The sequence below is a fragment of the Microseira sp. BLCC-F43 genome (assembly GCF_041929235.1).
Lineage (GTDB): Bacteria > Cyanobacteriota > Cyanobacteriia > Cyanobacteriales > Aerosakkonemataceae > Microseira.
This window is the reverse complement of the sequence record NZ_JBHFNP010000343.1, coordinates 1-57,671: the sequence shown is the minus strand read 5'-3', so window position 1 is coordinate 57,671 and position 57,671 is coordinate 1. Positions and strand designations below refer to the sequence as shown.

Sequence of the window (57,671 nt, the reverse complement as noted above, 5' to 3'; positions counted from 1 at the left end):
GATTGTGCCAAACCTTTACCGCCTCCACCCCTCGGTTCTACCACTCCGCCGCCGTTGATGGAAGAGAAGCTTCCTTGTAAATGTTTAGAACCGCTTCCCAATAGTTGCTGTGCCGATCCGCTTTCTCCTGATTGTCCGGTGCAAATTACCATTCCCGAACGGTGCAAAAAGGTTTAAAAAGTCTACAGAAACCCGGTTTATTAAAGAAACCGGGTTTCTCTTGAAAAATCGTCGCAACAGAACTAGAGATCGACGCAGAAACCCGGTTTCTAAAGTCAAGAAACCGGGTTTCTCTCAAAGTGGTCTTATATCGAATCCGTTTGCATCAGAATTACTTTGTGTAGCGGCAATTAGCAATTAGCAATTAGCAATTACCAACAAAGCCAATCATTCCGATGCAACCGAATTTGATATTACCTCTTATGGCTGGATGATAAAAGGAGTGTCGCTATTGTCGGAACCTCGGTTCCCGGCAGCGTCGAAGGCTACCACCTGAATGACGGCTTTGCTGGTTGCCGGTCCAGTTACCTGCCAGTCGTAGGACATATCATCGCCATCTAGACCTTTGACAATGGGTGCAAACGTACCGTTTTGCCCTTGCCGCGAGATCCTCACCCTGTGTTCTACAATACCGACATTGTCGAGACTTTTCCACATGATGGTCACCCAATCCCCTACTTTGAAGATCTCGCCGCCATTGGGGGAAATGACTTTAACAAGAGGCGCTTGGGTGTCAGGAAGTGCCTCGATAGTCAAGTTGGCGCTTTTGTCGTTCTCCATATTAATGTCTCCGTAAATGAACAACTTTGTAGATGTATACGCTGACTGATTAAGCTTGGATTTATAACAGAAAAAAAGTTTCGTCCTCAACCATTCTGTTAATCATATGACTTACGCACGACGCTCTTAGAAACCGGGTTTCTTGCTGCGATCTATGGTTGCCAAACCGAAGATTTTTCATCGAAACCCGGTTTCTTTGCGTAAGTCCTGAATCAGTAACGTCCACAACTTATAGATGTATACGTTGACTAATTCAGCTTGGATCTATAGCGGATTACAGCCGTATGAGGTACACCGAAAGTTTGTGTAGCGCGCACGCGCTACACAAACTTTCGCGATAACGCTTTCCCTCATCCACTTGCAATTCGCTGTATGAGAGCTTCATTCTTGTTCCTTCTTCCCAATTCTCTTTGTAAAAAATGCCCCATAAGGGTACTACTATAGCCATGTTATATTTCGCAATATACAGCAGATTGCAAGTGAGTGAGGGAAAGCCTTATGGCGCCTTTTGTGTAGCGCGCACGCGCTACACAAAAGGCGGTGTATCTCATGCGCCTGCAAACCGCTATAAATAATAGCCCCTACTAGATTTGTGGGGACTTACGGCGTTTTAGTTAAAAAGTCTACACAATCCCGGTTTCTTAAAGAAACCGGGATGCTCAAGCGGATATTACGAACCGTACAAAGCTCGATTGAATGCTTTGATTGCTTCCATATCGTAAGGCCCGCCTGATTCAGATGGCGTTTCTTGGGGTTGGGAAGCTTTCTGCGTTAACTCGCTTGCTTTACTCTGGGTAGATTGTTGAGTGCTTTCGGTCACTTCAACTTTAGCCTTTGACGGTTCTGAAGGAGTGATATTGGCTGTTTCTTTTGATGGCATTTCTGCTGATGGCTGACTGGTTAACGTTGTTTCGGCAATAAACAGAGAACCGCGCCAAAGCGGGTTGCTTGAAGCCATATCGGAAATTACCATGATTGAGGTAATAAATAGGACAACGGTTAGGAAAAAGGCTTTCAAAATCGATGTTTTCATAACACCTCTGGAAAAAGTTTGTAGTTAATCTGTTGTGTAAACGTAACGGCTTGATTTAGGAAGGAAGAACGCTACCAAAATTGTTATTGCCTGGGGCGTTCAAGTTGGTATTACAAAAATAGCACTTTTGACGATGAAAATTTAGCCGCTTGTCTGGGTTAGTCTGTTGTTTGAGAAACCCGGTTTCTTAAAGAAACCGGGTTTGTGGATCTAGCGATCGCAACCCCAAAAAAACATCGATCCGCTTACCTCGGTTAGACACTATCGGGATCTACCTCCAACTCTCGTAATCGCGCCGCCAAACGTTCAGCGCGTTGACGTTCGGATTCAGCTTGTTGTTGGGCAGCTTCGGCTTGTTGTTGGGCAGCTTGTGCCTGTTGTTGGGCAGCTTCCTCCGGCAGCCACAAGACCTAGAATACATCTTTTTCCCTCTTCTCGAAAAGTCAGCTAAAAATCATCAGGCTCAGATATAAATAAATAATTGGCACAACCGGTTAAGACCAGGTAATTACTATCACTAAGTTCCCCTTCTAGAAATTTTTTCTTGATAATAAGCAGAATAAAAATGCAATAATTCTCGATTTATTGTCGCTCATTCTACAGGCAGGTGGAAGAGGCGAGTGTTGCTCACTCCACTGTTTATGATTTCAAAGCTTGAGCCTCTGAATTCATACTCTGAAAGTAGCAAAATCATCTAGACCACCGGGCTAGATTTCTCATTGACCATTCAGTTATTTTTACTTTATTTACCTGCACCTACTTAATCGGTGAACATATTCATCGAAAGTTGAAGATTTTTAAAATTTTAGCAGACCGTTATAGAAATCGCCGAAAAAGGTTTGCTTTAAGGTTTAATTTAATTGCTGGACTGTACAATTATGAACTGCGGCTCAATTCAGGTGAATCAATAAGCAAATTTTATATCTAACAGTTAGCGATCGTATTTGGAGAGACCCCATACTACCCCAGCGACGACTTTTGCAAGAGGTCTATTGAGTCTGTTGAATATCCCAGAGGTAACGGTAATGGTCATTATGGGCTAGCAACTGTTTATGGGTTCCGTGCTCAACCAATCGGCCTCGGTCTAAAACAAAGATGCAATCTGCCTGGATTGCTGCTTTCAGTTGATGAGTAATCACAATTACCGTATGCTGACCCGCTAAGGATGCGATCGTTTGATTAATAGCATCTGCCATTTCTGCCGAGAGACTACTGGTCGGTTCATCTAGTAATAAGATGGGCGGGCGGCGAAGCAATGCCTGGGCGATCGCAATCCGCTGACGCTGTCCCCCAGATAATCGTCCACCTCCTTCGCCCACCTCAGTCTGATAACCGTCTGGAAGACTCAGGATAAAGTCATGGATTTCAGCAGCTTGAGCGGCAGCAAAAACTTCTTCGTCTGTAGCCTCGGGTTTGGTGATGCGGATGTTGTTCATAATGGTGGTGTTGAAAAGAAACGTTTCTTGCAGCACGACCCCCATTTGCGATCGCAGAGATTTCTGTGTTAGATGACGTAAGTCATGACCATCAATCGTGATTCGTCCATCGCTGACATCATAAAAACGCATGAGCAAGTTAAATATCGTACTCTTACCAGCACCACTCGAACCAACAAATGCAACAAACTGACCAGCTTCTATAGACAAATCAATCTCATGCAATTGGTGCTGTGTATTGTCGTAGCTAAACGATAAGTTCTCAAAGCAAATTTTCTTCTCAAACGATGTCAAAGCATGGGCATCAACAGCATCGACAATTTTAGTTGGATATGTAAGAACCTTATCGATTCGTTGCATCCCAATACTAGCTCCCAGCCAGCGACCAATTCTTGTATTCACCAATTGGCCTAATAGATCATACATACTATGAGAAATGGTGAAGAAAGTTATCCAGGCTCCAAGTGAAATGTTATTGGACAAAACGTAAACTCCCCCAATCCCCATAACCCAAACATCAAGCAAGTACGCAGATAATTTTACTGAATAAGTAAAGAGAAGAAAGCTAAATACGGCTTCAGTTTTCTTGTCCTCAAGTTTTCTTAACTCGTTACTGAAATAACTGGCAAATAAAGCTTGTAAACCGTATCCTGTAATCATCGGTTGGGCACGAATGCCCTCCTGCACTGCATCCGTCATCAATGCGTTTTGGTTGATCGCCTTCAGTCCTCGCTCAGTCAGGTAATTCATCATGTAAAGCGTTAGTGGCAGCATTACAACCATAGGTATAGTGCTGATTAATGTTAGAGAACCGCTAATGCGAATCATCATTCCTAAGTTGACTAGAGTAATAATTACCTCACCAACACTTCGGATCATTTCTTGACCTAAAACAGCCTCTATCTGGTAGATATCTACAGAAAAGTGGGTTAATAAATCTCCAGGTCGAGCCTGTTTATAGAAGCTTTGTGAAAGAGTTTGCAGTTTCACAAACAAGTCATATCGGATATCGCTGGCAACACGGCTAGAAAGTCGAGCAGACAAACGACTACCTAATAGGTATGACCCAAAAGCTAAGGGTAGCAGGGTAGCCAATTGAATCGCTGAACTTACAAGAACAGGCCCTCCTCGATCGATGGCGATACCTAGCTTTTGAGCAGCAATTATTTGGTAAGCAGGCATCCCCATCATGCAGATAGCACTAACAGTGGCAATAGCTACATAAGGAGACCAGTAAATCCAGACATATTTAAAGAACAAGCGAAAACGACTAGCAAGTTCTTTGATCCATGAGATCGCATTACCAGAGTTATTTTTTTCATCTTCCTGTGACAGTCCTAACCCTTGCCAAGGTGAGCGCTCTTTTAGTTGAAGTGAGGTTTCTTGAAGCTTTTGAGATACAGGTACCCAATGATCGATCCAGAAAAGTTGGATAAAATGTTTTATCCATTGAAGAGGTTGGAAAACTAACTGTGGGCGATTTGAGTTGCTAGCAGATGAGGAATTTGTATCCTCAAAATCCATTAGCTCGCTTGAATGTTGTCTCCAAAAGTAGCGTAAAACGCCCCAGCAACAAACGGCTGCAAAACTTACAACCACTAATGTAGTCGTAGAAGGATGGATTAAACTGCTATAGTCAAGGAGCATCTTCTTGTGAAAAACAGTTAGCAGGAGATGTTTCAGATTACTCATTATGAACTAATATCATGTCCGGCAGAGCAGCCATAATATCCTTATTGCCAAACCCTGTAGAGACGTTATATATAAGGTCTCTATATTATGGGTAGTCTTACCGGACATGATATAACATCTACTTTAGCCATATTCAAAGCTGACAAAATATTTTTATCAAAGAAGTCAATAAGTCAAGGTTCCGTTTTCTAGGGGTTTTCCGGTGGCTCTTTTAGAAGATTGAGGTGATAAGAATCTTCACCACGAACTACGATGCAAGGAATAGGGTTGCCGCTAAAACCTCTTATCTCAACATCAGGTTTTGCAAAACGAGCAACAAGACCGAAACGGGTTCGAGAATCATTATTTCGACTGACACCATGCCAAATTCCACCTCTTGTGAAGCAGTACTGACCTGCTTTCATTTCTATGGGTTCAATTCTATGAGGTGCGTTTTCTGGGTGCATACGATCGGCTAATCTGATCATACTGTCAGCGTCGGTTAGATCGCACTCTCCTGCTTGTGCCAGGGCAACAAGGTCTGCATCATACTTGTGGGTTCCAGGGATAACCAGCAGACAACCAGTTTTCATGGTCATGTCAGTTACGGCGATCGATACATGAACACCTTTGATCCAGCCATTAATTACATCGATATGCCAAATTTGACCAGTCTTTTCGACAATATGACCATCATGACCAGGCTCTCTAGAAATAGTCTCTGCCATCCAAAATAGGAGATTTGGTCCGAGAAAATCTGCCACATCATCTAAAATTCGCGGCTCTGTAGATAGGTCATACACTAACTTAGATGTGGTATGAGCAATCCTGGGATCCATCACATGACTTTCGATTGGAGAAGATGAAGCTTTTTGATCTTGATTTTGAGCTTCTCCAATAGCTTGACTCATGGCATCATGTAGAGCCACTAAACTAGCAGTATGACCAAGGGTAAATGGACCAGCAAAACCTTCTTTCTCGAAAAAAGCGACTTTCTGATCGCTTTTATTAAAGTTAGTTTGGCTAGTGCTATATTTTCCAGAATATCCAGTAGTTTGCATGATTAAACTCCTCTTATTAGCGTGACCGCACAATAACTTAGACGACTTACATTTTATGCCTCTTTACAACTGAACCTTACCTAATTTACTAAACTTAACGGGCTAACACTGGTTTTCTCGTTGATATAGCCTCTTCAATAATATCAACAGCTTTTTCCACACCTCCTGACCTCTTAATAGCTACTTGTAAATCTAAAGCTCTCTTCCTGTAAAAATCATTCACTAAAACTTTCTTCAGAGTCTTATGAAGATTTTTTACCGTAAGTTTATTCAAAGGTATAAGTTCCCCACAACCAGCCCAAGCAACTCTAGCAGCCATACCATGTTGATCGCTGAATAATGGAATTGCTACCATAGGTAATCCATTGTATAAACTTTCTAAAACTGTATTAATTCCTCCATGAGTAATTATCATATTTGCTTTTTGGAGTAATTCTAATTGAGGGGCATTATTGACAAGCAAGGTATTTTTAGGAAGTTCCCCAGTCAAATCACAATTATTTATTCCTCCCCGTGATATAACTAACTGAACATCCAGATCTTTGCAGGCAGAAGCCATCACTTCTATGACCCACTGAAGACCCCCTAACATACTTCCTAAAGAAGCATAAATTAACGGCTGATTTGTTAACTTATCATAGGGAAAAAAGATGGGACTTCGGCTTCCTGAATAATGGTATGGTCCAGTAAAATGAAAATATCTTGGCAAGCGTTGCCTGGGAAATTCCAGTTCGGCAATTTGTTGGCTGATCTGAGCTAATGAAGAATAATCATCATCAAAACTTGAAAGGAAAGGCAAATTCCACTTTTGACGATAATAATTAATCACCTTTAAGACAGAAGCCTCTCTTTTTTTCAGGTATACATAACCAATTTGATTCCGCAGAATTCCCCACCATGAAGAATTGTAAGACCAAGTTGTATCAAAAGGAGGAACGGTAGCTTCAGAATGGGATATTACTGAGCTAAATATGCTGACAAAAGGAATGTCAAGATACTGAGCAACTGTTGCCCCTGCTGAAGCTTTTGAATCAATTAACAGCGCTTCTATACCTGCTGACTTAATAGCTGCTGGAGCATGGGTTAAATACTTTTCTTGATAAACTACGCTCTGTCCCGGTATCCAACCAATCTTGATTCGCAGCGAATCAATGTCCCTTCGTTTAGAAAGTAGGTCAAATTTTGGGGTTACACTTTGGGAATTATACTCTAGAGATGGTTCAGGAGTGTCTGGTTGCCAAACTGCTTGAAATTCCAACCCTTCAGCCAAAGTTTTTGCTTGTGTTTGAAACCCGATTTTAGTGATGGGAACTCCTACTAATATAACCCGATGACCACGCCGTTTTAACTCCTGACCTAAAGGAATTATTGTGTTGAGATGCCCAGCTGCTGATGGACAGATAAGACCAAAATTAGTCATGGGATTTGTTTCGCTCCTTGATAACAACTACAGGCTTTATTCTTCCCTAATCAATTACCCTGCTTACTACGATCTACCGGACTACATAAAATTTATTGTTCACCACAAAACCATCTAGATTTTGTTGTTGGACATAGTAAACAAGATCGCTCATCTCGTTAATAAAACCCGTTCCCAAAAAATTCAAGGAAGTGTTGCACATAACTCCAAATCCACTTAAGCGTTTGAATGCTATTAATAATTCATGCAGCCGCAGATTTTGTGAACTATTTACTGTTTGAACCCTTGCCGTATTATCCACATGAGTTACTGCTTTTAGCTGGTCTGTTTTAAGCTTCTGGAAATAAAGCATATAGGGACTAGGATCTGACCAATCAAAATATTCTGATACGTCTTCCTCTAAACAAACTGGAGCAATGGGGCGATACCCTTCTCGTTTTTTAATCTGATTTAACCGAGCGTGCATTTCCTTTTTGAAGGGAGAAGCTAGGAGCGATCGATTCCCCAAAGCTCTTGGCCCAATTTCATACTTCCCTTGCACCCAGGCTATAACATTATCTTCATAAATGAATTTGGCAACCTGGTCATAATTTAAGTCGTAAACCTCAAACATACGCTCACAATTGATGTCTTCTATAAACTCTGTTCCAGCATAGACATTCCAGCTAATCTTGGCGTTACCAGAATAATAAAACTGGGCATCTACCGCTGTTCCAATAGCAGAACCACTGTCATTTGTACAGGGAGGAACAAAAACTTCTGGAAATAAACCACAATTTTTCCATTGTGTATTCCAATCGCAATTTAATCCACACCCACCACTAATAAGTAGCGGTAGCTTTTCTATCAAATTCTCTTTGGCAAACTTATAGAAAACATCAAAAATCTGATCGGATATTTTTCCAGCTAGATTTTTAAATCGAGGGTGTTCTACGCCAATATTCAAGAAGGAAGACCAGGCGAGATCTTTGTCGGTGAGTTTCCAAATTTCACTAGGATGATTTATGATGAAGTTGATAAACTTCATTTCTTCATCATTTGGTGTTGAACGATCGGAAAAAGCTGCTAAAGCCATCATTTTTCCGGCAGCAGATAGATAACTACCTCCTTGCCCAGTTCCTCCAGTAGAAGAGCTATCTCCTACGCTGTACGGAAAACTATATCTAGAACCTGGCCCTTCCAATACTTGACCAAGGAAAGTGATATTAACATTTTCATCAATTTTGTAAAAGTTGCCCAGTACTCCCTCCCAAACTAATGCATAACAAGGTCTTCCTTGCTCAAACGGAGACATCCCATAAGAACACATCAAATGGGAACGTTCATGAGAAGAGGAGAATCGCTTAATATCCTTGCCTAGAAAAGTTGAGTTTTCACACAGAATGTTGTCTAAACCATCATAACCGCTATCACTTACGGTGGATATATTGTCTAACGGCCCTACTCCCTTGTACCAACCACTTACTGCTACTACTTCAGGCAGTTCATTGAGGTAAGACATCGCCTCCACAAAAAGATTGACGGTAACAGCAGAATATCTTCTGAAAGATTTTTTCTCTCCTTCCAATGAAAACATCAGTTGTCCTTCATTGAGATAAACAATGGTTCCATCGTGACCAGGTTTAAAGGATAGAATCTTCATGATCTTTGAATTAATTTGTAATCTGTTCAGCGTGTGTCTCGTAAAACTAGCAATGACTTGGAATGAACGATATTGTACTCTTCTTGTCGCACTATGAACTGCTATGAATGTAAATTACCCCTCTTTTTGCTCCTTCAGCTTGATTGTTGTAGTAGTAGGCATAATCATTACCGTAAATTGCTTCGATACTTGGCTTAATCCATTCAAATGTATAGTCTTGACCGTTATAGGAGTCGTAACCCAGGTCAGGACGATCGGGGATTTTCCAGTCATGGATAACAACAACTGGTTTTATTTCTGCCTCAGCGATCGCTTTCAGTTCATCGAGCAAGGGTGTATCAATATGGGAATGGGCATCCAGGTAAAACAAAGTATTACCATGATCTCGCTTCAACAAATCTCTTAAAATTTCTGAACTACTGCCCTCCTTTACAGTAACGTTGGTTGAGTCTTTGAGAAATTCTGTAGCTTCTGGAATATTTTCCGAATCTACTTCTATCGTGTAGACCTGATTAGCAATCTGGGCTAATTTTTTGGTTGTCCCTCCTAGAAAAGTTCCTGTTTCAATTATGGTTTTTATCTCAAATTTCTGAACAAGCTTTTTGATTTCTTCTTCAATATAGGAATCACCTTCAAAACCTGTCAGGTTACGACTTAGTTGTTCTTGAGTTCTTCGAGACTTTTTCATGGTTTATATCTCCACTTCGCAACACAATTGATTTCCATTTAAATTAATTTGCCTACCCAAATTAATTTATTTTAACATTATACACCTTTCCTGAAGCAAATCAACCAAATTTATTTAGTGAATATCTTTAATTTTTGCTACTTCTGTCATGCAAGACCAAAGATAAGACTTTCTCTAGCTTTAAAGGATCGACCCATGTTTCCCAATCACTGCTGATATTTTCTCCAAAAATATGCCAGTGTTTGTGTTCCATGAAGTTAGAGATAATTCGTGATGAATGATACCAGTATTCTTTGTTATAAATTTCAACAATGCTGGTTCCTGAATTGCAAAAAATTTGATTGTACATACCTGCTCCATGAGAACCAAGAACAATCTCGGCTTCTGAAAAAAGAATAATCTGTTCAGCTAAAGTCATCTTTTCACAGTGTATAACCTCAAAGTCGTATTTTGTTAAAATCTGTAAGATTTCCGCTTCGTTAACTATCTTTCTCGAAGATTGAGAACGAGAAACATAAATTCGTCTAAAGGATAAACGGACACTTTCTGCATCTATAACTGAGGTGAGCAATTTATTTCGGATCGCTAGAAAGTGCATTTTGTTGGGTCTACCTGGGTTTTCTGCTGCACGACACAGGATCAGATTTTCAACGGTGATGCTCTCCTCCTGAATTTGTATTGTTTGATTTTCTTGAATGCCCAATAGCTTGAGAGAGTCAACAATATAAGGCGGTGAGCCATCAGGAATAATAAACTTTAAATTCTTTTTAGCATTGCTATCTAAAGATTCTATCAGAGCAAGTTTTGGCAAACAATCCATCAACCAGTGAGCAAAGTTTAGGCTGTGGCTCCAGTAAGATAGGAGCGATACATAAGTTCCTGAAAGTATCTTACTATCGTTAAACTTGTCTTTTATTTGTCTTGCTTTTAAATTGATATTTATTTTCTGCCCATCAAGAGACTGGCGAATGATTTCAAGGTCAGATGTAATCACTAATCCAGTCGGATTTACGACCAAAGCACGAGGAATAAAACATCTAAAAGTTTGACCAATTTTATAATTTGTGACGCAGTGAAGATGATAATATTCTTCTTCTCTACCAAATTTAGACCTTTCTTGAGGAGTGTATTGAAGAAGCTCCCCCCAGTGCTGAATAACATAGAGCAAGTCTTCTTCTATTGTGTTTGAAGGGTAATGAATCTGAATGTCTAGGGTAGAAATAACCTCGAAAGACCATCCATGCCTTTTTGCTAATTCTTCGAGATTGTTGTTAATACTAAGTTCTGATGTTTGTTCAGAGTGAGATAGGGGATCTGTCATAATTTTTTTACCTCTATATACTGGAAATGTAAAGTTATTAGTTAATTTTACTCATATTATGTCCGGTTGAATACCCTTAGTTAAAACTGACATGGAAACACGGGAAAGTTTTTTTCACGCTCAATTGAACAGACATACTAGCATTTTTTCAGCTATTTAATTATACATTTAATTAATTTCAAAATTGGACATAAGCACGCAATCTCAAATTTGATTAGGACGATCGCTCTATTTTTAACTCATACACATTCCATAGCCTCCAACTCAGACCAGAGAAACGTATATTTTTAACATCGTTGCGGATAGCAGAAAAGGAAAGTGGATTGACCAAGTGAATAAAAGGGAGATATTCCTGCGCCAGGATTTGCGCCTGCGCGTAGATTTCCCGACGTTTATCTTCATTCAACTCTTGACTACCTTGGATATAAAGGTTACTAATTTTATGCTCCCAATCCTGAATGATTCGCCCCTCTAAGGGAGTGCCATAAAAGGTGTTCTGATTGAAGGTATGAAGAGTACCATCAACTGACCAGACGTTGCGAGTACTATCAGGCTCGACGCTGCCCCCAACAAAGTATAGAATGTGTGCATCCCAATCAAGAGTGTGTAAGAGCTTGGTCATTAAAGTGTTGAAGGTGAGTAGCTGGAAATCGACGGTGATACCAATGTTTGCCAGATCTCTTTTGATCTGAACACCTATCTGTGTTCTAATGCTGTTATCGCTGCTAGTAATCAAGCTAAAGCGAACGAGGTTACCGTCAGCATCTTCTAGTTTACCCTGGCTATTGTATTTGAAGCCTCCTTGCCGCAGCAGTTGTCTTGCTCGAGCGGGGTCATAGTTGTAAACAGGCAACCCTTCTTTTGCAGAGATGTAATAGGGACTTTGCTTGTAGATTGGAGAGTCGTGGGGTGTACCCAACCCTTGAAAGATGTTGTTGATCGTGGTATTTCGATCGATAGCATAGGCGATCGCTTGGCGAAATTCCAGGGTATTAAACCAGCGAGACTTGATCGGATCTACTACTGGTTTCCCATTGCGGGTAGCCTGATTCAGATTAAATGTGATGAAATGCGTTACGGGTGCTGGTCCTCCGTTGTAAACGGTGAAATTTCCTCGTTTTTCTTCCCGCTTCATCAAAGCAAAAAAGTCAGGAGTAATGTTTACCATGTCTAATCCACCTGTCCGAAATTGGATCAAAGCGTTATCGGTCGATCCCACGATTGGGATCGCGATGCGTTCGATATAGGGTTGAGCCTTACCCTTAGCATCTTTGCGCCAATAGTAGGGATTGCGCTCCAGAATGATGCGCTCCCCAGGTTGAAAATTTAAAAGGCGATACGGACCGTTGGTGATAATTTCTCCTGGCGGGGTATCCGTTCCCCAAACTGATAAAAATTTCGGTTTGCCTTCTCGATTGGTAGTATTTACGGCATCTTCCAAGGCGTGTCTTGGTAAGAGATTAATGTCCCCGACATAGCGCAGTAGGGGAGCAAAGGGTTCTGGAGTAATGAATTCTACCTGATTGTCGCTGACTTTTCGCACTTGGGGGAATCGACCTTCCTGACCAATCCGCAAAATATCGCCTACACTGTTGGGAATATTTTCGTTGAAGTATATTTTATTGAAGCTGAAAACGACATCATCTGCCGTGAGTGGTTCTCCATCTGACCACCTTACATTTGGTCGCAGATTAAAGAGGATGTGTTGCCGATCTTCGGAAATCTCCCAGGACTCCGCAATCCCTGGTTCTAGTTCTCCAGTTTCGCCATTTTGGGTAATCATCCCTTCATAGAGCAACCCTAGTACCGCGTGTGGGTCAGGGCTGATGACTGGATTGAAGGTTTCTGGATCATTCCGTTCACTGGTGACAAGGCGCGGAATCTTGGTCACTTCGGTAGTGAACCAAGTAGAGTTGCAGCCCTGGATAGCAACCACCATTGCCATTATCCCAACAAGCAATCTTCGCCATCCGATCCATTGCCATTGTCGCCAGATTTTCTCCACTTGACTTAGATACATTGGAGTTGGGTAAGTCCTGTTCTAGTTGCGTAAATCTTACATTATTGCCAATAATTCAGCAATTGCCTGATGAGTTGGATTTAGCTCCAGGGCTTGTTTGAGAGCAATCCTGGAAGACTCTAGCTGATTTTGTTGAATTTTAGTTCCCAACTGAACTGCTGTTTGGTAATAAGCGATCGCTCGATCGAGCTTACCTATACGTAACAGCCCTTCACCGATTAAGCAGTGAGTTTCAGGCACAAACGGAGCCATCTGTAAGGCTATTTCAAGATATTTTAGCGCTCGCTCAACATTATTTTCCTGTAACAATACCCTTCCCAGACTTAAGTAAGAATCAAAAAGCTGTGCAGTTAATCCAACAACTCCCTGAAAAGGTTGTAATGATTTGTCTAAAAACATACTCGCTGAAGAAAAAAACTCTTGCAGCGCAGGTGGCAAAATTACCTGAGTTTTGGGGTTTTGCTTTTCCAGCACATCCTTCAGCTTGGTATAGGAATAACCTAGCTCTGCAAGCAAATCTTTTCCCAGGAATTCTAAGTAATTGTTAGCAAATTGCCAGATGATTGGGTTCTGTAAATGCTCTTGCCAGCGAGCGCTATTCTGATTCATTGGCTTGTTCTCCTGATAAATTAGAGATCGATCGCCAAATTGCCATTTTTCTGAGTATGACTGCCCATAGCTAATGATTTCTGCATCAAAAGGAACATTGAGAAAGTTGCAGACTCTTTGGATTTCCTGCTCAGGATTAACGAGCAAATTTTCATATCTCAAAACTACACTGTTGCTCTGTAAGTCAAGCATCCCTTGTGCAATAAGACTCGGTGATCTCAGCAAATCGCCCTGATAATACTGAATTCTCCACCAATAATCTTGAATAAAAGTACTAAAGATAGAACAAAGTATCGCTAAGGGATTCCTCAGCAACAGGATATATTTAGCTTGGGGAAAGGTTCTGTATAGCTCAGGAAGAATATAATAGTATCTTGGAGTCTTATCTAAGAAATGTGCCTTACCTGAAGTCCGAAGAAGCCCCTCATATAAATTCAAAGCCATTTGTTGTACTGCTTGAAAATAAGCATCTTCACGTTCTGGATGTAAACTCAAGAAGTTATCAAGTGCTCTCTTGCTATTCTGAACACTATATTCAGCTTGGTATCCATGCCCACGTAGTGCATACAGGGGATGTAACATAATCCAGGGTTCAGATACAGTATAAATTTCTCGATGAGTTCCTAAAATGCGCTGAGTCAGGGTGGAACCAGCACGGGGCTGGGAAATCAGGAATATTAAGTTACTTTGGGAAAAGGCAGTCATTGAACAAACCTTAAAGTTTTTCTAGTGAAGCAGGATAGGAAATAGAAGGAATAAGGAAAGAATCCAACTTTTGCATCAAACGGCCAGAGCAAATTTCCCATACCTGCACCGTCGGTAATTACTAACTCAATCTATAATCTGGTTCAACCTATTATAGGTAGATGAATCTCCCTTAATTGCCTTACTTGTTGTACCGTCTACACCAATCGGTAAATCACCTACAAGAGTTACTCGCTGAACACGACGTGGTTGGCGACCAAAATCATTGATTCCATAGTGCTGCGTTACTCGATTATCCCAAAAAGCAACATCACCCTCTTGCCAACGCCAACGCACAGTGTTTTCAAGACGAGTAATATAGGATTGAAGTAATTGCAAAATTTCCCTAGACTCATTCACAGACAAATCTTGAAACTGACGCACAAAAGCACCAAGGAGCAAACCTCGTTCGCCAGACTCTGGATGAATGCAAACAACTGGATGTAGGGTTTGATATTCAGTTGAAGTGAACACTTTTTCAAATTCTTGTCGTTTTTCAGATTTATTCACACTTGCAGCTGCATAGTCAGTGTAGGTATTGCTATGAACAGCCCAAAGTCGATCGGCTAAGATACGTAGTGGTGCAGGCAGATCTTGATAAGCTGTCACAGTATTAGCCCAAACTGTATCTCCCCCAACAGGAGGAATTTCAACCGCCCGTAAAATTGAAGCAAATGGAGGGCGATCAATAAATGTTAAATCGGTATGCCACTGATTAGTACGGTTTTCCATGCGTCCGTAGTCAAAATCGAAGATTTCTGGGTAGCCAGGGAGGGACGGTATAATCGGGTGTGCATTAGTGAGAACTCCAAATCGTCGAGCGAAAGCAATTTGATCGTTCGCATCAAGCTGCTGTTGCCGAAAGAAAATTACCTTGTGCTTGATTAATGCTTGGCGAATTTCACGAACTGTTTCATCGCTGAGAGTCTGCTTCAGAGACAGTCCGACAATTTCCGCCCCAATACGTCCAGCAAGGGGATAAATATCAAAGTTTTCATACCCTTCTGTTTCTAGCTGTGTAGTTGTTTTAGCTTGAGTTGTTTTGTTCATCAATAATGACTCCTATTTGAAGCTAATCCTTACGCCAATAAAGCTCTTCACAATATTGGATGTATTCGTTTCTTTGAATGTTGCCAAATGAAAAGTAGGCAATGTAACTGCGTAGTTCTTCGCAGGGCAAACTTGTAATATCTTTAATGTATAAAACTTCTTGGGACTCCCAATTCAAAATATTGGTTGAAAGCAAACCGTAAAATGCTTCTTCCCATGAATTAGCAGTTACATCAGACTGATGGTGGGTGATCTTTGTATTCATTGATGAACTACCGGGACTGGCGCTTGCCATAGCATGAATAATATCCATCGTATGAGTTCGATATAAATCATCTGCTTTCACCAAATTTGGATTAGTTTTATTGCGTAAACACCACTCCTTAATAATTAAGATAGAAAGTCGATCTGACAACATACCAATCGAATTGAGTCCCACCCCTAAATTAGTTTGCACTTTATACCAATCACACTGGGGACGATTTAGATTTTTGTAGTTAGCGATCATGCTTGCCTTCAAATTAGCCAGCTTAGCCGACAAATCTGGCAGCAACTTCTGTAAGGGGATGATATCAGATGGTAATCTGACAGCATCTAAAAACTGATAGCTTTCATCCGTTAGTTTTTGGAAATAGTCTACTAGTTGCTGTTTCATGTATAAGCTTTTATGGTAGGGTTCTTGATGACGTAAGCTGTTGGACAAGGATAATGTAGAGCTTGAATTTGAATGTTCTTCTCTTCAAAAAATCGATCGGCCCCCTGTGCTTCTGACCATTGATGGTAGGCATACTCGTCAAATACTACAATCCCACCAACAGATACTCGATCCCAAAATGCACTCAAGGCATTATAAGTCGGGTGTTGTAAGTCTAAATCCAGATATAAGCAAGATATCTTGAAGCCCGGTCTTTTCGCTACAAACTCTTGAGCAACTTGTGAAATATCACCTTTAATGAGATCATAGCTACTCTGGTCAAACCCAGCATTAGCAATTAGATCGTTAACAAATCTTTCTGCTCCTTCTTCATGCTTATAACCTCTCACCTCAAATAGACCTTTCATAGAAGCTTTGTCTTGTCCAGATAAAGAATTAAGTAAAGCTTCAGTGTCAAAATAGTCAAATCCTATCACTTTCTTCAAAGCGTTAGGGCATAGAATCTTTTTCAGCTTTAGCCAAGTTAACATACCACTTCCTCTATAAACTCCAGCCTCTACAATGTCACCTGGCACATTAATAATTTTTTCAAAAATCAAGGTTCTCGCAACTAGCTTTGCCAGTATCTTAATATCTTCACTAAAAATAAATTTTTCAAAAGCATCATAAATTTCACTTTGCTTTCTCGTCCTTGTCTCCAAAGTAATTGAGCCACCTAAGTCGGATTGCTGTTCAATCTGATTTTGAGCATTCTGATTTTGAGCATCATTCATGAAAGTTTTGCCTGATTTTTTAGCACAATAAATTGTAACATATTTGCCTGTATAGCTAGACTGAATGTTTTCTAATTTCATAGATTTTCAGAGATTTGGATTCTCTATCACTTTCAGGCAACCTAATCCCACATCTCTCAACAGATTTACAGCATAGCTTGTAACAAGACCTGAAGGTTTTTTGTCGTTGATACAAATTCGTTCTCCTATAGGTACACCAAAAATTGCAACGTTATGGCGAAGCCCATGACTATCTAACAAGGATAGCGTAGCTTCACACATTTCCTCTGTACGAGCGCTGAGTAAGATAATAAAATCTTCTTGAGAAATTTGTTTCCAAAATTCTTTTACTCCAGGCAGTAATAGCTCGCCATTCTGTTTATAACCGTTATGCTTAAGGATAACCCCATCAATGTCAATTAACCAAGTTTTTGGTAAGCAACTTAACACTAACTCCGTCATTTCACTGCCTTCTCCAACCAAAACAGTCCGTTGTAAAAACTAGCTATAATTGAATCATAGTCATCTTTTACATATCCTGATAGCGATAGCCAAATAAGAGCGTGCAATATCCGAATAACAGAGATCTTAGTAGAAAATCTTTCTATAAACATCGACTCTAAGTCTTCCCAACCGTTGCTTCCTATACTAATATCAATATACTGATCGGTAATCTTGAGTTGAAATTGACGACGATTAAACGAATCATAATTACCCATCACTGAATAGTATAGTTTTGCCCAGTCATACATGGGATCGCCATAGAGCAAACTTGATCCAAAGTAACCCCTTGGATCAATTAGCCAAACTTTGCTTTGCTCATCTACAAGCATATTAGAAAATGTCGTATCACCATGGATGATCATAAATTCATCAACTTGAATTTCAGCAACCAATTGAGAAATCAAGCCTTCATATCGACGATGAAAAGGATTACGACACAGACAACCATTAATCTGAACTGTCGGTTGGTCAAAACAAGGAATTAGTTGGGCAACGCTATTGACGCGACTATAAGTTTTCTCAAGATATATCTCTGTTAAAATTTTCCTATCACTGGGCTTCTGATCGCAACTATGAAGCGAATTTAAGGTTTGGAAAATATCATTTAAAATCTTTACTTTTTGCTGAAAATTAACCTCTAAATTAAAAGGATGCACTCCCTTAATTCGAGAGATGGTCATCGGGTTGTCAGAAATCAAAGTAGGCACGCGATTAAAACCAAATGAGTGAACAGCACGATACCAAGTAAGTTCTCTTTCAATTAATGTCTCAAACTCCTTCAATCGGGCTTTTTTAATCACTCGATCTTCTACAATTTCGACAGAATTAAAAAAACGACTTACGAGACTGTTTTGTTGGTAATTAGCAATATTATCTAGAGTTCCTAACTCATAGGTGTTATCAAGAAAAGTTTCGCTAAACTGTATAGATTGTTGAGCGAGCCAATGGACACACTCCCCTGATGCTGGAATATTTTTGAGAACTACTTTATTGCAAAAGACAAAGAAGCCTGCAACTCCCCTTTCTGTTGAAGCTTCTTCTAAAAAATTTCTATAATAATCATAAGACCAGCGACATTTAAAGGAGCGGCTGAGTCCGATCCAGTTCTTACCATCGATTTGACAATTGGGAACCTCTTCAAATAGTAAGTCACACCAGACTAATAAGAATGGAGTATCATCGGGAATGTAAGTTAAGGCTTGATCAATTCCTGATAGTGTTCCTTTAGTTTTTGCTCGAACTAACTGCACGGGAACCTTAGGTGGAAAAACTCGTATATATTCTTCTAGAACTTCATAGAGATAATCTCCTATAATAAGAAATTGTGCTGCGGGAAAACGATCAAATAAATGATATATAAGTGGTTGACCTGCAACCGAAAGTAAACACTTGGGTTTATTCCAAGTGTAGTGTTTCAATCGAGATCCTTTTCCACCTGCCTGAGCAATGACCCAAGAAATTTTCCGTAGTTCCACAAGTTATGCTCCATGACTCAACATAATATATTAAAATAAGGTGTACTATATTGTCTAGACAGTTTTAATCAAACTTTAAAATAGAATCTTCTCTTAGTTCACTTGTAACTGCTCACTGCAACGCAGTTGCGGTGAGCAGTTACGCTAAACCATCGGTTGACAGTGCTGATAGAACGATCGCAAATCTCTGCCATCTGCGAGTAATTGACATCCCATAGCGTAGAATCTGCCAATGACAATCCCCAAATCTGTGGGTCTTCCGTACTACATTGGGTCATCTTACCGCATTGCCAATCTCATTTCCCCAAAAAAAATCGCTCTCAATGTGGGCTATTGCACTTCCATACTTGAAATTGAAGCTAGTTGATTTACGTGAATAATCCCAATCGGCATCTTTTCTTTTACAACAAAAACATTAGGAACTCTTTTTTCCTTGAAAAAAATGATTAGTTCTGATACGGTCATTTCAGGCGAAATAGATAGGGGTGAGGGTGTCATATGTTCGCTCACAGGTTCTTCCAAGGAGACTTGAGCTTCTAAACTTCGACGAAGATCTCCATCTGTGAAAATCCCAACATACTGATTTCGGTGATTGACGATACCAACACATCCTAAGCTTTTGGTGTTCATTTCAATAATAGCTTCTTTGATAGATGCGCCTAAGCCAATCAGAGGTATTCGATTTTTAGTATACATAAAATTCTTTACCGGAATAAGTAGTGCGCCTAAGTTACCGCCTGGATGAAATTGCTTAAAATTATCCGCAGAAAAACCACGTAAGGCCATAACAGTTACAACTAACGCATCACCTAAGACTAGTTGGCAAGTCGTTGACGTGGTAGGGGCTAAACCGTTAGGACAAGCTTCAGGAAGATCAGGGATTTGCAAAATAATATCGGCAAAATGGGCTAGGGAACTGATGGGATTCTTGGTGACTAAAATAATTGATATTCTTTGCCGTGAAGCATATTGCATGATGTCTAGTAATTCAGTTGTTTGACCCGAAGCAGACAGAGCAAGAAGTATATCTCTGCTATCTAATAAACCCAAATCTCCATGACTGGCTTCAGTTGGATGAACGAAAATTGCTGGCATTCCTGTAGATGTAAATGAAGCCGCAATCTTCTGACCAATATTCCCACTTTTTCCAATTCCAGAAACAACTAATTTCCCTTTACAGTCTCGAATCATCAGCACAGCTCTTAACCAAGACTCGTCAATTGTTTCACAGAGTTTTGACACTGCGCTAATCTCTTTTTCAATCACGCTTTTAAGTTGTTCTATGATAGATTCATGAGTTAACATTTTTAAATTAAATATAATATAACCTAAAAATTGACTTGAATGAGTTCGAGCGAAAACTTTTAAAGACTAAACACTAAACTTTATTTACTTTCTATAAAGCCTCCTTAATTGCTCCTTCTGTCTCCTTCAAAAATCATCTTATTCCAACTTTTATGGATTGCGAATTGCGCCATATTTTCGAGAGAGCTTAACAACTCTTCCTGATATTTATAAGCGTATTCTACTCGATCGACATATTTGGTTTTTACAGGAGCCCAGTTCGTTAAAGTTTGTTTATCTCCAGTTAAGTAAGCTACATTCTTAAAGGTGGCAACTTCTACTCCACAGTAGTCTAAATGGCTCTTCAGATGTCTTTCATGGTTTAAGTTATTCTCATCAAGATTATTATAAATATATTCTAATGCTTTGAAATTGAGCATAAATTCAAGCAAACTCAAATAATCATAAACATTTTGGGTGCTACAAACTGCATGGCGATCGTTGTAGCCATTATAATTTTCTCCAGTAGGTATCCAAATCAAGTTTGAATCCAACAAATTTAATGGAGGATGCTCTACCATCCAGAAAAGATCTGTTCTTGTAATTACAAATCTCTGATATTCAGATCCAATATTTTTGAAACGTAGTCTGTCAAGTAGTTTCCAATAATTAAAATTCAAATGGAATCCAGAGCCTCTACGCCCTTTTATTCCACCTAACCAATTCCCTTCAATATCGAAATATTTATGCCATTCAGTTCGTTTTTCTGGAGTTAGTTGATTGAAAAAACCATGCAAAAAATCCTGGTAGCCATCTCCGGCTTCCTCATAAATACAGATATCAACTATATTGCAACTTCTAAACTTGTTTATCGTAGTTTCATCTTCTGAAGTCATCCGAGACACACAGAACATTAAATCAGCATTCAAAGGCTGAATTACCTTTTCGATCAAATTTTGGTAGGTTAAATCAACTGCTCGCAAAGTACCAATCATACAAACAACTGAACGTTGTTCTGCGACTGTTATATTATTTGCCAATGTAACATCATCCATCATCATTCCTCAATCAGCCATTGTGTTAATTGCCTTACTATTGTTTGAGCTTTATCTGTTCATGCAGCACTCTTTTGAATTCAGACATATCTACTTCAAAATCAGCATTCTCATCAAACTGATCGTGGACAATAAAGTAATGCTCTTGTCCAAGACCTTTGAATTGGGTGAAGAAAAACGGCGTTGGAAAACTTTCTGGATACAGAACAAGTATCTTGATTTTTCCCGAAAAGAGAGTTGTTGCCAAACCTGCGCCGTGCGGCGCGACAATGATTTCAGCTTTAGTAAAGAGTTCTACCTGTTCCCGAAATGACATTTTCTCCAGAACAACTGGCTTAAATCCATAGTTGGCGAGGTATTGGATAATCTGATCCTCGTTGATAATTCTGCGATGTTTTGCATGGGCACGGGAAATATAGATTCGCTCAGTGAGGTTTTTGATAGGAGTTAGATCATATTTCTTGAATACACAACTCCTAATGTATTCATAATACTGAGATGGTAAAAACCCATTCTCACAACGACTGACATAAGAGGGCATGACGAGACGATCGACTTTGACCCAAGAACCTTTTGGAACATAAATCGTTTTGAAATTATCTGGTAAGACACAATCTAGCAGTTCTCTGAAGGAATCAGGTAAAGATCCAGGTACAATAACCGTTAATTTTTGATCTGGTCTCGCGAGCATAGCCGAATATATTCTGGGTACGCAGTCATATAAAAAGTGCCAAAAGTTCTCTGCTGAAAGTGAAAAAATATAGACTGCTGTAATAGGTAGATGTTTTGCCCATAAAAGCTTTAGACGATCAAAGTATCCTAACCTCCATCTTGCTATCGTGACGCGATATTGCATCCCGGAATCAACTATCGCCCTAAAATCTTTGGTACAAATAGTTCCCAGACCAATATGTACATAAGCTGGAACAATATCACATACAAATATTTCGGTTCTCTCAAAGTAATCAGTTTTGTAATAGAGACAGATATTTAGAAAATCTCGGTCAATCTGATTAACTCCAAACTCGACTCTTTCAGGGGGAAACAAGACCTGATAGTTTTCAACATTATCGCCTAACGTTTCTTTTGGGTGAACGGTTTGCCTGAGTCGCAATAGCCGCAGTATAGGAATAGAATCTAAAAGGGTAAAGATGAAATGATTCTTAGACTCCTCATGACGTGATGAAGGGTCAGTTTTATGAGAAATTAAACTGGTTTTCATCGCTTTTAATTGTCTTTGCCTCACTTGAGTCAGCAAAGCAAGGTTGCGTCGATAGTTGCGTTTTTGACCTTCAGCTTGAGTTTTCATCCTTATTCAATCATTTATGAACAAATTAATTTTTGGGCAAGTAGAACATTGTTCAGCATAGTAGTTTTTGATTTCAGCGAATTCATCGCTTTGAAACTTAATCTCTGGAAGTAGATGGGCTTAATCCTAATTTTTAAATCATTACTTAGGCTGGATCGATCTCTGATGAGTCTTACCTCTCTTTCTTTACCATCCTTAACTGAATTGGGGTTAAGATAGTGTTACGGCGTTGAGGGTTGATCGGTCGGGGATTCGCCAATTCTAATTGATAGCGAGACACAACTGTTGCTAAAGCAAGCTTCAGTTGATAAAGGGCTATTTCTCCTCCGATACAACTCCGCATTCCACCACCAAAGGGCAGAAATTCATAGGGGGAAAAGCGATTTTCCAGAAAACGTTCGGGTTTAAACACTTTTGGTTCTGGGTAGATATCTTCGCGCTGATGAATGATATAAGTTCCCACAGTGATTAACATTCCAGGATCAACCTGATGACCGTTGATTTCAGTTGTTGACTTCACCAGCCTGGGAATCATAAACATGGTAACAGGATACATCCGCAGTGTCTCATGGCAAACTGCACTCAGATAGGGAAGCCGAAAAACATTGAGCGGATCGGGAGAATCTCCTAAACTACCTAGTTCCTCCAATAGTTTGGCTTGAATCTCAGAGTCGCGGTAAACTCTATACCAAGACCAAGCTATGGAAGCGGCTGTTGATTCATTTCCTGTAAACAGCAGCGATAAAACTTGACCCAATAATTCTTCATCCGTCAGGAAGTTTCCCTGTTCATCAGTGGCTGACATTAACAAAGTTAGAAGATCTTTTCTTTCTCGGTTGGGATGAGCGCGACGTTCCGCAATTTCACTATAAATCAACTCTTTCATTTGCTGACGTTGGTTGAGAAAATTCCCCCAAGGGCTAGCTGGACCTAAATCTTTTTGAAGAAACCGGAAAAATAAAGGAATTCCAGCAATATTGGAGGCAAATAGACTCACCATCGCAATCATTAGTTGTTTAATCTGCTGATAGCGTTCTTGTTGATAGGAACCAAACAAGAGCTTAATCATCACTTGCATGGATATATCTTGCGTCACCTCCAATACCGAAAAGGATTTATGGGTTGGCAATGTCTGCATTACATTGTTAACCAAGTCGCAAATTAATTGACCATAGGATTGAATCTGTTTACCATGTAGCATGGGAATTAACAGTTTCCGCATCTGTTGGTGACGCATCCCTTCAAGTGTAAAAAAAGAACTGTCTCCAAAGATGGCTCTTAATTCACTATTAAATGAAGTAGTGGTAAAATGCCCATGGCGATTTTCAATAATTTGTTGAGCAGCTTCCGGTGTATAAAACACCATCAAAGGACTGCCAAAATCTATCCCTTTTGCCCAAAAAGCATCGGGATAGGTTTGGTACGCACTCTCCCAATAACTGACTGGATTGGTAATATATTGAATTCTCTGTAACCAGATGGGAATTTTTAATCCTTCAACCTGTTTCATAAGTCAATTTTAACGATTCAATGAAGGTTTTACGGGGGAATAAACTGAGCGGCGATCGTTAATATTTTTAAAAGCAGGAATGTTTTGAGGTTTAGATGTATCGCCTTTCATCAATCAGAAAACATTCCCAAAATTAGTTAAACTTTCAAACAACCAAAGACTATTTGGTGGCGACAATAATACCACTTGGTGCCCAAAAATTGCAATAAATTCGCTTCATTTGGGTGAATCCTGCATCCCTCAAGCATTGTTCATGGTCACTCCAGGAATAAATCATGCCACCTTCGTGAGGAATTGAGACAAAGTAGGATGAATCAAGGGCAGCCATCAGCGGTCCATCTTCTTCATCGGATGTCATCATGTTAAAAATCACGAGGGAACCTCCGGGTTTGAGGGCTTCATAAGCTCGACGGAGCAATGTAGTATTCTTGTCTAAAGACCAGATGACTAATACATGAATAAACAGAAAACAATCTTGATTCTGCGGGAACTCATCAACAAATATGTCCGCTCCCATCACCTGAATTCGGTCTGTTAATTGATGTCGATCGATATTACTTTGAGCAATTTTACAACTGTCAGGAATATCCATCAGAGTAATCTTTACATTGGGAAAAGCTTTAGCTAAAGCAATGGAGTTTGTTGCATCTCCGCCTCCCACATCCACAACACGATCAAACTTAGAAAAATCAACTTTCTCAAACAATAAAGGGTTAACTAATTTTGACCAAGACCCCATAAAGTTATAGAATACTTTGTCAAGTCCGGGATTTTCGTGCAAGCGATTATACAAATCAGATCCTTGACCTGGAAATTGTCGCAAGCCCACATTTTTATTCTGGCGTAAAGATTCTACATAATCGATAGATCCCCGATAAACAATCTTGGCTTCAAAGAGAACAACATCGTAGAATTCTTTCCAAGTGTTTTCCAGAAACAGCATTTGAATCACCAAACTATTGCGATATTTATCGTCAACTTTTTGAATGAGTTTCAACGCCGTTAGTCCCAGCAATAAAGCTTTAGTCGGATAGTCTGCGAGTTGTAAATGTTGACTAATTTCAGCTTGGGAAATATCCGGGTGTTTCCAGAGAAGTTCAAATACGCCAAGTTCACATCCAGCATAAAGATTTTGAAACGCGGAGTGACCATACAAAAGCAGCACCAGGTCATCCATCTTTAAGGTATCTTTATTGCTATTGATCAACCTTAACATGGTTAAGTCCCTGTCAGCCTTACCGTTTGTTTGTGAACTCGCAATACCGTCTGGGGAGGCAGACAATTCTTCAAAGTTTGCGACCATTAATTTCTCCTTAATTTCTAACTATATATGAAATTTGATCGATTAGGGTATCGGCTCAGTTTTAACCGCATACTTGCTCGATATAGACAAATATATACCCATTAAAACTATACAACAAAATATCCCGTTTAAAACATTTAATTTTTCGCTCAAAATTGTCCAAGCCAAAAGAGAGCTAATCACTGGATCGAGGATCATGGTAACAGCGACAACTCCCGATGATAAATAGTTAAGGGAATAGGTAATTAGTCCATGGCCAATAACTTGACAAACCAGTGCTAAAGAAATAACAGCTAACCATCCTTGCCATGACAATGGAAAAAAATGAGCGCCTGTAATGCTCAGGACAATTATTGTTACCAAAGACCCAATTGCACAACACCAAAACATTATAATCTGAGTTGAAAACTGGGTAAGTAGCTGCTCCATAATCAGCAACTCTAAAGCCGAGAAAATTGCAGATATTACAGATAATATATCGCCTTGTAGTTTATTAATGGAGTCCGAGAAGTCGTTAAATCCGATGAGGATAGCGCCCATAATCGCAATTGTCATGCCAATTAAAAATTTGCTGTCATAGCGATTCTTGAATAAAATCCACCCTCCCAGAGCGGTCAAGAGTGGGCGCAAACCATGCAAAATAGTTACAGAACTAGCAACACTGGTTTGAGACAGTGACCAAGCCCATAGAAGTTGAATGGCTGCAAAAAAACTGCCCATTAATACCAGCATCCCTAGTATTTTAGGGGTGTAAAGATTTTGTGGCTGAGAGGGTGGGTCGTTAGATAAATTTTGGCGAATAGCCCCTATTCCATTCCAAATCCCAAAGACAATACTGGCAATCCAAAAGCGATTAAATATTGTTGCAGTGGGACTAATTTCGCCCATGCTAAATTTAATAAAAATGGGAGCAAAACCAATAGCAAAGATCGCCATTAAGAGGAATGCGACCGGAAGAAAAATAGTCCTTTTATCCGATAACGGATTGAAACTTTCGAGTTGGTTTTCCATACAGATAGCAGTGAGTTGGTCAAGACTAAACCGGTTTTGCAAGCTCTAGGATAGGTCATCCCAAATCTTGAAACGGGGAACTTATTCGGAATCAAATATGCCCGTAGTATTCCCGGTGAACAACAACAGAATAGGCATAATCTAATAAGGTTCCCCAACTAAAAACTGGAAGATTAATCGCTTGTTGAATAGCGCGGGCAAAGGGTTGGGTTCCCGAACATTCCAAAAGTAAAGCTCCCATCTGAGGATAACGTTGATAAAAATCAACCGCAACTTCAGTCAATTCCTTTTCAATTTTCTCATAGTTAGCACATCGTAATAGCGGGTCGGGTGACATATAGAGGTTTATGATTTCAGGACAGCGACGCGACTCTAGCATTCCCTCAATAACATAATTGCTATTAATCTGAATTCCAACGGCTTCTAAATGGGCAGGGGTTAAAGCATCTTTTGAGAAGACAAGAATTCCAACAACTTGATTGTTACGAATCAACTGTTGAGCTAAAGGAACTTGAAGTAAGCTAGACATAAAGACAGGAACATTAACATAGTCGGCGATTTCTTTTTGGAAGTAAGCAAAATAACCACATTCTCCCGCAATCGCACGACATCCAATTTTCTCAAGTTTCTTGGCCGCTTTTTGAATCGGTTCCAGATCCGAAGATTTATCTGCTTTGAACAGTAATTCTTTTCCATCTAAGCCTTCAGCAATTTCATATTGGATGGGAAAAGGATAAGCGCTGGCATTGCGTGTATCGCCGGGAAATCCTGGATACAGTTCGTCTAGAATAATAATCCCTACACCCATTCCATAACAATGGCGATGCTGGGAGGTTTGGATGTCGTTAATCCTGAAATTTCTCTGTTGATATATCATTTGATTTGATCGACTCCTCTCCATCTCCCTTTCATGTACTGAGCCAGCCAATAAGATTCGGTTTCTGACAAAGGTTCGCGAATCGCTTGGTTGGGGGGGGTGGGATGATTGGGCATAAATCCTCCTCTGGGTTTACCTGCTTCTACAGATCCCCACATCGTTCTGAAAGCATGCGTGTCCGGCAATTCTCGACTATTAAACGGAGAGTACCAAAGCCGTAGAAGTAACCGATCGTATTCCCCTGACTCAATTTTCCACGAAGAGCGAGCATGGTAAATAACGTGGTTGTTGGTAAGCAACCAGTCGCCTGGTTCTAACCTCAGCATCATCCCCACTTTCAGTCCGATTTCCTCTAAAAGATCCAAACCTTGCTTCTGCTTCTCCGTGAGTCGTGGCGCTCCAGCCACCAATTGACTCAAACGAACATAAGCGCTGGAATATTGGGTCGTGAATTTTCCTTTGTGAATACACCACAAGGGGTAGCTTGTCCAACTATTTTCTCCCTCAAAAAAGAAGGGAATATCCTTGAATAGCTCTTGGGCGATTTCGGGATGGGATTGAAGCATTTCGTTGTAGATTGTAATCGCACTAGCCAAGCGATTTTCCCCACCCACTCTTGCTTGCCTAACGCATAATAAGCTATTGACATCACAACGATCGCAATGAAACTTAAAAGCATCATTGGACTGTTTCCCCTCCTGAGACGAATCTGCTGCTTCGGCTCTAATGTAGGTAATAAATTGTCTTTTCTCTCGGATGGGAGCATCAAAGTCTGAATTTGATTCTCTTACTGGACTACCCATCTGCTTGCACAGTGTCAGGTAAACCTCTGCTAGTTCTTCTTCTGAATATTTATGGACAGGAATCCCTTTTAACAGAACAGCTCCTCTACCATTTTCCAGTTCTTCTGAAACCGCTTCCAGGGTCTTTCTGAGTTGATTAAACTTGATAGCTTGAGGGCCAGAGCTTTTCAGAGTGTGAATACCTGCTTCAATTTCTGCGACTTCTTCTGGGGTGAACCTATAATTCCAGTATGGGGAACTTATTAGATCATTACCTTTCCAGGCTGCTGGGAGATTGAGTAACTTCATGCAATTTTCCTTGATTGTATTGATATTAATTTTGGCGTTTGTGAATTAAAGTATGGAATGATGCGGAATCATATCCAGAATCAGGAATGCCCTATTTTTAATAGTATTTTCATGTGACTCCTTCATTTTGTTTGCTCCAGTCCTACCCATCTTACTTTCAAGTACCGATCCAACCAATAAGATTCGGTTTCCGACAAAGGTTCGTTAATCGCTTGGTCTGGGGGAAGCTTATGATTGGGCAAAAACCCTCCTCTGGGTTTGCCTGCTTCTACAGATCCCCACATCTTTCTGAAAGTGGGCGTTTCCGGTAATTCTCGACTATTAAGCGGAGAGAAACAAACTCTTAGAAGTAACCGATCGTATTCCCCTGACTCAATTTTCCATGAAGAGCGGGCATGATAAACAACGTGATTATTAACCATTAGCCAGTCTCCTGGATCTAACCTCAGCGTTACTCCCACTTGGCTCCCAATTGCTTGTAGTAAATCCAGACCTTGTTTGTGCTTCTCAGTAAGTCGTGGCGCTCCTGGGACCAATTGACTCAAACGCGGATAGGTACTCGAGAGTTGGGTGGTAAACTTTCCGTTGTGAATATACCATATTGGATAACTGATCCAACCCTTTTCTCCCTCAAAAAGCCACGGCATACCTTGAAATAACTCTTCGGCAATTTCAGGATGGGATTGAAGCATTTCGTTATAGATCGTAATCGCACTAGCCAAACGATTTTCTCCACCCACTCTTGCTTGTCTAACACAAAGTAAACTCAGCACGTCATAACGATCGGTGTGAAGTTTGTAAGCATCATTAGACTGCTTACCGTCCTGAGACGAATCCGCCTCTGCTCTGATGTAGGTGACAAATTGGGTTTTTTCCCTGGAGGTAGAATCAAAGTCTGAGCTTGATTGTCTAATTGGAATACCCATTTTTTTACACAGTGTCAAATAAACCTCTGCCAGCTTTTCTTCTGAGTATTTATTGACAGGAATACCTTTTAATAGAACGGCTCCTCTACCATTTTCGAGTTCTTCTGAAACGGATAACAAAGTTTTTTCTAATTGATGAAAATTGTTTTTTTTATTGCTAGAGGTTTTGAGATTGTGAATCGCTGCTTCAATTTCTGCTAGCTCTTTGGGAGTGAGTTGGTAATTCCAGTATTGGGAATTGAGTAGCTCATTACTTTTCCATGCTGCTGGGAGATTGAGTAACTCCATTGTGTTCTCCTTGACCTTTAGGGAGTTGGGTTGGGATAGCGGGCGTGAACTTTATCTATTTCTGCCAAAATTTCCGGGTCTAATTTTATGTCTACACAGCTTAGGTTTTCTTTAAGCTGTTCTATTTTTGATGCCGCAATAATGGTACTTGTAACAAACCAGCGCGATCGCACAAACGCCAATGCTAATTGTACTGGAGTCAAACCATATTTATGAGCTATTTCTACATAAGCTTTAACAGCTTCATGAAAATAAGGTTTCTGATAACGCTTGTCAAATCCTGGAAACAAATCAACTCTAGAACCGGCTGGAGTTTGGCAGAGATATTTACCTGACAGATACCCAAAAGCGAGAGTGCTATAGGCGATTAACCCAACTTTGTGAAAATGACAGGTTTCTGCCAAATGAATTTGAAACACTCGATTGGTTAAATTAAAAGCATTCTGAATTGAGCCAATTTTCGGCAATCCTAACTGTTGTGCGAGATGGCAAAATTCACACACTCCCCAAGGGGTTTCATTGCTGACACCCAAATAGCGAATTTTCCCCGCTTTAACTAAATCTACAAAAGCTTCTAATTGCTCTAAAATGGGTACCGTTTCTCTCTCATAACTAGGATCGTAATCGGCAGCCCCAAACAAAGGAACATACCGATCTGGCCAGTGGATTTGGTAGAGGTCAATATAGTCCGTTTGTAGACGCTGGAGACTACCCTCCACAGCCTCCTGGACGTTCTTCCGGTCAATTCGACTTTTGCCGTCGCGAATCCAAGTCAATGGTAAGGTTCTATCCCCCGATGGTCCCGATACCTTGGTGGCAATAATCAACTGATCTCGTCGCTGTTTGCTCAACCATTTACCGATGTATTCCTCGGTTTTGCCTTTAGTTTCTGCACGGGTAGGGGCTGGATACATTTCTGCGGTATCAATGAAATTGATTCCTTGGGAAACCGCATAATCGAGTTGTTCTTCCGCCTCTTCCAAAGTATTTTGCTGACCATAATTCATGGTTCCCAGACAAATTTCAGAAACCAACAATTCGCTATCACCGAGTTTTTTGTATTGCATTATATTTACTACCCCAGCTAGCTTTACTCAATCAATACAGCTCCTAAATACCGACAACCTTCTGCCATGTTATCGGTTGATCGACCACACCAAATGTTTGCTCATTTGGGTCAAGGGATGCTGGGTTGACGTGAGTTCCAAAGAGGCGATCAAAAATCGTGAAATAGCTGCCCAGGTTCTTCGCTCCAATTTGGGTATGATGTAGGCTGTGAGAGCGAGGTGTGACAAAAATCCACTCTAACATTCCCATCCAAGAACGCCATTTTATATTAGAATGTGTCCAATTCTCATGAAGAGCGCCAAACAGCCCAACATAAAACATTACTTCTGGCGGAATTGAGAGGAGTGGATAGGCAATAAATCCGATTTGAAACAGAAATCGACTGGTAAAACTGGTTCTTTGAGCGGCAAGCCACCATAATTGTTGAATGGAATGATGCCATAGATGAGTTTGCCATAGATATTTGTTATGGTGCATCCACCAATGGGCAACATAATACCAAAAATCTTTGAGCAAATAAGCGAGAATTAACCGCAGCCATAGGGGCCAAGAAAGCACTCCCAACCCGCCCAAGAATTCCCTGACTGATGGAGGAATTAAAAGCTTAATAAGATCGGCATAGGCATAGGCAATAATGATGGTAAAGAAAATTGAGATGAGGGCTGCCCCAAAGTCTTTCAGAAATACCTCTGCATATTTTATATCCCGTAGAGGAGCGGGTTTTTCCAAAAGTATCCAGACCAGACCCCCCGTAATAAACGTGGCTAACCATCCGATCATAATTTGTGTAATCATCTTTTCTCTCTAGCTCAGTAAATTTATTAACTCCTGCTCAATACAGCTATACCCCAACAATCTTTCGCCACGTCACAACGGCGTTATCTCCCGATGCAAATTGTACTTGCTCAGGGGGCACTTTTTCCGCAGCAACATAAGTGCCAAAAATGCGATCGAAGATTGTAAATAAAGCCCCTAAATTTTTGGTGTATGAGCCAGTTTGGGTATGGTGGACAGCATGAAACCGAGGAGTGACATAAAACCACTCAATGATTCCCATCCAAGAACGCCATTTAACATTGAGATGAATCCAGTTATCGTGAATAATGTAATGAATTCCCACAAAAATCATCATTTCAGGTGGAATCCCCAACAAAGGAAAGCTGAGGAATCCAACTTTAAAAAGCAGTACATCTGTCAAGCTTTCCCGTTGCGCGGCTAACCACCAAAGTTGATCGATTGAATGATGCCAATTATGAGTTAACCACAACGTATTATTAACGTGTTTGAGCCAATGAGTTACATAAAAACTGAAGTCTTTCAAAAAATAGGCAATCAATAATCGCACCCACAAAGGCAGAGATAATAGGCCGGTCCAACCCATAAAGTCCATCAGGGATGGAGAAATCGTCAGTTTGACCAGTGCCACAAAAAAATAGGCGAGAATAATGCTATAAACGGCCGAGATCATTGCCGCAACAAATTCCCTGGGAAATCGAGAGCGATATTCAACTGACTGTAGCGGATCTTGAAGTTCCCAGAGCCAAAAGAGCATTCCCGATAGAAACAGCACCAACAATCCGATAAAAGTTTGAGCAATCATACTGCACATTACTTGAGTGATAAATAAGATGATTTGAATGGTTCAGATTCTGCCAAAAACGGGTAATCGATGTAGCCACGTTCATCTCCACCTGTAAACGTTGGGCGATGATAGGGATTGAGTGGGGCATTTAAGGCAAAACGCCTTGGTAAGTCAGGATTGGCAATAAATAGCCGCCCGTATGATACTAGATCGGCGTCACCGTTAACAATGACAGCTTCTCCCGTTTCGCGGGTATAACCTCCGGCTGTGATTAAAGTTCCTCCGTATAAAGGGCGAAAATGGTGAACTCCAAGCTGCACCTTTTTTTCCGTGAAGTCATCGTGACTTCCTTTAATCCGGGGTTCTACAATATGGAGATAAGCCAATTTAAAGCGATCGAGCTGAGTCACCACATAGTTAAATAAAGCTTCTGGGTTAGAGTCATACATATCCTGAAAAGTGCTACTGGGAGACAGGCGCACTCCCACACGCTCAGAACCCCAGACCTCGATCGCAGCGGCGGTGACTTCTATCAGCAAACGAGCGCGATTTTCAATGGAACCTCCGTAGGCATCAGTCCGTTTATTGCAATTATCTTGAAGAAACTGATCGAGCAAATAACCGCTCGCACCGTGAATCTCCACTCCATCTGCCCCTGCCCTTAACGCATTCTCCGCCGCTTGACGATATTGGGCAATAATTCCGGGAATCTCTGTTGTTAAGAGCGATCGAGGCACGACAAAGGGAACTTCTTCCCCGGTAGCTGTTAAGGCTTTTTCTTCTCTGGGGGCGATCGCACTGGGAGCAACAGGCAATTCCCCATGAGGTTGCAACGACGGGTGAGAACATCGTCCACCGTGCCACAGTTGCAAAAAGATTCGTCCGCCCCGATCGTGTACCGCTTGGGTAACAAGCTGCCAACCTGCGATTTGCTCTGGGCTGTAAATTCCTGGAGTTTGCGGTAGACTTGTGCCTTGGGGAGAAATTTGAGTGGCTTCACTAATAATCAATCCGGCAGAAGCCCGTTGAGCATAATATCGGGCATTGAGAGAGGTGGGAGCCTGATTGGGATCGGCTCGCCTTCTAGTTAACGGAGCCATCACGATCCGATTTGGTAGTTCCAGATTTCCCAGTTTTAAGGGCTGGAGTAACTTTAAAGGACTCATCTCACACCTCAACTCACCCTGAAAGAATCAAAAACCTTGTTGGACTGGAGCTGTTTAACGAAGATATGCTCCGCTCCCAAAACCTCTGTAGCAATTGCCAAGCTTGTTTGAGCCTCTCGATCTGGGAAATAGAGGTTAGCTCCTGCATCGATCAGAATTTCAGCACATTCAGTATCGCCACGCCGAAGCGCATCCTGTAGGGGAGTCGTGTGTCTGGGGGTAGCGGTAACAGCATCAACAAATGCGCCAGCTTCAACCAGGAGTCGCACCACTTCCCCACTACCACCTTGACAAGCTTGATGTAACACTGAAGTCCCCCGGCGACTATCCAGCATAAATAAGTCTGCACCAGCATTTAACAATATTTTCACTATCGCTGCATTGGCTTGACTCGCCGCTATCATCAATACCGTTAAGCCGCTACTCGCTTCTCTCGTATTAACATTTGCACCAATGTCTAGAAGAGATTGCACGACATTGATTTGATTCTCTTTTACAGCTTGAATTAACTGTGCATCTAAGTCAGCTTTAAAAGCCGCAACCTCTGTATTCGGATCGAAATAAAAGCTCCATGAAGCAATTTTGCCATCCTCATCTAATACGATGAATTGGGCATCCTCAATTTCAAAAATTTGTTGGGTACGTTTGCAAATTTCCTGAGTATGAGAAATGATGCAGGCTTTGTTCCCCTCAACAATGAACTCAAGCAAATCGTAGTTTAACAGTTCAGTGGTTTGCGATCTGATTTCAAATGCTTCAACTACAGCCTGACGCCCGACTTTTTTACCGAGATAAGGAATCGCTTTGTTGTATTCATTTTGCGCAGCATAGAAAACCACTGTTTCTGAAAGACCATTGATAACTTCCTCTACATCATTTTTTGCCCAACTCTCAAACCACAGCCTTAAAATTTCTGTTGCTTTTTCACTGTCCATGTTAGCTACTTGATTAAATTCATCGATTTCAGTATTGCTTCATGGTTTTTGTCAACTTCGGCAGCAAAGCGATCGAAAAACTCAAACTCCTGAAATTGCTCATAACCCGTTTTATACCCCGCATCCCGCAAGTTTTGCCGGTTATCTAGGTTCTCAAGGTATTCGAGTTGCTCTGGTGCCAAAGAAAGATTTAATTGGCGATAAACTAACTCCACAGAATCTTTAATGTTTTGAGTGAGGCGATTAAACGAGAAACACAATTTCTGTTCCTGGGGTAAGCCCTCAAAAAATTTAATCGTTTGGCTGGCGGCTTCTGCTCGCACAGTTCGCTGCATCGGCACCCAGTCTGGAATATTGGTCACATCTACCCCGGACTTGCAGTAAGCTGACTGGCAGATCAGAGTAATATACGAGTTCATAAACTTTTGTGATTCTCGTGTAATCGTCACAAATAGAGCATCAGGATAAAGAGGTTTCATCATTTCCAATCGCTGAAGACACTCATTATCTTTGGAGACATAAATTAGATTACCACCTCGTAGATAAAGAACCTTCTGAATCACTTTATAGTGCGCCCGTAGCATCCTCTCCTGAGTTTTGCGGTTCAGCTGACCAAAGTTATTCAGATTATTCAATAATTTGGGATAAGGAAAGCGGTTAATCACGTAGAACTGATGAAGAAAGCATTCTTCAAACAAAAACCCATCATCTTCGTAATCATTGAGATAGCTATAATGCATTTTCTCAGCCAGTTCAGCTTGGTTGCTGCTTCCCCAATAGTTGACTTGGCTCATCCGCTCCAAAAAACCTGTAGCTCGAAAGAGTTTTTGCAGCAGAATAGATGGGTAGCGCCACTCTAGTAACCGAATGGAGAAAAATGTTTTCTCATCAGAAGCCAGAGTCCGGTGCAAAAATGTTGTGGCACTGCGGGGCTGGGCAACAATGAAAACAGGTGTGCGTAGAATCTGGTTTCGGTACTGTGGAAATAACAGTTCGTCAAGACACCAACACAGTGCAATGAACGGAAGTTGTAGCGTGTAGTTGAGCAAATAGAAAAATTGTTTTCGTCGAGCTTTAAATCCGACAGAGGGTTCTGGATCGAAAAGAATATGTTGCCAGATACTGAAATAGGCAGGCCAATGAGGGAAAGGGGTTAGAAATACGGCTGCTATGAGGAGCCCAAACACTATCATCAGAGCCAGGGAGATGAAAACCAACATATCTGAATCTCAATAGTTTAAGTAATTGCTTAAGGCGATCTTATCGACTAACTTCAACTGAATCAGTTTAACTGAAATAGTCTTCTAGGGAGCCTTCGCGCACGGTATCCAGTGTGAAACAATGGAACCCACCCCCAAAAATTCTTCGGTGTCGATGTTGCACGGTAATTGGGGTAAATCCATGCTTTTCTAGGGTTTTAATTAGTTCTGGAAACAAGGAGTTGACGATGATTTTATCTTCATCAATCGACAAAACATTTAAGTCAATGTACTTGCTGGTTAAGATTAAATCATCATCTTCGTATTCAGGGAAAATATTTTCAGTTGGCTCGGGCGGATAAATAATATCCCATTTTTGTAGCGGTTCGGGTAATCGAGCGAGAAACTGAGGATTGCGTAATAAAAGAGTACCGGGTTTTAAGGGTAATATAATACTATCTATATGATTATCAGCGAACTGATAAAGCATATGAAAGTTAAATTTTCCTTCAAAATGACGCTGCAACCACTCGTATGCTAAGTAATGGTTTTTGGTTGCCACGTTAATGAGAATGTCTTTACCAAAGCGGATGCACTGGGCTGCATCAAACATCATTTCGTAGCCGATATCAAATTCTGATTCCTTTTGAGGATAAACCTCCTGCATTGCAGGTACATTTTGACCTGAAATATAAGATGTATCAAACGATTTATCCGTCATAATGGGCTTGGGCATAGTTGTCCATTTTGCCCCCTGTTGAAAATATTCGTAAAAAATCGGTTTTAATAAATCATTTTCAAAATACCTAGCTCTGACTTGAGGTGGCGTTTCCAAAATTTCATTGCCAAGAATGATAGCTTGATCGCGAATATTTAATGCGGGAATACAGTCGGCTTTCCAATAAGGTGTTTCAAATTTTATGGCTTTACTCAAGGTAATGGGTCTATGCACCTTAACGCCTAATTGCTTTAAAGTGTTCACCAGTTCCTCAACATCTTCATTCAACTCTTCCAAGTATTTTCTTTTTAGAGTATGGGTTCCAGAGCTTTGAGAATCCAGAGTATTGTTCCGGCTATTACTCCCATAGTAAGGATAACCAAACGTTGAATAGGCAACATCGTGGAAAAATACTTTAAAAGACAACTCTAAATCTTGAGTATTATAGTTGATTGGCGAACCAACAACTACTTCTTTGAGAGTAGACCATTCATTAAAGCTGTTGAGCATATTTCTAATCCATTCTAAACATGATTAGCGTGAATCTCCGAACATAAAAACATGGGTCTATACGCAAACTAGCCCCTTTCATTTTCAGTTGCTGTCGGATTCAGCTCTATAAAATCGCCGTTTTTGTGGTAGACGATGAAAGGTTTTGTCCCCAGCGGGCATTAGTCTTATACGGATTATTACATCAAAGGAATCATATCAATGTAGCTCGACAAAAATCAACAAGAGTGTGTTAATTTTTGTGTACGGATTCAGGTCAAAAGGGAACACTCTTGCGCCCGTGACTTTCACCTAGTGACGGGAGTACACTAGCGATCTGCACGGGCGCAAGAGTGTCCAGACGCTCTGATTTTTAGACGCTCTATTTCTTGCTGTAGCGCTGTTATGACTTTTTGTTGTTGAAATATTAATGCTACCAGTTGCTTTACTGGCAACCTCGATAATACATACCGCGATCGCACAGGTTAAGTACAATTCGCCAGGGTAAAGCAAGTAAATTGCCGTACTGAAGCCAACCTACTTCTTTTTGGATAAAAGCACGTCGTGTCCCTCGATCTTTTGTGTAAGCAGAGTTGCTAGGTGCTAAACCATTACCATTTGCTCCTAATGTTGAATACTTGAGATCGTCCAGTCTCCAATTAATCGGAGTGTTATAAGCATCACCAAGATTTAGCCAAAGAAGTCCCGTAGGTTTAAGAACCCGCATAACTTCCAGCAGTATCTCAGTTAGATTTTTAACATAATCCCGTGGATCTTTTTCCAAGCCAATTCCTTCATCACCTCTTTGTCCCCAATATGGAGGACTGGTGATAGCAATATCAACAAAATTTTCTGGCATCTGCCTTAAACCCTCTAGGCAGTCCATGTGATGTATCCGATTTAACTCAAACTGTCTAGCCATGCTTTCCCAATCAAGATCGGCGATTCTCTTCGAGACGCGAACGTACTACCGCTTACCAGCAACAACTTCACCAACTCCCAACCGTTTAAACATTGCTTCCCTTGCCTGCATTGCTAGCGTATCATCCAGGGGTTCTAAAGAGATTGGCGTTTGATATTTTTCTGCTAATGCTGTTTGAATTAACCAATCAGCCACAAAGGGATTTTTAGGCAAAAGTGGGCCGTGGGAATAAGTTGCTATAGCATTACGATAAAATGCCCCTTCTGTTCCATCTTCGCCGTTATTTCCATAACCGCTGATCGTTTTTCCTAGCGGTTCTACTTTACCTAAATAAGTTCTACCGCCATGATTTTCAAAGCCAATGATTACCGCCGGTTTGCCTAACATTGCTTGTAAATCTTTGGCTAAACGCGAAGCCGTCACTTCAAAAACTACATTGCCAATGCAGCGACGCGCATCTGGTCCCGGATGTTTGCTGACAAAATCTAATAATCCCAAACCTTCTATTTTTTGACCTAATGCCGGTTCGTAATAATGTCCCAACAATTGCGGTGCGCCGCAGGTAAAAACCCCTGGAGTTCCTGCTTCTATTTTCTGGCGCAGTGCTTCTGCTTTCGCTCCTTTTAAATCTCGCATGACTATTTCTTGCTGTCTGTCTTGCGCGCCGCCACCGACTAAGATATCCACTTTATGAATATCCTCGATAGTTGATTGTAAGTCCAGGGGTAATACTTGTACTTGAATTCCCCGCCATTTGGCGCGTTGCTGCAAGCAGATGGCATTGCCGCGATCGCCGTAGGTACTCATCAGGGTAGGATATAACCAGCCAATTGTTAGTTCAGTCATAGGAATTGCAGATTTTAGATTGAAGAATTGCAGATTGATTTGAATGTTGTGTAGGGGCGGGTTTTACCAACCATCTATGCCAATAATCGACAATTATTATAAACCCGCCCCTCGCGAGTTGTTCGCCAATTACCAATTACCAATTCATAAAATCTTTCTACCTGTTAGCAATCCTCGCACTTCTAACATGGCTGAATAGGTGGGGAGAATGTGCAGGGTTTCGCCTGCGGGAGTGCATTCTAAGGCGGTTGTAATGGCTTCCTGCAAGTCTTCTTTGATAATTAGGTTAAATTTTTCATTTTCGTCGGTTTGGCTGTAGCGCAGGCGTAGAGCCATGTCGTAGACGCGATCGCCACTCACGATAATCGTTCCTCCCGACGCTACTAATTTTTCCGTATCTACGTCCCAAATCCACGATACATCTGTGCCATCGGGGGTGCGATCGTTGAGTACTACTAAACTTGTCGATGCTTTTCCGGCAAGTTTTATTTGATTCACGGCGCGGATGGTTTCGTTCATGCCTACGGGATTTTTTGATAATAAAATTCTGACGTGTTTTCCGGCGACTTCTAATTCTTCTGCGCGTCCAAATGCGGCTTGGAAGTTTTTAATTGTATCGAGGATTGTACTTTCATCAATCCCGATTTCTTGGGCGGCTAATACGGCTGCGAGGGTGTTGTATTTATTGTAAAGTCCGATGAGAATTTGAGGCCATTGGGTGCTATTAATCGATACTTTACTCTTGCTAAACCCGCAACTGGGACAGTGAAAATCGCCCAAATGGGAGAGATAAACGCCTTGATAATCTAACGAATGACCGCATCGGGGACAGTAAATTGAGTCAACGGCGTGGGGAATTTCGTCTAGATATTGGTCGGGTTCGCTTAAACCAAAGTATAAGATTCGTTGGGGTAAATGCTGACCCAGGTGGGAAAGCGTGGGGTCATCGGCGTTGATGATGATAGCGGTGTCTGGGGAAAGGGGTGCGATCGCGTCCATCCACCGTTGACTAATTGTATCGACTTCCCCGTAACGATCCAACTGGTCGCGAAACAAATTCAAACACAAAATATACTTTGGCTGGATTTGCGGCAGCACTTTCGGCAGGATATTTTCATCGATTTCCAGAATCGCGTAATCGGCGTTCAGTTTACCCGCCAAATTGGTATTTTCCAGCAACGCCGCAATTAACCCATTGACTAAATTCGCACCCGTGGCGTTGTGTACGACCCGCCAACCTTTGCGTTCCAGCATCGTGCGTAATAGCAGCGATGTAGTGGTTTTCCCATTCGTCCCGGCAATTAAAATTGTGCCGTACTTTACCTGACGCGCCAGCAGGGACAAAATTTTTGGTTGAATGCGACGCGCAATTGCTCCCGGTAAAACGCTCGCAGCACCCAGGCGCAGCAAGCGTACTAGGGATGTAATGGTACGTGCAGCTGTTACTGCAAGGCTTAATCGTAGTTTGTCTACCAGTTGAATCGCCACGCTGAAGTCCTTTGAGAATGGGCAAGAGGGCAAGGTTGCTTCACTTTGATACTATACAACTAAAAATTGGACTTCTGGCAAGAATAGCAGCAGATGGGCAGAATGCTCATCCCACAACTGATATTTTTCTAGTCAGGTCAGCAGATGGGCAGAATGCTCATCCCACAACTGATATTTTTCTAGTCAGGTCAGCAGATGGGCAGAATGCTCATCCCACAACTGATATTTTTCTAGTCAGGTAGGTGTCCCGCCTGCCCAAGAATATAAAATAATGCCGCCTACAGAAGTGGCGGCATTATCTCTGTTGCAGATATCTGTGAAAACAATAATCTTACCAGAGCGCTCTGATGGGACGGCGCGGTAGAGGTTCCACTTCTGTTGTCTGTTCCACCGGCTCAATTCTAACGGGTGCGGGTTGCACAGGTGCCCGTCTGACAGGTGCTGGTCTTTCTTGCGGGGGTGGTAACACGATGCGCCTGGGTGTGCGTTCGATCTGAGTTGTCGTTTCCTCAATCCGCGTCACTCTGGCGACTGTAACTGCTTCTACTGGGGGAGCGAGGGAAACTATTCTACGCCCGTCTACCATTCTGACGAGAATTTTCATACCGGGGACTAAACCGAGTCGTCCCTGTTCCAATCGAGTTAAGCCGATTTCTTTGGTGTCGCCGTTGGGTAGTTCCAGGGTTACGATGTTGCCAACGATACTTCTGATTGTTCCGGTGTAAGAGTTGGAGTTGGATGCTACAGCTACTCGATTGTCTTGGAGGCGATCGCTCATTTCAGTGGCGATCGCTGGACTTGATGCTATCGCTCCTAACGCCACCACGAGAGCCGTCCCCGTCAATATTTTCACATTTTGAAGACGCATTTTAACCTCACTTTGAGATCGTTTGCCGACTATACCTAGCTCTTGCTTCGCAAAGCTTTTTCTCTTGCCTTTGTTTCTCCCAAATTCTAACTCTCACCTTTTTGGCGCTAACTCCACCTATAGGCATGAGTTGTTTGGATTATCACAGGTTTGCAAGCTCTGCTGTATAGTCGCTGACAAAACAAGTCTGTTTTTCAGACTCAGCTACAATATAGCTGTTTCTACTGAGGAAAGTTTAGGTAAAAATACTACAATAGGAACGAGTTTCAATACGGAACCGATAAAAATTATCAATATGTCAATCTATCCGTAATGGTGCGAGGAAAATCGATAGCTGGAAACATGAAACTTCTTGGTTTGAGTGTAATAATTTTAACAATGTCAGTAGCGGGGCTGCCTGCTGTTGCTGCTGCTGTGACTGAAGCTATTGAACTAAAACCGCACATGGAAGCGCCTCCTGTTGGACAACCCCCAGTAGCGCCTAATACAGAGCAATCCGCTCCGGTCAATCCCGCTGTTGAGATTGGTTTAGTCATAAAATTGAGAGAGCGGCGGGTTTATGTATATCGAGGCGATCGCGTGGAAACCAGTTACCCGATTGCCATTGGCAAAGCAGGTTGGGAAACTCCCACCGGCACGTTTAAAATTTTGCACATGGAACGCGATCCCTATTGGGAGCATCCTTTGAATGGACAGGTTATCCCTCCAGGGCCGAATAATCCATTAGGCAGGAGATGGATTGCGTTTTGGACTGACGGCAAAAATTTTATTGGATTTCACGGTACCCCCAATGAGCGCCTGATCGGACAAGCAGTTTCCCACGGTTGCATCCGAATGCGAAATCGAGATGTCGAGGCGTTATACGAGCAAGTAACCGTAGGGACACCTGTGATCGTACAGCGATGAGTTATATCGCTTCCGTTTACATATTACTTCTGATAGTAGCCTACTCCTTTATTCACAAATTGCAAGGAGAAGGCATTTTTGTAGTTCACGTTAGGTTTGAAAACTCCTACACTAACCATGCTGTCAAAGAATGATTTCCATCGTTCCTCACTCATAGCTCCTATACCTTTTTTTTCCGCTTCAGGATAAAAGATGATTCCACTTTCTTTTAGCTGTTGAATACTGTAATCAAGTTCCTCATCCGTCATTTCCAGATTATATTTTTTAATCAGCTGATTCCCTGGTTGCGGATTTTCCAAGTAGCTATACCAACCTTTGATTGAAGCATCAACAAATCGCTGCACCAAATCAGGATTTTTTTCTACGAGTTCTTGTCGTGTCTCAATCGTACCTGCGTAGGTTTGATAGCCATAATCTGCTAATAAAAATACCAGGGGTTTAAACCCTCCCCGTTTTTCAATCACGAAAGGTTCAGATGTGATGTAACCTTGCTGTGCTGAATTTTTGTCAATTAAAAAGGGGCCAGGATTAGAGCTATAAGGACGTTTTTGCTCGTCAGTAAAACCGTATTTAGCTTTGAGCAGCGGCCAATAGGTAATATTAGCACTAGCAGAGACATAAATTGGTTTGCCTTTGAGGTCGGCAAGGGTTTTAGTCGCTGGGTTGGGATGGGCAATGATACATTGGGGGTCTTTCTGGTAGATTGCTGCGACTGTGATTTTCGGAATACCTTCTGCTACGGCGTTCACTGCGTCAATAGAATTACCCATGAAAAAATCTACCACACCCCCCATCAATAATTGACTCCCACTGGCAACTTGAGGGCTACCCATTTTGATAGTGACATCTAAACCATAGTCTTTATAAATACCTGTAGCAAGAGCCTGATAGAATCCGCCTTGTGATGGTTCTGCAATCCAATCTGTCCCTAATGTCACTTTATTCATCTGAGAACTGCTAGTTGATGGTTGCTTGTTGTTCCCACAAGCAGTCATGACGCTGCTACCAATCCAGATAGAACCGTATTGAATAAAACGGCGGCGACTCAGGCGATGAATTGCTGTTGATGAGGGTGATGGCGGATTCATAACAAAATCTAGTGCAATTTTTGGCTGGCTTATTGCGCTGACTAAATCGTCAAAAAACAACTATTTCTGACACTCAATCAAACTCATACTTGGATTCTCCAGTAAATCTTTCCATAACTCCTCGCCAAACTTTTGTATTCCTTCAGGGGAAACCATTGGTTTGTCCCAGTTAATTTCTTTAAATCCTACCTCCCGGAATGCCCATTCATAGTTTTCTTTACTGAGTTAATAGTCGTCTATGCTGATTTTCTCACCTTTAATATCGAAAACGTATACGGAAATAGGCGATCCTTCCTCAAGCGAGGAGTTAGTGCTTTTAGTACATCCATATTTTGTCACTCTTTCATAAGACTCTAGGGTCTGTTCCAGATTATTATTCAGGCATACGAAGCGACCGTTCGGTTTTAAATTCTCATATATTGTCTGGCACATTTCCCGCAGTTCTTCTTTCGTTTTGGCGTGATTTAGCGAAAAAGCTGCCCCCACTAAATCGAAACTACCTATTTTCCCCAACTCGCGCATATCTCCGACAATATATTCTATTCCCAGAGGTCTTCTTGCTTCTTCTTCTTTTGCCAATTCAATCATTTTTGAGGAAATATCTACGCCCACAACTCGCGCTGCACCTTCTTGTTTGAAAATTCTGCTGAATATGCCTTCTCCACAACCTACATCCAGGATTGATTTCCCTGTTATGTTGCCCAGTTTACTCAAGTATGTATATTTTTCTACATACACATATGCTACATTTTCTCGAATTTGCTTGTACTGTTCTGCTATTGGATCGTAGACTGCCATACTTGGTCTCAGTTACAGGTTCTTGTTGATTTTAAACACTATTATACTGCAAAAATCCCATGAATTTGGAGGATGATGCCATTGATATTTTTAATCATCAATTCATCAGGGAGCGCTTTGGGCGAGGGGTCACTTTGAAGATCGGGAATGCTGTCTGTTGTATTTTAGAATAATTTATTTCTGGGACTTCCCTAAACTCCACATAGTAAGTCCTCCTCCAAACTGCGTGCAGCAATTGCACCCTGAGCTACCGCAGTTGCGACGGAAGGAACTATGGTATTTGCCACATCTCCTGCAGCGTAAATGTGGGAAATTGATGTACGAAGATATTGATCTGTCGCGATATATCCTGCTTGAGTCAGTTTAATAGAACCAACTCCTCCCTCTTCAAAGAGTCGAATGATATCCTCTACATTCGGTGTATAGCCCATCCTAAAACATAGATGTTTGTTTGCGTAAGTCCTGTCGCATAAATTTGGAGGCTGATATGATGGAATATCAATCCTCAGGGCGAGCGCTACTTTCATGCCAGTGACGCAGGAGGAAATTAGACAGCAACATCAACACGGAAAAGATAATCACTCCCACAAAGGTTGTCATCAGCAAGGCAGCAAACATGCGAGGAATTTGCAGCTTGTAACCAGACATCAATATCTGATAAGCAAGTCCCGATCTGGCGCCACCCGTTCCCGCGACAAATTCTGCCACCACGGCGCCAATCAGGGCTAATCCGCCGGTAATTCTCACCCCTCCCAAAAAGTAAGGCATGGCAGAGGGTAGGCGTAAATACCATAAAGTTTGCCAGCGAGAGGCGTGATAAAGTCGAAACAGATCGCTCAAATTGCGATCGACACTATTTAATCCGAGGGTGGTATTAGAAATAATCGGAAACAGCGCCACAATCCAAGCACACAGCACCAGCGCTCCAAAGGTGTTATCTCTCAACCATATGATAATTAATGGCGCGATCGCCACAATCGGTGTAGTTTGTAAAATCACCGCATAGGGGAACAGACTTTTCTCAATCCATTTACTCTGAGCCATCAAAACCGCAATCAATACGCCTGAAACAACGGCGAGAATAAATGCCACAACTGTAATTTTTAGCGTAATCAACAGCGCCGGAAATAACTCGCCCCAATCGCGGATTAACGTTTGGAAAACTAGCAGCGGTCCAGGCAGCAGGTAAGGGGGTAAGTTTGTAACCCGAACGAATATATCCCAACTAACGAGTACCAAAATACCCACAACAACGGGTGCAATAATCTCAAAGACTCTCTCATCTTTGATTAACTCGATCCATTTTTCTCTGGCAGTTTTAGGCATGATTATTTAGAACCGATTACTCATTTCCACGCTGTATTCGGTGCCTTCTACTCCTGCTGTCAGGGAGCGAACGATAGTTTGACAGTAATTGGCATACAAGGACGACAGCCGAAATTCCTCGGTTCTGGGATAACCAGCAGCGATGGCGACATCTGCGATCGCGCGTCCTGGACGACTTGCCATCACAATCACCCGCTCAGACAAATAGACAGCCTCATAAATATTGTGCGTCACGAAAATGACCGTCCACCGTTTTTCCTGCCACAGGTCTAGCAAATCGCGGTTGAGCTTGCTGCGGGTCATTTCGTCCAGCGCCCCAAATGGTTCATCCATCAGCAACACATCTGGTTTCGTCACCAATGACCGGGCGATGGACACCCGCATTTTCATCCCTCCTGATAGCTGTCGCGGATAGGCGCGCTCAAATCCTTTCAGTCCAACCAAGGCAATTGCCTCTTCAACTGCAATCTCAGCCTCCTGCTGAGATATTTTCATTAACTTTAATGGCAACCGAATATTCTCTGTCACGGTTGCCCAAGGCATGAGTGCTGCCTCTTGAAAAACGAACGCCCGATTGGGCAAGCCTGACTGACTGGGATTTTTTGCCCAGTGTATTTTACCATAACTTGGAGTGCTGAGTCCGGCAATCATCCGCAGCACTGTACTTTTGCCACACCCTGATGGCCCCACAATGCTGACAAACTGAGACTGGTTAATCGCAAGGCTCATATTTTCCAAAGCCACAAGACCATTGGGGTAAACCTTGCCGATGTTGTTCAGTGCAATCGCCAAAGAGGTAGCCATAATTGAATCGAGTTGTCCTCAGCGCTATTGACGTAATTTAATTATTGATAGATTTGGGTACCGATACAGAACTTACGCCAGGGCGTTGCCAGAAACCCGGTTTCGACCTCGATTTCTGGTTCCCTTTCCCAAGGATTTTGCGGAGCGCCCTTTGTTTCTTTGCGTAAGTCCTGGGATACTTTGTTCCCTAACAAATACATAAGTTAAACCACCAAATGTTGGTTTAACCAAAGCCGATCGAGCAATGCACGTAGGAAAATCCCACGCGCACCATTTAGCTCCCGGTTCATAAATTGCCCCTCGCTGGATTTGATAACTTTTGCCCCGCCTAAGTTTTGGCCGATTTCGCCGTGCCAGCTTTCAGTTTTGGCTCTGTAAGTCGTCAACTACCCCACCGTGAAGACGGTGGCGCTTGTCCCTAGCCGAGAGCTTCGGCTGAAACAATAGGCGGATTGACTGCCGCCCTGAGTTTAAGAAAGTCTCCACGAATATTGATCGCAGCATTATAATCCGCATGGCACTCATACCCGCACTTCTTACACCGAAATTCAGCCTGAGACGGGCGATTTCCTCGCTCGATATGTCCACATTGGCTGCATTTCTGCGAGGTATAGCGCGGGTCAACAAATCCCACATTTACACCTCTGGCTTCAGCTTTGTAGGTAACAAATGCTTGGAACTGAGCAAAGCTCCATCCATGCAATCGTCGTCTTTGAGCCTTCCTCGTCTTGGCTCGACCGCGAATGTTCGTGAGATCTTCAAAAACCAATGTTGCACCGGACTGAACAGACCGAACCAATCGCTTACTCAGCACATGGTCACAGTCTTTTCTGAAACGTTTCTGGCGACCAGACAGCTTTTTCAAGTGTCGTTTGGCGCTTTTCGTGCCAATAGAATTGCAGTCTTCGACGCAACTCAAATGTTCGATCTTCTATCTCCTTCCAATGGTCAGAACCATATTTACTTCCCTTGCTATCAACAGCCGGGGAAGCGATACCCAAATCCACGCCGACAACCTCATCCGTTGCCATTGTTTCAGGAGTTTCAATCTCCATCACGATGTGCAGCCACCATCGTCCTCTTCGGTCTTTGAGCAAGTCTGCACTGGTGTTCTTCCAGTTCAGATATTGCCGATAGTATTGAGCGATTTCAAAAGGCAGTTTCACCCGTCGATTGATGCTGAGAATCGATACCTCGCATCGGTCAAACCAAACCGTGTAAGACCGGGCATCGTACCGAATTGGACAACATTTCGAGGTTGGGCAACTGACTGTTTTGCCCTTCTTCTTCAGGCTTCTCGCCGATTTCAAAGCTTCCGTTGCTTTGACACGAGCAGCACAGACTAACTGAGACGCCAAGCCAGTCACAGCGCGATGGTCGTAGTAAGTTGCTTTGTGCAGTTCTACGCCATTTGCCAAGTCGTGTTCCCATCCATGCTTGCATACGGCATTAAACGACCAAGTGTATTGCTCAATCGTTTGAGACAGAGCCTTAGCCGTTTCGATGTCGGGTTGAAGCTGGATGCGAATCGTTCTTTGCATACGGATATACTACCATCATATAGAACCGGAGTTATCTGTAAATTGCCAAGATTGTGTGTTGATTTCGGCGGCATCGAGCCGCCGAAATCAACGCTCCTATCCCTCCCCGCCGTGTAGACGGACGGGGTATCTCGGAGGTTTAGATGAAAGTTCTGATTCCCGGATCTAGTGCCACGACGCGACCTTGGTTATCGGTCTTGCGTTGTGGCACATCTTGCGGCACTGTCAAAATTTCCTCGCTGTATGCGATAGTGCAGAAAAACCTCCTGTTCAATTTTTTCCACACTTAATAACTCTAGACGCGGCAGCGTTTGAGATAGAAATCCTTCCCCATCAACTGGAGTAGGTGCTGTTGCACCTCCAAAAATAAACGGACAAACAGTTAACCAAAACTCATCAATTAGGTCTGCTGCCAATAATGATGCAACCAGCGTGCCCCCGCCCATTACGTTGAGGTACTTTATATTCAGGCTGGCTAATTGCTGAAACGCTCGTACCCAATCAATCTTTCCGGTTTCTGTTTCTGCTAACAAGATGCGATCGAATTCTGAACGCCCTTGCCAGTTTTTAGCACCGACGCTAGTTGCGATCAGCCATCGCTCTACAGGCTGCTGAAAGAATTTTAATTGGGGATTAATAGCACCGCTACCAGAGCCAATAATTTGTATCGGTTGCGGTGCCATTCCCTGATTTTGCCGTTGTTCGAGCAGGATCGGATCGAATACTCTTTCTGCCGTTCCATCTGCGCGAAGGGTTCCCCCACCAAACAAAAGAGCATCTGCTTTAGCAACCTGCATCTCCAGATGTCTTTTATCCGCAGCCGATCCGAAACCAGCAGCAGACCGGACTACATCGGAAATTTTTCCATCCGCACTCATGGCTAAGACCACCGTTGTATATGGGCGGTCAGGCTTTAAAGGTATACCTTTATTCGTGCTATCCTGTAATTCCAACGGCATTACTTTGTCGGTGTGCTATTCCTGAACCAAATTTTCCACAGACTCTACTAGCTCAGCCTGGATATCAAAGTCGTGGATAGACTCCATACTCTCGGAAAAAACTCGAATAGAGCTTTGCTGAAAGTCATCTTTGATCGCCTCGCCTACTTTAACGGCAACTTCCCTGACAACATCTTCAATGAATTGAGGTTTTTTGTGCGATCGATAAACCATCAGCAACTCGTATTCTCTCGGCAGCGTGTTTTGTACTCTGACGAGCGCCTGATCGATTGCTTCCAATAAACGCTTAATGGGAATGGTCTTACCAACAGGCAAATTCAGCACCTCAATCGTGGTTCTACACCGTTGAGAATGAGTGATGAATGGTTAAAATACGCTGTCTTGAACGAAGTTCCCTGCTACTTTTAAGGTATGCTTAAAGGTGCTTTGCACGCAAGGGCACGCAGTAATATTTGCAACAGTTATTCCGGCGCTTTGGCTGTAACTACTTCCTTGTTTCGTGTGAATGGTTGTTGATAACCCTAAATGTTCCAGGGAAACTTTGTCCTTTTCTTCTTTCCATCCTTTGACATTTTCTAGATAAGGAAACTTAGTTTCAACCTTAACTTGAGAGCTGCCTTGATACTCATATTTAGTTAGCATATCAGCCACATTCAGCCCATATTGTTGCAAGCTTTCATAGGTATTTTGTGTTGATTTCGCTATGATATCGCCAATTCTGGACATGTGAATTCCGCGCTTGAAGTAGGGAACTTCTGTGCTGGCTTCTAACGAACAGAAAACCTGAAAAACTTGCTCGGAACCAAACGGATCTAAAAGTTTCACGGGTATATTTTCTCGGCGAACCCCAGCATAATTGATGTTGAACCCATATTTTGGTTCCTGCTCTGGTATATCATCGCCGCAGCGATCCATATCTTCGATTACCTCAGCTGCTGACACACCAAACACCTCCGAAAAATCCGGTAGGTTTCTTTCGTATCGCGGTAATTCAAACTGTTGCATGGCTTGTCTTCTATTGTGTAAGCACCTTTTGCCATTCGCCAAGGATCGCACATTTCTATCTACTGGCTTGGCTCAGCGAGCGCTACAGTAGGATTCAGGTGCTATCGCCAGAGCGAGATCACAAATTTTAAAATATTAAATATTACAACAAACACAAAACATTTGTCAAGCGCTTTTCATCCAAAAAATCTATACTACTAAAAAGTGGGAATAATAGGAAAAATAAGTCGCTATGGTTAATTCTTTTAAACCTTTGCCGATTTCCCTTAAATTGAGATTGCAGGGATGATTTTTTTGTTGTATAACTTATTGATACTTTTGAGCGGGCGTCCGTTAATCAGTAGCGGGACAAATCCTTTCTGAGTTGAAGTCAATCGCTGCTATCCCTGCCCCTGACGAATGGGGGGACTCTGGTTGCTGATAAATCACCTCGATTGCATAACAATCCCATTGCGGCACTACCCTCACCTGTCTCACCAGGGAACCACTGACACATTTTTTGATTGAGGGCCGTTTTAGATCGAGCATGACTGGTATAAACTAATAGGTTACCTCCTTTATTTTTGTGCTTGTACTTTGGTAAAGATGGCCTGCCCGTAAATGATTGGGGATGTTTTTTATATTCATTTATTGCCGCAAAAAAAGATTTCCAGCCGGTTTAGTACCATTAAAATCTGCTGGCTTACTTTGGCTGGTAATGCTTTGTAAGTGGCATGGTATTTGAGTAGGTTATAGATTGAAGGGTAGTTCAAATACCCCCAGCCATAAATAAAGTTTTGCCGGATAATGTAGTTAGCTGCATTATACAGGTTCTTGGAGGCAAAGCACAATGCATTTAGCCGTTCAAAAAACTTACGCTCGCGTTCGATGATGTGCCTTTGCCAAGCAACAATTGCAGCAATTAGTTTGTTTAGATGGTTTGACTCAAGTCGCCAATCGCCGCCGTTTTGACGAATATCTTGACAAAGAGTGTAGTTTATGATGAGAAAACAACAGCCGCTGTAGTTGATTGTCTGGGATGTGAATTGGGCAAAAGCAGAAGGACGCGATCGCTACATAGTTCAGCAATTAACCGATGACTGTTTGTCAAGCGACAAGGTTTGCGGTAGAATACCAGGGCTTACGCCAAGAAACCCGGTTTCTGCGAAAAATCGTTGGTTTGGCAACCAGAGATATGCCGACCGCACGCTGGGCGAACGACAATCAAAACCGGCTTTCTGGCAACGCCGTGGCGTAAGTCCTGAATACGCAAGCCTTGTCGGTTCTGGCGAGGATCAGCCGCCAGAGGTAACGGGGAAAGTCTGGTGCAAGTCCGACACTGTCCCGCAACTGTAAATCGATTTTGGATTGGGTAATGGGTAATCGGTAATGGGTAATCGCGTTCCCAGACTCTGTCGTGGTCACGAGGAAAAAACAATTACCAATTAGCAATTAGCAATTAGCAATTACCAATTACCAAAATCGAGTAAGTCAGGATGCCCGCCGACGTTGGATAAATAAATCTGCGAGGTACAGATCGTGTCAAAAATAGAAGTTTCGCGTCAGCAGTCCCAGGTAGGATTTTTGGTATGTATAGGACTTTTGAGTGCAGCTGGGCCTGCGATCGCTCACCACGCCCTTGATGGTAAAATACCCAGCAATTTCTTTGAAGGTTTTGTTTCCGGATTAGCCCACCCAATTATCGGTTTAGACCATTTTGCTTTTATTGTTGCCATTGGATTGCTGGCAGTTGGATTGTCGCGAGGCGCTTTAATTCCAGCAGGATTTATCTTGACAGCACTGGTAGGCACGGGAATTCACTTGCTGAAATTAGACTTACCAGGAGCTGAGATGATTATTGCGGGTTCTGCGATCGCTTTTGGCGTCATGCTATTCACCCAACAGCGTCCCAACTTCATGGCGCTGACAGCACTAGCCTCCGGCGCGGGGTTGTTTCACGGTTACGCTTACGGCGAATCCATCGTCGGCGCACAAATGACACCGCTACTTGCTTATTTGTTGGGTTTTAGCTTGATTCAGTACGCCATTTCTCTGCTTGCTCTTTTAATTGGCAACTGGACGATGAAGAAATTCACCCGCCCAACTTTCTCGCCCCTGCAATTCGCTGGCTTTGTCATCTGCTCAATCGGTACTGTTTTTCTCACTTCTTCGCTTTTGGGTTAATTGCATATTCCCCAGGACTATCAAATCAACAATGAAGACGCAACACATTCTATTTGTGTGTAAAACCTGTGCCACCGTTTGGCAAGATGGCAAACCACAAGGTAAAAGTGGCGGTGAGGAACTAATCGAAAATCTCAGCCAACTCCACCAAAATTGGGAATTACGAGATCGATTTCCCATTCAAGAAGTTGAGTGCATGAGCGCTTGCAGTCATGCTTGTGCTGTTTCATTCGCCGCCCCAGATAAATATACTTATCTGTTTGGGGATTTATCCCCCCAAAATAGCGCAGCCGCAATTCTAGAATGTGCCGCTCAATATTATGCAAAACCCAATGGTCTTTTGCCCTGGGCAGAACGACCAGAACCCCTAAAAAAAGGCGTAATCGCCCGCATCCCACCCCTCAATTAATTTAAGATGGCAGATTTGAGATTGAAGATTGAATTAAATCTTAAATCTGCCATCTAAAATCAGCAATTTTAGGAGCTTTTATGGCTGCAAAAATACCCGTTACTGTGATTACTGGCTTTCTCGGCAGCGGCAAAACAACTCTGATTCGCCAGCTATTGAAAAACAATCAAGGGCGTCGCATCGCCGTTCTAGTTAACGAATTTGGCGAATTGGGAATCGATGGCGAATTGCTGCGGTATTGCCAAGTTTGCGATGACGCTGAAGTGCCAAATACGAAGATTGTTGAACTCACGAATGGTTGTCTTTGTTGCACCGTTCAGGAAGAATTTCTCCCCACGATGCAACAGCTACTAGAAAGGCGAGAAAATTTAGATTGCATACTAATCGAAACATCCGGATTAGCATTGCCAAAACCTTTAATTCAAGCCTTTCGTTGGCCTGAAATTCGCACGGGTGCTACAGTAGATGGCGTAGTTACCGTAGTAGACTGCGAAGCCGTAGTATCTGGAACCCTGGCGGCGAATTTGGATGCTTTGGAAGCGCAAAGAAAAGCTGACCCCAATTTAGACCACGAAACGCCAATTGAGGAACTATTTGAAGACCAATTAGCTTGTGCTGATTTGGTGCTGTTGAGTAAAGTTGACCGAGTAGACGCTCAAACTCAAACTCAGGTGCAGAATTGGTTAAAACAGCAACTACCACCAGGAGTCAAAATTGTCCCTTGCGAAAGCGGTGAAATTAGCGCCGATGTTCTGTTAGGATTTAATGCAGCGGTTGAGGATAATTTAGACTCTCGTCCCAGTCACCACGATGAGGAAGAAGACCACGAACACGATGAGGATATTAATTCAGTTCACTTTATTTTAAACCGAGAGTTTGAGCCACAAGCGTTAGTCGATTCGCTGAAACAATTGGTGCAACAGCACGAAATTTACCGGGTTAAAGGGTTTGTTGCTGTTCCCCATAAACCAATGCGGTTAGTCTTGCAAGGAGTCGGTTCGCGCTTTGAGCATTTTTACGATCGTCTTTGGTTAGGAAACGAACCACGCGAAACTCGTTTGGTGCTGATAGGTCGCGCTTTGGATAAAAGTAAAATTGAATCGTCGTTGTGTTAATTTTTAGGTTTGTAGTAGCGCTTGATCGCTAAAAGTGGCACAACACTGATTTTGAACACGGATGCACGGATTAAATGGGGATTGTCATTTATAAGAATAAGACTAATGCTTGTATCCGTTTCCGATTCCTTGTCAGGTTGTGTCTTGCTAAAATGGCAGGTCTTCTGTTTGATTCCGCTTTTGCTCTTTCAGCCAATCAGGGACATAGATCCACTGATGGTTGTGGCGAAATTCTGTAGCAGGGGGTGAGGGAAATATGCGCCGAGTCCGAAGACTTCGTTCGCCAAAGTTCATTAATAGGCCAATTGGCAAACCTGTATGATTCAAGTATGTGATGACTTGTCCTAAATATTTTTGATGGACTGTGGCGAAGGCTTTAATTTCTAAAATGACTTTGTTTTCTATGATAAAGTCTGGTATGTAATAACCAAGTAAATTACCATTGTTATAAACGGGCAGTTTTTCTTGTGGGTCGAAGCTGATACCATTCTCGGTTAATGCCAGTTCGAGCGCTCGCTGGTATACTGCCTCTTTATAACCAGGCCCAAGTTGGCTGTGAACAGCCATCCCCACACCGATAATTCTATAGGTCAAATCTTCATGGGGGCCTTTAACTTTCTTGCCACTCATCTGTTCCCTCTGCTTGCTTTTTAGATAATCCTTTCCGGGATTGTGGCACAAGACCTATACAGCTGACATTGATATGAATACGGATACAAGGATGACGTGACTCAAAATCAATCGGTGCAGTACCACACGGATTCGGACACGGATACGCGGATCCAATATCCGTGAAAATCCCTGCATCCGTGTTCCAAATCCGTGTCGTTCGGTTTTTTGCTGGTGGTGAGGGATTGGTGTGGCTCTTTCTATACCTCAAGAATCTGATAATAGTGTAAGCATTAACCGAGTGGCGCTTCCCACTCTCTGCGACAACATCAATCCCGATCTATAATTACCCATGAACTTCTACCTTGGCATCGACTTCGGCACTTCTGGCGCAAGGGCAATAGTAATCGACTCTGAAGGTATTATCCAAGCAGAAGCGCAATATCCGTTTGCACAACCCAACCAGACCATTATCTGGCAGAATGCTTTATTTAACCTGCTAGGGCAAATTCCCCAGGAAATCCGAGGGGAAATCAAAGCGATCGCTCTCAATGGCACTTCTTCTACCGTCCTGTTGTGCGACAACTTTGGTAACCCCATTTCTGAACCTTTAATGTACAACGATGGACGGGGAATAGAAGTCATCGAAAAAGTCCGCGCGATCGCTCCTCCCAACCATACCGTAATCAGCGCCACTTCTAGCCTTGCAAAACTTTTCTGGCTAATCCAAAATGCCGATAATCTGCAAAATTGTTATTTCTTACATCAAGCAGACTGGTTAGCTTTTTTATTGCACGGAGGTTTGGGAGTTAGCGATTATCACAATGCATTAAAACTCGGTTACGATGTCGCAAATTTGTGCTATCCAGATTGGTTAGAAAATTTACCAGAACGTCATTTATTACCCCAAGTCCTCGCACCTGGGGTGCCAGTCGGTGAAGTGACGGCAGAAATTGCCACTCGCTTTAATTTGCGGCGAGATTGCATAGTTTGTAGCGGCACAACTGATAGTATTGCCGCATTTCTCGCCAGCGGTGCGAATTCTCCCGGTGAAGCAGTAACTTCTCTAGGTTCGACTTTAGTCCTAAAACTATTAAGTCGCACTCGCGTCGATGATTCCCGCTACGGAATTTATAGCCATCGCTTACCCTCGCTTGCGATCCCCCTCCCGTCCCCCTTGCAAAGGGGGAAGCTAGAGGATGCTTTGCCTTTAGTCTCAGGCGGGCACTTACCCCCCCTTGGCAAGGGGGGGCAGGGGGGGATCGATTTATGGTTAGTTGGCGGTGCTTCTAATACAGGTGGTGCAGTATTAAAGCAGTTTTTCACCAACGCTGAATTAGAAAATCTCAGCAGTCAAATTGATGCTGAGAAAGAATGTTTATTAGATTATTATCCATTGGTGAAGGCGGGCGATCGCTTCCCCATCAACGACCCCAATCTACCACCCCGACTCGAACCCCGTCCCGAAAACCCTGTAGAATTTCTCCACGGTTTACTCGAAAGTATCGCCCGCATTGAAGCCAGAGGTTACCAATTATTAACACAATTCGGTGCAACGCCGTTAACTCGCGTTTACACCGCTGGAGGTGGGGCGAAAAATCCTACTTGGCAAAAGATTCGCCAACGTCATTTGCAAGTATCTATCTTAAGACCGATTCATACAGAAGCCGCTTATGGTACAGCTTTATTAGCAATGCAAGCTATTAAACCATCGAACTGGCAGAATTAATCGCAGCGTTCGCTATTCTAATCCTCGCTCCAGGTTTCGCAACCAATTAAATCGCAAATGCGATCTCTTAGTAAATAGCCGCACTCTTCTAACTCGCATTCCACACAACGCCATTCCCCCGGTCTAATATACTCGCAAAGCGCATATATCGGTTGTCGGCGACTAATTGTACCTTTCTTAACCAGTTCGCGGGCTTCATCCCTAATCACATCGATTGAATAGCGGATAGTAGATGTCATCATCGCCTCTCCCCCTAATAAACGCTTGGGCTGCTTTTATATCATCGCTCTTTTCACACCACTTAGCTCATTAATGTCAAAAAACGATGAAAAAACCAACAAAACGAAATCTTTTAGCGATATTTTAAGCTTGGTCAATTGCTCCCTTGCTATTATACCTTAAACTCATAATTTTTGCAAGCATTGACCCGGATTTATACCTCTGGTTGCAACTCGACGCTGTATACAATTTTACCTTTTAGATCGCTCAACGCAACGGTGATTAATTTAGTTGCAGCATCTATTTTTACTGTTCCAAAGAACTGCATTTCTGCCGTAGGCGGAAGGTTTTGTTTCATGCCCACAGGTGCGCTTTGAAACTTGACTTGCGGACCAAAAGTATTATCAATTGCTTGCGGTCCAAAACTGCCACCGTGCAGCGGTCCTGCAGCGAATTCCCAGAAGGGTTTAAAGTCAGTAAATTGAGCTTTGGCGGGGTCGTAATAAGTCGCGACGGCGTAATGCAAATCCGAGGTCAGCCAAACAACATTTTTGATGTTATTTTGTTGGATAAACCGCAACAAATCTGCCAGTTCTAATTCCCGTCCCAAAGCGGGACCATCTCCGTTGGCAAAGTTTTCAAATGCCCTGCCATCGCGGACAATAATCCCAATTGGCATATCGCTAGCGATTACTTTCCAAGTTGCTTTTGAGGCGAGTAATTGGCTTTTTAACCACCGCACTTGTTCGTTACCTAAAAATTCTGTTTCTGCACTTTGCGAGGTCTGACGATTAGCAGAATTTGCCCCACGATAGCTGCGTTCGTCGAGCATAAAAATCTCTAAATTTGAGCCATATTTAAAAGCGCGATAAATGCGATCCGGATCCTTGGCGTCCCAGCGAAATGGCATATACTCAAGTAGCGCTCTTTTGCCACGCGCTGCCAGTAAATCGCAGCTTTTCACGGTATAGCGGTTATCATCGAGTATTTCTCCTGGATACCAGTTATTAGTAGTTTCGTGGTCGTCCCATTGGACTAACAACGGCACTTCTGCGTTGAAGCGGCGGACGTTTTCATCGAGTAAGTGATAGATATAATTGCCGCGAAACTCGGCTAAAGTTTCGGCAACTTTGGACTTTTCTGGGGTAGTAATATTTTTCCAAATCCTGCCGTCTTCTAGTCTAACTTCCGATAGAATCGGGTTGTCTGGATAGGCATTATCGCCGCAGTGGATGAAGAAATCTGGTTCTAGTTTTCGGATGGTTTCATAGATTTTCATCCCACCCCAATCTGGATTAATACCCCACCCTTGACCGCCGCTACAACCCGACCAAGCAAAGAAAATATCTTTACTTGAGTTAGGAGGGGTGCGGAAACGACCTGTAACGGGAATGCTGGAGATATTTCTATCGGCTAAATCTTGGAAAGTAACGCGATAAAATAATTGCTGACCTGTGGGTAAATCTGATAGGTAAACTCGCGCTGTAAAGTCGGTGGGTTCTAAAGCTGCTGACCCTACAATTCCTTGGACGTTGCGGAAAGTTTCGCTGGTGGAATATTCTACAATTATGCGCGCGGGTCGGTCAGTTTTGCTCCAAATTACGGCGCTATTTCCGGTAATATCGCCGCTGGCGACGCCGTAGGGAATTTGCGGACGCATTCTATCTGATGTTACGATGCCGGGAGCCTGGGCGAATGATTTTGAGAATAAATTGCTGGCAATAATTCCGCCACCTGTTAAAGCGGAACCTAGCAGGAATTTGCGACGACTGATTTGGTTTGAAGGTTTTCTTTCCAAGATCGCTTTCTCCCAGACTATAGTTTTATTTTAGGTGAGCGATCGCTTACTCAGGTAGGAACCAATGGATATAACCGCATTTTTCGCAGACTAGACACAAAGCATAGCGGTTCTTCCAGCTTGGATAATCAAGGGTAGGGACTCCCTCTGTTAACTGTACTTCTCGACGCCAGAAGAATTCATGGGCGCACACCAAGCATTTCAGTTCAACTTCGCCTACCTTGTAAGCTTCGGGTTGTTGCACTTGAAGAGGACACACCGGACAAGGAGACGCTCCTGACGCGGGGAAACCCCACGGATAAATCCGGGGGATTCAAGCAAGGAAGAATTTCTTTTCTCTCCACGGATAAATCCGGGGGCAAGTGACCAGGTGCAGAGATCTTGA

Annotated in this window: 56 protein-coding genes, 2 pseudogenes and 1 riboswitch (1 of these 59 running past the window's edge); of the genes and pseudogenes, 9 read left to right on the top strand and 49 right to left on the bottom strand. The window is 42.4% G+C overall.

Annotated elements, in window-relative coordinates; genetic code table 11:
- On the top strand, window positions 1-177 hold the end of the coding sequence (locus tag ACE1CM_RS45220) for a multicopper oxidase family protein (RefSeq protein WP_374886119.1). The gene continues 1,683 nt to the left of window position 1, outside the view; the window shows 177 of its 1,860 coding nt (coding positions 1,684-1,860); its start codon lies off the left edge, out of view; the stop codon is at window positions 175-177.
- Between the two features lie 243 nt (window positions 178-420).
- Here ACE1CM_RS45220 and ACE1CM_RS45215 read toward each other — a convergent pair whose 3' ends face one another.
- The 3 genes from ACE1CM_RS45215 to ACE1CM_RS45205 form a co-directional block, all read right to left on the bottom strand.
- Entirely contained in the window at window positions 421-780 is a 360-nt protein-coding gene (locus ACE1CM_RS45215) for a hypothetical protein (RefSeq protein WP_374886118.1), read from the bottom strand.
- 670 nt (window positions 781-1,450) lie between these two features.
- Complete coding sequence (locus ACE1CM_RS45210; RefSeq protein ID WP_374886116.1) at window positions 1,451-1,813, bottom strand: hypothetical protein; 363 nt, start codon at window positions 1,811-1,813, stop codon at window positions 1,451-1,453.
- A 254-nt stretch (window positions 1,814-2,067) separates the two neighbouring features.
- Window positions 2,068-2,220 carry a hypothetical protein gene (locus ACE1CM_RS45205; protein ID WP_374886115.1) on the bottom strand — a complete coding sequence of 51 codons (153 nt, stop codon included), beginning with the start codon at window positions 2,218-2,220 and terminating at the stop codon, window positions 2,068-2,070.
- Window positions 2,221-2,582: 362 nt separating this feature from the next.
- Between ACE1CM_RS45205 and ACE1CM_RS45200 the strand changes: the two are divergent.
- Window positions 2,583-2,741, top strand: a pseudogene (locus ACE1CM_RS45200) (IS5/IS1182 family transposase); the annotation flags it as partial.
- A 61-nt stretch (window positions 2,742-2,802) separates the two neighbouring features.
- On the opposite strand, the gene ACE1CM_RS45195 reads toward ACE1CM_RS45200, so the two are convergent.
- The 33 genes from ACE1CM_RS45195 to ACE1CM_RS45035 form a co-directional block, all read right to left on the bottom strand.
- Window positions 2,803-4,773 (bottom strand): ABC transporter ATP-binding protein, encoded by a 1,971-nt coding sequence (locus ACE1CM_RS45195; protein ID WP_374886113.1) that lies wholly within the window; start codon window positions 4,771-4,773, stop codon window positions 2,803-2,805.
- Between the two features lie 356 nt (window positions 4,774-5,129).
- Entirely contained in the window at window positions 5,130-5,981 is an 852-nt protein-coding gene (locus ACE1CM_RS45190) for a phytanoyl-CoA dioxygenase family protein (protein ID WP_374886111.1), read from the bottom strand.
- A 94-nt stretch (window positions 5,982-6,075) separates the two neighbouring features.
- Window positions 6,076-7,401: a glycosyltransferase gene (locus ACE1CM_RS45185; RefSeq protein ID WP_374886110.1), complete on the bottom strand. Its 1,326-nt coding sequence runs from the start codon at window positions 7,399-7,401 to the stop codon at window positions 6,076-6,078.
- 73 nt (window positions 7,402-7,474) lie between these two features.
- Window positions 7,475-9,043, bottom strand: coding sequence for a carbamoyltransferase C-terminal domain-containing protein (locus tag ACE1CM_RS45180; RefSeq protein ID WP_374886108.1), 1,569 nt, complete (start codon window positions 9,041-9,043; stop codon window positions 7,475-7,477).
- Between the two features lie 91 nt (window positions 9,044-9,134).
- Window positions 9,135-9,731 (bottom strand): hypothetical protein, encoded by a 597-nt coding sequence (locus tag ACE1CM_RS45175; RefSeq protein WP_374886106.1) that lies wholly within the window; start codon window positions 9,729-9,731, stop codon window positions 9,135-9,137.
- A gap of 127 nt (window positions 9,732-9,858) precedes the next feature.
- Window positions 9,859-11,052 (bottom strand): DUF563 domain-containing protein, encoded by a 1,194-nt coding sequence (locus tag ACE1CM_RS45170; protein ID WP_374886105.1) that lies wholly within the window; start codon window positions 11,050-11,052, stop codon window positions 9,859-9,861.
- Between the two features lie 214 nt (window positions 11,053-11,266).
- Complete coding sequence (locus tag ACE1CM_RS45165) at window positions 11,267-13,072, bottom strand: ABC transporter substrate-binding protein (RefSeq protein ID WP_374886103.1); 1,806 nt, start codon at window positions 13,070-13,072, stop codon at window positions 11,267-11,269.
- Between the two features lie 36 nt (window positions 13,073-13,108).
- Window positions 13,109-14,386: a sulfotransferase gene (locus ACE1CM_RS45160; protein ID WP_374886101.1), complete on the bottom strand. Its 1,278-nt coding sequence runs from the start codon at window positions 14,384-14,386 to the stop codon at window positions 13,109-13,111.
- 126 nt (window positions 14,387-14,512) lie between these two features.
- Entirely contained in the window at window positions 14,513-15,475 is a 963-nt protein-coding gene (locus ACE1CM_RS45155; protein ID WP_374886099.1) for a TauD/TfdA dioxygenase family protein, read from the bottom strand.
- Window positions 15,476-15,497: 22 nt separating this feature from the next.
- Window positions 15,498-16,130: a hypothetical protein gene (locus tag ACE1CM_RS45150; protein WP_374886097.1), complete on the bottom strand. Its 633-nt coding sequence runs from the start codon at window positions 16,128-16,130 to the stop codon at window positions 15,498-15,500.
- The gene (locus tag ACE1CM_RS45145) at window positions 16,127-16,984 is read right to left on the bottom strand and encodes a TylF/MycF/NovP-related O-methyltransferase (protein WP_374886095.1); all 858 of its coding nucleotides are present in this window, start codon (window positions 16,982-16,984) and stop codon (window positions 16,127-16,129) included. The genes ACE1CM_RS45150 and ACE1CM_RS45145 overlap by 4 nt, the downstream gene beginning before the upstream one ends.
- Window positions 16,985-16,990: 6 nt before the next feature.
- Window positions 16,991-17,365, bottom strand: a complete 375-nt coding sequence (locus ACE1CM_RS45140; protein WP_374886094.1) for a hypothetical protein — start codon at window positions 17,363-17,365, stop codon at window positions 16,991-16,993.
- Window positions 17,362-18,882 carry an NTP transferase domain-containing protein gene (locus tag ACE1CM_RS45135; RefSeq protein ID WP_374886092.1) on the bottom strand — a complete coding sequence of 507 codons (1,521 nt, stop codon included), beginning with the start codon at window positions 18,880-18,882 and terminating at the stop codon, window positions 17,362-17,364. The genes ACE1CM_RS45140 and ACE1CM_RS45135 overlap by 4 nt, the downstream gene beginning before the upstream one ends.
- Window positions 18,883-18,980: 98 nt before the next feature.
- A complete protein-coding gene (locus ACE1CM_RS45130) occupies window positions 18,981-19,160 on the bottom strand; it encodes a hypothetical protein (RefSeq protein WP_374886090.1) in 180 nt (59 codons plus the stop codon).
- A gap of 52 nt (window positions 19,161-19,212) precedes the next feature.
- Window positions 19,213-20,187, bottom strand: coding sequence for an SIS domain-containing protein (locus ACE1CM_RS45125; protein ID WP_374886088.1), 975 nt, complete (start codon window positions 20,185-20,187; stop codon window positions 19,213-19,215).
- 104 nt (window positions 20,188-20,291) lie between these two features.
- The gene (locus ACE1CM_RS45120; protein WP_374886087.1) at window positions 20,292-21,227 is read right to left on the bottom strand and encodes a hypothetical protein; all 936 of its coding nucleotides are present in this window, start codon (window positions 21,225-21,227) and stop codon (window positions 20,292-20,294) included.
- Between the two features lie 31 nt (window positions 21,228-21,258).
- On the bottom strand, window positions 21,259-22,530 hold the full coding sequence (locus ACE1CM_RS45115; protein WP_374886085.1) for a DUF563 domain-containing protein: 1,272 nt from the start codon (window positions 22,528-22,530) through the stop codon (window positions 21,259-21,261).
- A 172-nt stretch (window positions 22,531-22,702) separates the two neighbouring features.
- Window positions 22,703-24,040, bottom strand: a complete 1,338-nt coding sequence (locus ACE1CM_RS45110) for a cytochrome P450 (RefSeq protein ID WP_374886083.1) — start codon at window positions 24,038-24,040, stop codon at window positions 22,703-22,705.
- Window positions 24,041-24,200: 160 nt separating this feature from the next.
- Window positions 24,201-25,343 (bottom strand): methyltransferase, encoded by a 1,143-nt coding sequence (locus tag ACE1CM_RS45105; RefSeq protein WP_374886081.1) that lies wholly within the window; start codon window positions 25,341-25,343, stop codon window positions 24,201-24,203.
- A 42-nt stretch (window positions 25,344-25,385) separates the two neighbouring features.
- Window positions 25,386-26,354 carry a DMT family transporter gene (locus ACE1CM_RS45100; RefSeq protein WP_374886079.1) on the bottom strand — a complete coding sequence of 323 codons (969 nt, stop codon included), beginning with the start codon at window positions 26,352-26,354 and terminating at the stop codon, window positions 25,386-25,388.
- A gap of 91 nt (window positions 26,355-26,445) precedes the next feature.
- Window positions 26,446-27,231 (bottom strand): aspartate/glutamate racemase family protein, encoded by a 786-nt coding sequence (locus ACE1CM_RS45095; RefSeq protein ID WP_374886077.1) that lies wholly within the window; start codon window positions 27,229-27,231, stop codon window positions 26,446-26,448.
- Window positions 27,228-28,322 (bottom strand): TauD/TfdA family dioxygenase, encoded by a 1,095-nt coding sequence (locus ACE1CM_RS45090; protein WP_374886075.1) that lies wholly within the window; start codon window positions 28,320-28,322, stop codon window positions 27,228-27,230. The genes ACE1CM_RS45095 and ACE1CM_RS45090 overlap by 4 nt, the downstream gene beginning before the upstream one ends.
- A 122-nt stretch (window positions 28,323-28,444) precedes the next feature.
- On the bottom strand, window positions 28,445-29,536 hold the full coding sequence (locus ACE1CM_RS45085; RefSeq protein WP_374886074.1) for a TauD/TfdA family dioxygenase: 1,092 nt from the start codon (window positions 29,534-29,536) through the stop codon (window positions 28,445-28,447).
- Window positions 29,537-29,553: 17 nt separating this feature from the next.
- The gene (locus ACE1CM_RS45080; RefSeq protein WP_374886072.1) at window positions 29,554-30,603 is read right to left on the bottom strand and encodes an aldo/keto reductase; all 1,050 of its coding nucleotides are present in this window, start codon (window positions 30,601-30,603) and stop codon (window positions 29,554-29,556) included.
- Window positions 30,604-30,646: 43 nt separating this feature from the next.
- The gene (locus ACE1CM_RS45075; RefSeq protein WP_374886071.1) at window positions 30,647-31,399 is read right to left on the bottom strand and encodes a sterol desaturase family protein; all 753 of its coding nucleotides are present in this window, start codon (window positions 31,397-31,399) and stop codon (window positions 30,647-30,649) included.
- 46 nt (window positions 31,400-31,445) lie between these two features.
- Complete coding sequence (locus tag ACE1CM_RS45070) at window positions 31,446-32,204, bottom strand: sterol desaturase family protein (RefSeq protein WP_374886069.1); 759 nt, start codon at window positions 32,202-32,204, stop codon at window positions 31,446-31,448.
- An 8-nt stretch (window positions 32,205-32,212) separates the two neighbouring features.
- Window positions 32,213-33,352, bottom strand: a complete 1,140-nt coding sequence (locus ACE1CM_RS45065; RefSeq protein WP_374886067.1) for an alkene reductase — start codon at window positions 33,350-33,352, stop codon at window positions 32,213-32,215.
- A gap of 8 nt (window positions 33,353-33,360) precedes the next feature.
- The gene (locus ACE1CM_RS45060; protein WP_374886066.1) at window positions 33,361-34,287 is read right to left on the bottom strand and encodes an ankyrin repeat domain-containing protein; all 927 of its coding nucleotides are present in this window, start codon (window positions 34,285-34,287) and stop codon (window positions 33,361-33,363) included.
- Window positions 34,288-34,292: 5 nt separating this feature from the next.
- On the bottom strand, window positions 34,293-35,507 hold the full coding sequence (locus ACE1CM_RS45055; protein WP_374886065.1) for a sulfotransferase: 1,215 nt from the start codon (window positions 35,505-35,507) through the stop codon (window positions 34,293-34,295).
- 67 nt (window positions 35,508-35,574) lie between these two features.
- Window positions 35,575-36,714 (bottom strand): glycine amidinotransferase, encoded by a 1,140-nt coding sequence (locus tag ACE1CM_RS45050; protein WP_374886063.1) that lies wholly within the window; start codon window positions 36,712-36,714, stop codon window positions 35,575-35,577.
- 424 nt (window positions 36,715-37,138) lie between these two features.
- Entirely contained in the window at window positions 37,139-37,615 is a 477-nt protein-coding gene (locus ACE1CM_RS45045) for a DNA methyltransferase (protein ID WP_374886062.1), read from the bottom strand.
- 45 nt (window positions 37,616-37,660) lie between these two features.
- Window positions 37,661-38,461 carry a type 1 glutamine amidotransferase gene (locus ACE1CM_RS45040; protein ID WP_374886060.1) on the bottom strand — a complete coding sequence of 267 codons (801 nt, stop codon included), beginning with the start codon at window positions 38,459-38,461 and terminating at the stop codon, window positions 37,661-37,663.
- A 144-nt stretch (window positions 38,462-38,605) separates the two neighbouring features.
- Entirely contained in the window at window positions 38,606-39,949 is a 1,344-nt protein-coding gene (locus tag ACE1CM_RS45035) for a MurT ligase domain-containing protein (RefSeq protein WP_374886059.1), read from the bottom strand.
- Between the two features lie 35 nt (window positions 39,950-39,984).
- On the opposite strand from ACE1CM_RS45035, the gene ACE1CM_RS45030 reads away from it, so the two are divergent.
- Window positions 39,985-40,191, top strand: coding sequence for a hypothetical protein (locus ACE1CM_RS45030; RefSeq protein WP_374886057.1), 207 nt, complete (start codon window positions 39,985-39,987; stop codon window positions 40,189-40,191).
- 89 nt (window positions 40,192-40,280) lie between these two features.
- On the opposite strand, the gene ACE1CM_RS45025 is transcribed toward ACE1CM_RS45030, so the two are convergent.
- Complete coding sequence (locus ACE1CM_RS45025; RefSeq protein WP_374886055.1) at window positions 40,281-40,817, bottom strand: hypothetical protein; 537 nt, start codon at window positions 40,815-40,817, stop codon at window positions 40,281-40,283.
- 378 nt (window positions 40,818-41,195) lie between these two features.
- On the opposite strand from ACE1CM_RS45025, the gene ACE1CM_RS45020 reads away from it, so the two are divergent.
- Window positions 41,196-41,723, top strand: a complete 528-nt coding sequence (locus ACE1CM_RS45020; RefSeq protein WP_374886054.1) for a L,D-transpeptidase — start codon at window positions 41,196-41,198, stop codon at window positions 41,721-41,723.
- Window positions 41,724-41,746: 23 nt separating this feature from the next.
- On the opposite strand, the gene ACE1CM_RS45015 is transcribed toward ACE1CM_RS45020, so the two are convergent.
- The 9 genes and pseudogenes from ACE1CM_RS45015 to ACE1CM_RS44975 all read right to left on the bottom strand — a co-directional run bounded on the left by ACE1CM_RS45015 (window position 41,747) and on the right by ACE1CM_RS44975 (window position 49,154).
- Window positions 41,747-42,811: an ABC transporter substrate-binding protein gene (locus ACE1CM_RS45015; protein ID WP_374886053.1), complete on the bottom strand. Its 1,065-nt coding sequence runs from the start codon at window positions 42,809-42,811 to the stop codon at window positions 41,747-41,749.
- Window positions 42,812-43,036: 225 nt separating this feature from the next.
- Window positions 43,037-43,609 carry a class I SAM-dependent DNA methyltransferase gene (locus ACE1CM_RS45010; RefSeq protein WP_374886051.1) on the bottom strand — a complete coding sequence of 191 codons (573 nt, stop codon included), beginning with the start codon at window positions 43,607-43,609 and terminating at the stop codon, window positions 43,037-43,039.
- 191 nt (window positions 43,610-43,800) lie between these two features.
- Window positions 43,801-44,136, bottom strand: a complete 336-nt coding sequence (locus ACE1CM_RS45005) for an FAD-dependent oxidoreductase (RefSeq protein WP_374886049.1) — start codon at window positions 44,134-44,136, stop codon at window positions 43,801-43,803.
- Complete coding sequence (locus ACE1CM_RS45000) at window positions 44,108-44,935, bottom strand: ABC transporter permease (protein ID WP_374886048.1); 828 nt, start codon at window positions 44,933-44,935, stop codon at window positions 44,108-44,110. Before ACE1CM_RS45000 ends, ACE1CM_RS45005 begins: the two co-directional genes overlap by 29 nt.
- 6 nt (window positions 44,936-44,941) lie before the next feature.
- Window positions 44,942-45,739 (bottom strand): ABC transporter ATP-binding protein, encoded by a 798-nt coding sequence (locus ACE1CM_RS44995; RefSeq protein WP_374886046.1) that lies wholly within the window; start codon window positions 45,737-45,739, stop codon window positions 44,942-44,944.
- A 418-nt stretch (window positions 45,740-46,157) separates the two neighbouring features.
- Window positions 46,158-46,604, bottom strand: coding sequence for an RNA-guided endonuclease InsQ/TnpB family protein (locus ACE1CM_RS44990; protein ID WP_374886044.1), 447 nt, complete (start codon window positions 46,602-46,604; stop codon window positions 46,158-46,160).
- Window positions 46,558-47,280, bottom strand: a complete 723-nt coding sequence (locus ACE1CM_RS44985; protein WP_374886043.1) for a hypothetical protein — start codon at window positions 47,278-47,280, stop codon at window positions 46,558-46,560. The genes ACE1CM_RS44990 and ACE1CM_RS44985 overlap by 47 nt, the downstream gene beginning before the upstream one ends.
- 188 nt (window positions 47,281-47,468) lie before the next feature.
- Window positions 47,469-48,239, bottom strand: a complete 771-nt coding sequence (locus ACE1CM_RS44980) for a RibD family protein (protein ID WP_374886041.1) — start codon at window positions 48,237-48,239, stop codon at window positions 47,469-47,471.
- Between the two features lie 15 nt (window positions 48,240-48,254).
- Window positions 48,255-49,154 (bottom strand): annotated as a pseudogene (locus tag ACE1CM_RS44975) (GTP cyclohydrolase, FolE2/MptA family).
- 1,165 nt (window positions 49,155-50,319) lie between these two features.
- Between ACE1CM_RS44975 and ACE1CM_RS44970 the strand changes: the two are divergent.
- The 4 genes from ACE1CM_RS44970 to cobW all read left to right on the top strand — a co-directional run bounded on the left by ACE1CM_RS44970 (window position 50,320) and on the right by cobW (window position 52,931).
- Window positions 50,320-50,481, top strand: coding sequence for a hypothetical protein (locus ACE1CM_RS44970; RefSeq protein ID WP_374886040.1), 162 nt, complete (start codon window positions 50,320-50,322; stop codon window positions 50,479-50,481).
- 5 nt (window positions 50,482-50,486) lie between these two features.
- A riboswitch (cobalamin riboswitch) is annotated at window positions 50,487-50,746 on the top strand.
- A 16-nt stretch (window positions 50,747-50,762) separates the two neighbouring features.
- Entirely contained in the window at window positions 50,763-51,407 is a 645-nt protein-coding gene (locus ACE1CM_RS44965; RefSeq protein ID WP_374886039.1) for a HupE/UreJ family protein, read from the top strand.
- A gap of 31 nt (window positions 51,408-51,438) precedes the next feature.
- Window positions 51,439-51,816: a DUF1636 domain-containing protein gene (locus ACE1CM_RS44960; protein WP_374886037.1), complete on the top strand. Its 378-nt coding sequence runs from the start codon at window positions 51,439-51,441 to the stop codon at window positions 51,814-51,816.
- Between the two features lie 80 nt (window positions 51,817-51,896).
- On the top strand, window positions 51,897-52,931 hold the full coding sequence (gene cobW, locus ACE1CM_RS44955) for a cobalamin biosynthesis protein CobW (RefSeq protein ID WP_374886035.1): 1,035 nt from the start codon (window positions 51,897-51,899) through the stop codon (window positions 52,929-52,931).
- A 147-nt stretch (window positions 52,932-53,078) separates the two neighbouring features.
- On the opposite strand, the gene ACE1CM_RS44950 is transcribed toward cobW, so the two are convergent.
- A complete protein-coding gene (locus ACE1CM_RS44950; protein ID WP_374886034.1) occupies window positions 53,079-53,561 on the bottom strand; it encodes a GxxExxY protein in 483 nt (160 codons plus the stop codon).
- Between the two features lie 331 nt (window positions 53,562-53,892).
- On the opposite strand from ACE1CM_RS44950, the gene ACE1CM_RS44945 reads away from it, so the two are divergent.
- Window positions 53,893-55,269 (top strand): FGGY-family carbohydrate kinase, encoded by a 1,377-nt coding sequence (locus ACE1CM_RS44945; protein WP_374886033.1) that lies wholly within the window; start codon window positions 53,893-53,895, stop codon window positions 55,267-55,269.
- Between the two features lie 17 nt (window positions 55,270-55,286).
- Here the strand turns inward: ACE1CM_RS44945 and ACE1CM_RS44940 are convergent, their stop codons facing one another.
- Together ACE1CM_RS44940 and ACE1CM_RS44935 are read right to left on the bottom strand one after the other, a co-directional pair.
- On the bottom strand, window positions 55,287-55,511 hold the full coding sequence (locus tag ACE1CM_RS44940) for a DUF4327 family protein (RefSeq protein ID WP_374886031.1): 225 nt from the start codon (window positions 55,509-55,511) through the stop codon (window positions 55,287-55,289).
- Window positions 55,512-55,702: 191 nt separating this feature from the next.
- Complete coding sequence (locus ACE1CM_RS44935) at window positions 55,703-57,286, bottom strand: alkaline phosphatase D family protein (RefSeq protein WP_374886029.1); 1,584 nt, start codon at window positions 57,284-57,286, stop codon at window positions 55,703-55,705.
- Between the last annotated feature and the right edge of the window lie 385 nt (window positions 57,287-57,671).

Coding starts and splice junctions, on each gene's coding strand:
- ACE1CM_RS44995 (WP_374886046.1), bottom strand. CDS start 45,739: ATGGCTACCTCTTTGGCGATTGCACTGAACAACATCGGCAAGGTTTAC.
- ACE1CM_RS45050 (WP_374886063.1), bottom strand. CDS start 36,714: ATGCTCAACAGCTTTAATGAATGGTCTACTCTCAAAGAAGTAGTTGTT.
- ACE1CM_RS45115 (WP_374886085.1), bottom strand. CDS start 22,530: ATGAAAACTCAAGCTGAAGGTCAAAAACGCAACTATCGACGCAACCTT.
- ACE1CM_RS45175 (WP_374886106.1), bottom strand. CDS start 9,731: ATGAAAAAGTCTCGAAGAACTCAAGAACAACTAAGTCGTAACCTGACA.
- ACE1CM_RS44970 (WP_374886040.1), top strand. CDS start 50,320: ATGACTGTTTGTCAAGCGACAAGGTTTGCGGTAGAATACCAGGGCTTA.
- ACE1CM_RS45085 (WP_374886074.1), bottom strand. CDS start 29,536: ATGGAGTTACTCAATCTCCCAGCAGCATGGAAAAGTAATGAGCTACTC.
- ACE1CM_RS45000 (WP_374886048.1), bottom strand. CDS start 44,935: ATGCCTAAAACTGCCAGAGAAAAATGGATCGAGTTAATCAAAGATGAG.
- ACE1CM_RS45155 (WP_374886099.1), bottom strand. CDS start 15,475: ATGAACAAAACAACTCAAGCTAAAACAACTACACAGCTAGAAACAGAA.
- ACE1CM_RS45185 (WP_374886110.1), bottom strand. CDS start 7,401: ATGACTAATTTTGGTCTTATCTGTCCATCAGCAGCTGGGCATCTCAAC.
- ACE1CM_RS45215 (WP_374886118.1), bottom strand. CDS start 780: ATGGAGAACGACAAAAGCGCCAACTTGACTATCGAGGCACTTCCTGAC.
- ACE1CM_RS44960 (WP_374886037.1), top strand. CDS start 51,439: ATGAAGACGCAACACATTCTATTTGTGTGTAAAACCTGTGCCACCGTT.
- ACE1CM_RS45120 (WP_374886087.1), bottom strand. CDS start 21,227: ATGATGATGGATGATGTTACATTGGCAAATAATATAACAGTCGCAGAA.
- ACE1CM_RS45005 (WP_374886049.1), bottom strand. CDS start 44,136: ATGAAAGTAGCGCTCGCCCTGAGGATTGATATTCCATCATATCAGCCT.
- ACE1CM_RS45210 (WP_374886116.1), bottom strand. CDS start 1,813: ATGAAAACATCGATTTTGAAAGCCTTTTTCCTAACCGTTGTCCTATTT.
- ACE1CM_RS45145 (WP_374886095.1), bottom strand. CDS start 16,984: ATGAAATTAGAAAACATTCAGTCTAGCTATACAGGCAAATATGTTACA.
- ACE1CM_RS45165 (WP_374886103.1), bottom strand. CDS start 13,072: ATGTATCTAAGTCAAGTGGAGAAAATCTGGCGACAATGGCAATGGATC.
- ACE1CM_RS45150 (WP_374886097.1), bottom strand. CDS start 16,130: ATGAAACAGCAACTAGTAGACTATTTCCAAAAACTAACGGATGAAAGC.
- ACE1CM_RS45110 (WP_374886083.1), bottom strand. CDS start 24,040: ATGAAACAGGTTGAAGGATTAAAAATTCCCATCTGGTTACAGAGAATT.
- ACE1CM_RS45140 (WP_374886094.1), bottom strand. CDS start 17,365: ATGACGGAGTTAGTGTTAAGTTGCTTACCAAAAACTTGGTTAATTGAC.
- ACE1CM_RS45025 (WP_374886055.1), bottom strand. CDS start 40,817: ATGCGTCTTCAAAATGTGAAAATATTGACGGGGACGGCTCTCGTGGTG.
- ACE1CM_RS45020 (WP_374886054.1), top strand. CDS start 41,196: ATGTCAGTAGCGGGGCTGCCTGCTGTTGCTGCTGCTGTGACTGAAGCT.
- ACE1CM_RS45075 (WP_374886071.1), bottom strand. CDS start 31,399: ATGATTACACAAATTATGATCGGATGGTTAGCCACGTTTATTACGGGG.
- ACE1CM_RS44980 (WP_374886041.1), bottom strand. CDS start 48,239: ATGCCGTTGGAATTACAGGATAGCACGAATAAAGGTATACCTTTAAAG.
- ACE1CM_RS45040 (WP_374886060.1), bottom strand. CDS start 38,461: ATGACTGAACTAACAATTGGCTGGTTATATCCTACCCTGATGAGTACC.
- ACE1CM_RS45180 (WP_374886108.1), bottom strand. CDS start 9,043: ATGAAGATTCTATCCTTTAAACCTGGTCACGATGGAACCATTGTTTAT.
- ACE1CM_RS45055 (WP_374886065.1), bottom strand. CDS start 35,507: ATGTTGGTTTTCATCTCCCTGGCTCTGATGATAGTGTTTGGGCTCCTC.
- ACE1CM_RS45195 (WP_374886113.1), bottom strand. CDS start 4,773: ATGGATTTTGAGGATACAAATTCCTCATCTGCTAGCAACTCAAATCGC.
- ACE1CM_RS45095 (WP_374886077.1), bottom strand. CDS start 27,231: ATGATATATCAACAGAGAAATTTCAGGATTAACGACATCCAAACCTCC.
- ACE1CM_RS45010 (WP_374886051.1), bottom strand. CDS start 43,609: ATGGCAGTCTACGATCCAATAGCAGAACAGTACAAGCAAATTCGAGAA.
- ACE1CM_RS45125 (WP_374886088.1), bottom strand. CDS start 20,187: ATGTTAACTCATGAATCTATCATAGAACAACTTAAAAGCGTGATTGAA.
- ACE1CM_RS44945 (WP_374886033.1), top strand. CDS start 53,893: ATGAACTTCTACCTTGGCATCGACTTCGGCACTTCTGGCGCAAGGGCA.
- ACE1CM_RS45080 (WP_374886072.1), bottom strand. CDS start 30,603: ATGCAATACAAAAAACTCGGTGATAGCGAATTGTTGGTTTCTGAAATT.
- ACE1CM_RS45160 (WP_374886101.1), bottom strand. CDS start 14,386: ATGACTGCCTTTTCCCAAAGTAACTTAATATTCCTGATTTCCCAGCCC.
- ACE1CM_RS45100 (WP_374886079.1), bottom strand. CDS start 26,354: ATGGAAAACCAACTCGAAAGTTTCAATCCGTTATCGGATAAAAGGACT.
- ACE1CM_RS44985 (WP_374886043.1), bottom strand. CDS start 47,280: ATGCAAAGAACGATTCGCATCCAGCTTCAACCCGACATCGAAACGGCT.
- ACE1CM_RS45130 (WP_374886090.1), bottom strand. CDS start 19,160: ATGACCCAATGTAGTACGGAAGACCCACAGATTTGGGGATTGTCATTG.
- ACE1CM_RS45045 (WP_374886062.1), bottom strand. CDS start 37,615: ATGGCTAGACAGTTTGAGTTAAATCGGATACATCACATGGACTGCCTA.
- ACE1CM_RS45070 (WP_374886069.1), bottom strand. CDS start 32,204: ATGATTGCTCAAACTTTTATCGGATTGTTGGTGCTGTTTCTATCGGGA.
- ACE1CM_RS45090 (WP_374886075.1), bottom strand. CDS start 28,322: ATGAAGTTACTCAATCTCCCAGCAGCCTGGAAAGGTAATGATCTAATA.
- ACE1CM_RS44950 (WP_374886034.1), bottom strand. CDS start 53,561: ATGAGTGGCAAGAAAGTTAAAGGCCCCCATGAAGATTTGACCTATAGA.
- ACE1CM_RS45170 (WP_374886105.1), bottom strand. CDS start 11,052: ATGACAGATCCCCTATCTCACTCTGAACAAACATCAGAACTTAGTATT.
- ACE1CM_RS44940 (WP_374886031.1), bottom strand. CDS start 55,511: ATGATGACATCTACTATCCGCTATTCAATCGATGTGATTAGGGATGAA.
- ACE1CM_RS45060 (WP_374886066.1), bottom strand. CDS start 34,287: ATGGACAGTGAAAAAGCAACAGAAATTTTAAGGCTGTGGTTTGAGAGT.
- ACE1CM_RS45190 (WP_374886111.1), bottom strand. CDS start 5,981: ATGCAAACTACTGGATATTCTGGAAAATATAGCACTAGCCAAACTAAC.
- ACE1CM_RS45015 (WP_374886053.1), bottom strand. CDS start 42,811: ATGAATCCGCCATCACCCTCATCAACAGCAATTCATCGCCTGAGTCGC.
- ACE1CM_RS45065 (WP_374886067.1), bottom strand. CDS start 33,352: ATGAGTCCTTTAAAGTTACTCCAGCCCTTAAAACTGGGAAATCTGGAA.
- ACE1CM_RS45105 (WP_374886081.1), bottom strand. CDS start 25,343: ATGGTCGCAAACTTTGAAGAATTGTCTGCCTCCCCAGACGGTATTGCG.
- cobW (WP_374886035.1), top strand. CDS start 51,897: ATGGCTGCAAAAATACCCGTTACTGTGATTACTGGCTTTCTCGGCAGC.